This window comes from Saccharolobus solfataricus (assembly GCF_900079115.1).
Lineage (GTDB): Archaea > Thermoproteota > Thermoprotei_A > Sulfolobales > Sulfolobaceae > Saccharolobus > Saccharolobus solfataricus.
In genome coordinates, this window is sequence record NZ_LT549890.1 from 798,741 (window position 1) to 855,983 (window position 57,243).

Annotated in this window: 60 protein-coding genes, 2 tRNA genes and 1 pseudogene (2 of these 63 running past the window's edge); 41 read left to right on the forward strand and 22 right to left on the reverse strand. The window is 34.4% G+C overall.

The features are described from left to right. A protein-coding gene (locus SSOP1_RS04705) for a signal peptidase I (protein ID WP_009992347.1) crosses the window boundary here: on the forward strand, window positions 1–178 show its 3' end. It extends 248 nt beyond the left edge of the window; 178 of the gene's 426 nt are visible here — the last part of the coding sequence; its start codon lies beyond the left edge, outside the window; it ends in the stop codon at window positions 176–178. Here SSOP1_RS04705 and gcvPB read toward each other — a convergent pair. After that, entirely contained in the window at window positions 171–1,697 is a 1,527-nt protein-coding gene (gcvPB, locus tag SSOP1_RS04710; RefSeq protein ID WP_009992348.1) for an aminomethyl-transferring glycine dehydrogenase subunit GcvPB, read from the reverse strand. The genes SSOP1_RS04705 and gcvPB overlap by 8 nt on opposite strands. Next, entirely contained in the window at window positions 1,681–3,048 is a 1,368-nt protein-coding gene (gene gcvPA, locus SSOP1_RS04715) for an aminomethyl-transferring glycine dehydrogenase subunit GcvPA (RefSeq protein ID WP_009992350.1), read from the reverse strand. Before gcvPA ends, gcvPB begins: the two co-directional genes overlap by 17 nt. A gap of 34 nt (window positions 3,049–3,082) precedes the next feature. Here gcvPA and gcvT point away from each other — a divergent pair, with 34 nt between their 5' ends. The 9 genes and pseudogenes from gcvT to ccr1 all read left to right on the forward strand — a co-directional run. Then, entirely contained in the window at window positions 3,083–4,123 is a 1,041-nt protein-coding gene (gene gcvT, locus SSOP1_RS04720; protein WP_010923152.1) for a glycine cleavage system aminomethyltransferase GcvT, read from the forward strand. Between the two features lie 11 nt (window positions 4,124–4,134). After that, window positions 4,135–4,548 carry a glycine cleavage system protein GcvH gene (gene gcvH, locus SSOP1_RS04725; RefSeq protein ID WP_009992352.1) on the forward strand — a complete coding sequence of 138 codons (414 nt, stop codon included), beginning with the start codon at window positions 4,135–4,137 and terminating at the stop codon, window positions 4,546–4,548. Further along, window positions 4,541–5,296 (forward strand): proteasome assembly chaperone family protein, encoded by a 756-nt coding sequence (locus SSOP1_RS04730; protein WP_009992353.1) that lies wholly within the window; start codon window positions 4,541–4,543, stop codon window positions 5,294–5,296. Before gcvH ends, SSOP1_RS04730 begins: the two co-directional genes overlap by 8 nt. Window positions 5,297–5,302: 6 nt before the next feature. After that, on the forward strand, window positions 5,303–5,671 hold the full coding sequence (locus SSOP1_RS04735; RefSeq protein WP_009992355.1) for an Hsp20/alpha crystallin family protein: 369 nt from the start codon (window positions 5,303–5,305) through the stop codon (window positions 5,669–5,671). 72 nt (window positions 5,672–5,743) lie between these two features. Further along, the gene (locus SSOP1_RS04740) at window positions 5,744–6,745 is read left to right on the forward strand and encodes an AbrB/MazE/SpoVT family DNA-binding domain-containing protein (RefSeq protein WP_009992357.1); all 1,002 of its coding nucleotides are present in this window, start codon (window positions 5,744–5,746) and stop codon (window positions 6,743–6,745) included. 16 nt (window positions 6,746–6,761) lie between these two features. Beyond that, a complete protein-coding gene (sufC, locus tag SSOP1_RS04745) occupies window positions 6,762–7,508 on the forward strand; it encodes a Fe-S cluster assembly ATPase SufC (RefSeq protein WP_063492732.1) in 747 nt (248 codons plus the stop codon). Window positions 7,509–7,573: 65 nt separating this feature from the next. After that, complete coding sequence (sufB, locus tag SSOP1_RS04750; protein WP_009992359.1) at window positions 7,574–9,013, forward strand: Fe-S cluster assembly protein SufB; 1,440 nt, start codon at window positions 7,574–7,576, stop codon at window positions 9,011–9,013. Then, window positions 9,000–10,169 (forward strand): SufD family Fe-S cluster assembly protein, encoded by a 1,170-nt coding sequence (locus tag SSOP1_RS04755; protein WP_009992360.1) that lies wholly within the window; start codon window positions 9,000–9,002, stop codon window positions 10,167–10,169. The genes sufB and SSOP1_RS04755 overlap by 14 nt, the downstream gene beginning before the upstream one ends. Before the next feature lie 82 nt (window positions 10,170–10,251). Continuing rightward, window positions 10,252–10,365: pseudogene (ccr1, locus tag SSOP1_RS17820) on the forward strand (aCcr1 family cell cycle regulator); the annotation flags it as partial. 11 nt (window positions 10,366–10,376) lie between these two features. Here the strand turns inward: ccr1 and SSOP1_RS04760 are convergent. Then, window positions 10,377–10,466, reverse strand: a tRNA-Thr gene (locus SSOP1_RS04760). A 170-nt stretch (window positions 10,467–10,636) separates the two neighbouring features. Here SSOP1_RS04760 and SSOP1_RS04765 point away from each other — a divergent pair. The 3 genes from SSOP1_RS04765 (at window position 10,637) to SSOP1_RS04775 (ending at window position 13,829) form a co-directional block, all read left to right on the forward strand. Beyond that, window positions 10,637–10,709: transfer RNA gene (locus SSOP1_RS04765), tRNA-Gln, on the forward strand. Between the two features lie 180 nt (window positions 10,710–10,889). Next, window positions 10,890–13,406 carry an adenosylcobalamin-dependent ribonucleoside-diphosphate reductase gene (locus SSOP1_RS04770; RefSeq protein WP_009992362.1) on the forward strand — a complete coding sequence of 839 codons (2,517 nt, stop codon included), beginning with the start codon at window positions 10,890–10,892 and terminating at the stop codon, window positions 13,404–13,406. Window positions 13,407–13,460: 54 nt separating this feature from the next. After that, a complete protein-coding gene (locus SSOP1_RS04775) occupies window positions 13,461–13,829 on the forward strand; it encodes a transcriptional regulator (protein ID WP_009992364.1) in 369 nt (122 codons plus the stop codon). On the opposite strand, the gene SSOP1_RS04780 is transcribed toward SSOP1_RS04775, so the two are convergent. From SSOP1_RS04780 to SSOP1_RS04795, 4 genes are all read right to left on the reverse strand, one after another. Next, window positions 13,822–14,862 (reverse strand): hypothetical protein, encoded by a 1,041-nt coding sequence (locus SSOP1_RS04780; protein ID WP_009992366.1) that lies wholly within the window; start codon window positions 14,860–14,862, stop codon window positions 13,822–13,824. The genes SSOP1_RS04775 and SSOP1_RS04780 overlap by 8 nt on opposite strands. Window positions 14,863–14,934: 72 nt before the next feature. Continuing rightward, entirely contained in the window at window positions 14,935–16,836 is a 1,902-nt protein-coding gene (gatE, locus tag SSOP1_RS04785) for a Glu-tRNA(Gln) amidotransferase subunit GatE (protein WP_009992367.1), read from the reverse strand. Further along, window positions 16,829–18,163 carry a Glu-tRNA(Gln) amidotransferase subunit GatD gene (gene gatD / locus SSOP1_RS04790; RefSeq protein WP_009992368.1) on the reverse strand — a complete coding sequence of 445 codons (1,335 nt, stop codon included), beginning with the start codon at window positions 18,161–18,163 and terminating at the stop codon, window positions 16,829–16,831. The genes gatE and gatD overlap by 8 nt, the downstream gene beginning before the upstream one ends. A 33-nt stretch (window positions 18,164–18,196) precedes the next feature. Continuing rightward, the gene (locus tag SSOP1_RS04795) at window positions 18,197–18,355 is read right to left on the reverse strand and encodes a 30S ribosomal protein S30e (RefSeq protein WP_009992370.1); all 159 of its coding nucleotides are present in this window, start codon (window positions 18,353–18,355) and stop codon (window positions 18,197–18,199) included. A gap of 65 nt (window positions 18,356–18,420) precedes the next feature. Between SSOP1_RS04795 and SSOP1_RS04800 the strand changes: the two genes are divergently transcribed. The 5 genes from SSOP1_RS04800 to SSOP1_RS04820 are packed head-to-tail and all read left to right on the forward strand — an operon-like array spanning window position 18,421 to window position 22,823. Continuing rightward, complete coding sequence (locus SSOP1_RS04800; RefSeq protein WP_010923226.1) at window positions 18,421–19,659, forward strand: hypothetical protein; 1,239 nt, start codon at window positions 18,421–18,423, stop codon at window positions 19,657–19,659. Between the two features lie 6 nt (window positions 19,660–19,665). Continuing rightward, window positions 19,666–20,364: a fibrillarin-like rRNA/tRNA 2'-O-methyltransferase gene (locus SSOP1_RS04805; protein ID WP_009992372.1), complete on the forward strand. Its 699-nt coding sequence runs from the start codon at window positions 19,666–19,668 to the stop codon at window positions 20,362–20,364. 4 nt (window positions 20,365–20,368) lie between these two features. Beyond that, window positions 20,369–20,785 (forward strand): DUF61 family protein, encoded by a 417-nt coding sequence (locus tag SSOP1_RS04810; RefSeq protein ID WP_009992374.1) that lies wholly within the window; start codon window positions 20,369–20,371, stop codon window positions 20,783–20,785. 3 nt (window positions 20,786–20,788) lie between these two features. Next, window positions 20,789–21,721: a transcriptional regulator gene (locus tag SSOP1_RS04815; protein ID WP_009992376.1), complete on the forward strand. Its 933-nt coding sequence runs from the start codon at window positions 20,789–20,791 to the stop codon at window positions 21,719–21,721. Continuing rightward, on the forward strand, window positions 21,687–22,823 hold the full coding sequence (locus tag SSOP1_RS04820) for a tRNA (guanine(26)-N(2))-dimethyltransferase (RefSeq protein ID WP_009992377.1): 1,137 nt from the start codon (window positions 21,687–21,689) through the stop codon (window positions 22,821–22,823). Before SSOP1_RS04815 ends, SSOP1_RS04820 begins: the two co-directional genes overlap by 35 nt. On the opposite strand, the gene SSOP1_RS04825 is transcribed toward SSOP1_RS04820, so the two are convergent. The 3 genes from SSOP1_RS04825 to SSOP1_RS04835 all read right to left on the reverse strand — a co-directional run bounded on the left by SSOP1_RS04825 (window position 22,815) and on the right by SSOP1_RS04835 (window position 24,525). After that, on the reverse strand, window positions 22,815–23,192 hold the full coding sequence (locus SSOP1_RS04825; RefSeq protein ID WP_009992379.1) for a winged helix-turn-helix transcriptional regulator: 378 nt from the start codon (window positions 23,190–23,192) through the stop codon (window positions 22,815–22,817). The two genes, SSOP1_RS04820 and SSOP1_RS04825, sit on opposite strands and share 9 nt — an antisense overlap. Before the next feature lie 182 nt (window positions 23,193–23,374). Next, window positions 23,375–24,256 (reverse strand): transcription initiation factor IIB, encoded by an 882-nt coding sequence (locus tag SSOP1_RS04830; RefSeq protein ID WP_009992381.1) that lies wholly within the window; start codon window positions 24,254–24,256, stop codon window positions 23,375–23,377. Then, window positions 24,253–24,525, reverse strand: coding sequence for a Gar1/Naf1 family protein (locus tag SSOP1_RS04835; protein WP_009992382.1), 273 nt, complete (start codon window positions 24,523–24,525; stop codon window positions 24,253–24,255). The genes SSOP1_RS04830 and SSOP1_RS04835 overlap by 4 nt, the downstream gene beginning before the upstream one ends. Window positions 24,526–24,679: 154 nt before the next feature. Between SSOP1_RS04835 and SSOP1_RS04840 the strand changes: the two genes are divergently transcribed. After that, entirely contained in the window at window positions 24,680–25,576 is an 897-nt protein-coding gene (locus SSOP1_RS04840; protein WP_009992383.1) for a coiled-coil protein, read from the forward strand. Further along, window positions 25,548–26,615: a DUF373 family protein gene (locus SSOP1_RS04845; RefSeq protein WP_009992384.1), complete on the forward strand. Its 1,068-nt coding sequence runs from the start codon at window positions 25,548–25,550 to the stop codon at window positions 26,613–26,615. The genes SSOP1_RS04840 and SSOP1_RS04845 overlap by 29 nt, the downstream gene beginning before the upstream one ends. Here the strand turns inward: SSOP1_RS04845 and SSOP1_RS04850 are convergent. Then, a complete protein-coding gene (locus SSOP1_RS04850) occupies window positions 26,599–26,808 on the reverse strand; it encodes a DUF5622 domain-containing protein (protein WP_009992386.1) in 210 nt (69 codons plus the stop codon). The two genes, SSOP1_RS04845 and SSOP1_RS04850, sit on opposite strands and share 17 nt — an antisense overlap. Window positions 26,809–26,853: 45 nt before the next feature. Here SSOP1_RS04850 and SSOP1_RS04855 point away from each other — a divergent pair, with 45 nt between their 5' ends. After that, window positions 26,854–27,699: an N-acetylglucosamine kinase gene (locus SSOP1_RS04855; protein WP_009992388.1), complete on the forward strand. Its 846-nt coding sequence runs from the start codon at window positions 26,854–26,856 to the stop codon at window positions 27,697–27,699. On the opposite strand, the gene SSOP1_RS04860 is transcribed toward SSOP1_RS04855, so the two are convergent. Together SSOP1_RS04860 and SSOP1_RS04865 are read right to left on the reverse strand one after the other, a co-directional pair. Then, entirely contained in the window at window positions 27,688–28,245 is a 558-nt protein-coding gene (locus SSOP1_RS04860; protein WP_269454397.1) for a TATA-box-binding protein, read from the reverse strand. The two genes, SSOP1_RS04855 and SSOP1_RS04860, sit on opposite strands and share 12 nt — an antisense overlap. 88 nt (window positions 28,246–28,333) lie before the next feature. After that, window positions 28,334–29,089, reverse strand: coding sequence for a metallophosphoesterase (locus tag SSOP1_RS04865; RefSeq protein ID WP_009992391.1), 756 nt, complete (start codon window positions 29,087–29,089; stop codon window positions 28,334–28,336). Window positions 29,090–29,131: 42 nt separating this feature from the next. Here SSOP1_RS04865 and dph5 point away from each other — a divergent pair, with 42 nt between their 5' ends. Further along, window positions 29,132–29,905: a diphthine synthase gene (gene dph5 / locus SSOP1_RS04870; RefSeq protein WP_009992392.1), complete on the forward strand. Its 774-nt coding sequence runs from the start codon at window positions 29,132–29,134 to the stop codon at window positions 29,903–29,905. After that, complete coding sequence (locus SSOP1_RS04875) at window positions 29,887–30,567, forward strand: DUF357 domain-containing protein (protein WP_009992393.1); 681 nt, start codon at window positions 29,887–29,889, stop codon at window positions 30,565–30,567. Before dph5 ends, SSOP1_RS04875 begins: the two co-directional genes overlap by 19 nt. Here SSOP1_RS04875 and SSOP1_RS04880 read toward each other — a convergent pair. The 4 genes from SSOP1_RS04880 to gatC are packed head-to-tail and all read right to left on the reverse strand — an operon-like array spanning window position 30,564 to window position 34,059. Continuing rightward, a complete protein-coding gene (locus SSOP1_RS04880) occupies window positions 30,564–31,187 on the reverse strand; it encodes a DUF120 domain-containing protein (RefSeq protein WP_121497912.1) in 624 nt (207 codons plus the stop codon). The genes SSOP1_RS04875 and SSOP1_RS04880 overlap by 4 nt on opposite strands. 36 nt (window positions 31,188–31,223) lie before the next feature. Further along, window positions 31,224–32,309, reverse strand: coding sequence for a 4-demethylwyosine synthase TYW1 (gene twy1 / locus SSOP1_RS04885; protein ID WP_009992395.1), 1,086 nt, complete (start codon window positions 32,307–32,309; stop codon window positions 31,224–31,226). Between the two features lie 27 nt (window positions 32,310–32,336). Beyond that, window positions 32,337–33,761 carry an Asp-tRNA(Asn)/Glu-tRNA(Gln) amidotransferase subunit GatA gene (gene gatA / locus SSOP1_RS04890; protein WP_009992397.1) on the reverse strand — a complete coding sequence of 475 codons (1,425 nt, stop codon included), beginning with the start codon at window positions 33,759–33,761 and terminating at the stop codon, window positions 32,337–32,339. 4 nt (window positions 33,762–33,765) lie between these two features. Next, window positions 33,766–34,059 carry an Asp-tRNA(Asn) amidotransferase subunit GatC gene (gene gatC, locus SSOP1_RS04895; protein WP_009992398.1) on the reverse strand — a complete coding sequence of 98 codons (294 nt, stop codon included), beginning with the start codon at window positions 34,057–34,059 and terminating at the stop codon, window positions 33,766–33,768. Between the two features lie 113 nt (window positions 34,060–34,172). Between gatC and SSOP1_RS04900 the strand changes: the two genes are divergently transcribed. Together SSOP1_RS04900 and SSOP1_RS04905 are read left to right on the forward strand one after the other, a co-directional pair. After that, on the forward strand, window positions 34,173–34,544 hold the full coding sequence (locus SSOP1_RS04900) for a hypothetical protein (RefSeq protein WP_009992400.1): 372 nt from the start codon (window positions 34,173–34,175) through the stop codon (window positions 34,542–34,544). Next, window positions 34,504–36,159: a DEAD/DEAH box helicase gene (locus SSOP1_RS04905; RefSeq protein ID WP_009992401.1), complete on the forward strand. Its 1,656-nt coding sequence runs from the start codon at window positions 34,504–34,506 to the stop codon at window positions 36,157–36,159. The genes SSOP1_RS04900 and SSOP1_RS04905 overlap by 41 nt, the downstream gene beginning before the upstream one ends. 15 nt (window positions 36,160–36,174) lie before the next feature. On the opposite strand, the gene SSOP1_RS04910 is transcribed toward SSOP1_RS04905, so the two are convergent. Further along, window positions 36,175–36,681, reverse strand: coding sequence for a hypothetical protein (locus SSOP1_RS04910; protein WP_009992402.1), 507 nt, complete (start codon window positions 36,679–36,681; stop codon window positions 36,175–36,177). A gap of 88 nt (window positions 36,682–36,769) precedes the next feature. Here SSOP1_RS04910 and SSOP1_RS04915 point away from each other — a divergent pair, with 88 nt between their 5' ends. Then, window positions 36,770–37,054: a hypothetical protein gene (locus SSOP1_RS04915; protein ID WP_009992403.1), complete on the forward strand. Its 285-nt coding sequence runs from the start codon at window positions 36,770–36,772 to the stop codon at window positions 37,052–37,054. Here the strand turns inward: SSOP1_RS04915 and SSOP1_RS04920 are convergent. Together SSOP1_RS04920 and alba1 are read right to left on the reverse strand one after the other, a co-directional pair. Beyond that, entirely contained in the window at window positions 37,029–37,349 is a 321-nt protein-coding gene (locus SSOP1_RS04920; protein WP_009992405.1) for a hypothetical protein, read from the reverse strand. The genes SSOP1_RS04915 and SSOP1_RS04920 overlap by 26 nt on opposite strands. A gap of 81 nt (window positions 37,350–37,430) precedes the next feature. Further along, on the reverse strand, window positions 37,431–37,724 hold the full coding sequence (gene alba1, locus SSOP1_RS04925; RefSeq protein WP_009992406.1) for a chromatin protein Alba1: 294 nt from the start codon (window positions 37,722–37,724) through the stop codon (window positions 37,431–37,433). A gap of 119 nt (window positions 37,725–37,843) precedes the next feature. Here alba1 and rgy point away from each other — a divergent pair, with 119 nt between their 5' ends. Next, complete coding sequence (rgy, locus tag SSOP1_RS04930) at window positions 37,844–41,344, forward strand: reverse gyrase (protein WP_009992408.1); 3,501 nt, start codon at window positions 37,844–37,846, stop codon at window positions 41,342–41,344. Here rgy and alba2 read toward each other — a convergent pair. Next, on the reverse strand, window positions 41,309–41,578 hold the full coding sequence (alba2, locus tag SSOP1_RS04935) for a chromatin protein Alba2 (protein WP_009992410.1): 270 nt from the start codon (window positions 41,576–41,578) through the stop codon (window positions 41,309–41,311). The genes rgy and alba2 overlap by 36 nt on opposite strands. 111 nt (window positions 41,579–41,689) lie before the next feature. Beyond that, window positions 41,690–44,491, reverse strand: coding sequence for a DEAD/DEAH box helicase (locus SSOP1_RS04940; protein WP_009992411.1), 2,802 nt, complete (start codon window positions 44,489–44,491; stop codon window positions 41,690–41,692). A gap of 74 nt (window positions 44,492–44,565) precedes the next feature. Between SSOP1_RS04940 and SSOP1_RS04945 the strand changes: the two genes are divergently transcribed. The 14 genes from SSOP1_RS04945 to lysS form a co-directional block, all read left to right on the forward strand. Next, window positions 44,566–44,805 carry a hypothetical protein gene (locus SSOP1_RS04945; protein WP_009992412.1) on the forward strand — a complete coding sequence of 80 codons (240 nt, stop codon included), beginning with the start codon at window positions 44,566–44,568 and terminating at the stop codon, window positions 44,803–44,805. Between the two features lie 74 nt (window positions 44,806–44,879). Beyond that, complete coding sequence (locus SSOP1_RS04950) at window positions 44,880–46,328, forward strand: RtcB family protein (RefSeq protein WP_009992413.1); 1,449 nt, start codon at window positions 44,880–44,882, stop codon at window positions 46,326–46,328. Beyond that, entirely contained in the window at window positions 46,325–47,263 is a 939-nt protein-coding gene (locus SSOP1_RS04955) for a deoxyhypusine synthase (RefSeq protein ID WP_009992414.1), read from the forward strand. The genes SSOP1_RS04950 and SSOP1_RS04955 overlap by 4 nt, the downstream gene beginning before the upstream one ends. 28 nt (window positions 47,264–47,291) lie before the next feature. Next, window positions 47,292–48,884 (forward strand): DNA topoisomerase VI subunit B, encoded by a 1,593-nt coding sequence (locus SSOP1_RS04960; protein WP_009992415.1) that lies wholly within the window; start codon window positions 47,292–47,294, stop codon window positions 48,882–48,884. Beyond that, the gene (locus SSOP1_RS04965; RefSeq protein WP_009992416.1) at window positions 48,881–50,050 is read left to right on the forward strand and encodes a DNA topoisomerase IV subunit A; all 1,170 of its coding nucleotides are present in this window, start codon (window positions 48,881–48,883) and stop codon (window positions 50,048–50,050) included. Before SSOP1_RS04960 ends, SSOP1_RS04965 begins: the two co-directional genes overlap by 4 nt. A 345-nt stretch (window positions 50,051–50,395) precedes the next feature. Beyond that, window positions 50,396–50,791, forward strand: coding sequence for a translation initiation factor IF-5A (locus tag SSOP1_RS04970; protein ID WP_009992418.1), 396 nt, complete (start codon window positions 50,396–50,398; stop codon window positions 50,789–50,791). 2 nt (window positions 50,792–50,793) lie between these two features. Then, window positions 50,794–52,137, forward strand: a complete 1,344-nt coding sequence (locus tag SSOP1_RS04975) for a signal recognition particle protein Srp54 (RefSeq protein ID WP_010923154.1) — start codon at window positions 50,794–50,796, stop codon at window positions 52,135–52,137. After that, a complete protein-coding gene (locus SSOP1_RS04980; protein ID WP_009992422.1) occupies window positions 52,106–53,218 on the forward strand; it encodes a pseudouridylate synthase in 1,113 nt (370 codons plus the stop codon). The genes SSOP1_RS04975 and SSOP1_RS04980 overlap by 32 nt, the downstream gene beginning before the upstream one ends. A gap of 23 nt (window positions 53,219–53,241) precedes the next feature. Next, window positions 53,242–54,111, forward strand: coding sequence for an NAD(P)-dependent oxidoreductase (locus tag SSOP1_RS04985; protein WP_009992423.1), 870 nt, complete (start codon window positions 53,242–53,244; stop codon window positions 54,109–54,111). A gap of 24 nt (window positions 54,112–54,135) precedes the next feature. Continuing rightward, window positions 54,136–54,933 carry an SDR family oxidoreductase gene (locus SSOP1_RS04990; protein WP_009992424.1) on the forward strand — a complete coding sequence of 266 codons (798 nt, stop codon included), beginning with the start codon at window positions 54,136–54,138 and terminating at the stop codon, window positions 54,931–54,933. A gap of 111 nt (window positions 54,934–55,044) precedes the next feature. After that, window positions 55,045–55,227 (forward strand): chromatin protein Cren7, encoded by a 183-nt coding sequence (cren7, locus tag SSOP1_RS04995; protein ID WP_009992425.1) that lies wholly within the window; start codon window positions 55,045–55,047, stop codon window positions 55,225–55,227. 32 nt (window positions 55,228–55,259) lie between these two features. Continuing rightward, the gene (gene pyrH, locus SSOP1_RS05000; RefSeq protein ID WP_009992427.1) at window positions 55,260–55,940 is read left to right on the forward strand and encodes a UMP kinase; all 681 of its coding nucleotides are present in this window, start codon (window positions 55,260–55,262) and stop codon (window positions 55,938–55,940) included. A gap of 5 nt (window positions 55,941–55,945) precedes the next feature. Continuing rightward, complete coding sequence (locus tag SSOP1_RS05005; protein WP_009992428.1) at window positions 55,946–56,221, forward strand: hypothetical protein; 276 nt, start codon at window positions 55,946–55,948, stop codon at window positions 56,219–56,221. A 63-nt stretch (window positions 56,222–56,284) separates the two neighbouring features. Beyond that, on the forward strand, window positions 56,285–57,243 hold the 5' portion of the coding sequence (gene lysS, locus SSOP1_RS05010; RefSeq protein WP_009992429.1) for a homocitrate synthase. It continues 427 nt past the right edge of the window; the window shows 959 of its 1,386 coding nt (coding positions 1–959); the start codon lies at window positions 56,285–56,287; its stop codon lies beyond the right edge, outside the window.

The window sequence follows — 57,243 nt, forward strand, 5'->3', positions numbered from 1 at the left end:
CATTACTCAAGGAGTAGATAAAATAACTAACCCAATACCAGATAATAGGATCGGACTAGAGCCAGCTAGTGGGATCCCAAAAAATTTAGTTGTGGGGAAGATAGTAGAGTTTGGTAACTTTACATTTTCAATACCTTATCTTGGTTACATATCTATACTTTTCTCATCTATTATTTAAGGTAATCTATTTTACCTAACCTCCTCAGCCTTAACACTCTATATGTTGGCGTTATAGTTGAAGGATGATTAGCATAAGCTTGATCTAATCTTGCAATACTTGTATTATTAGGGCTTTTCATAACTTGTTCTGGGTTTATTTTAGCATCATTCACAATCTTCTTAAGAGTTTCGGCAAACATATCTAAAGTTTCTTTAGTCTCAGTTTCCGTAGGCTCTATCATTAGTGCTTCTTCGACAATTGGTGGGAAGTATATGGTTGGAGCGTAAAATCCATTATCGAGTAAGGCTTTAGCAACATCGTTAGCACTTACTCCATAATTTTCCATCAACTGTTTCACGCTAAATACTACCTCGTGCTTCCTATGCCTATTTGGCGCAATTAACTCCAGTTCTTTAACGTCTCTTAACTTAGCTATGAGATAATTAGTCGCTAAAGTACTCATTTTTCCTATCATTTGAATACCTTGAGGTCCTAATCCTAATATGTATGCAAAACTACGCGCTAAATTACCAACGTTGCCGTAAAATGTAGCTATTTTACCAATACTATTCTTCGGAATCTTGCTTAACTTATACTTTCCATTTACCTTCTCTACCATCGGATATGGGAGGTAATTAACGAGTTCACCCTTTGCACAAATTGCGCCTGCCCCAGGTCCACCTCCTCCATGTGGAACAGCGAATGTCTTATGGAGGTTTAAATGTACAATATCAAATCCCATATCTCCTGGCCTCGCAATACCTAACACTCCATTTAAATTGGCTCCATCATAGTACAATACAGCATTTGTAGAATGTATTATCTTGGAGATTTCTAGGATATTCTCCTCAAATAATCCCAACGTATTTGGATTAGTTAGCATGAAGCCGGCAGTTTTATCGTTTACGATCTCCCTTAAGATATCCATGTCTACTAGTCCTTCTGCATTTGATTTTACATACATAACTTTGTATCCAGCCATTGCTGCACTTGCAGGATTAGTTCCATGAGCAGTATCTGCGACCAGTATTGTATCTTTATAATTTCTATTGTGCTCCTCATGGTACTTTTTAATCATTAGGACTCCTGCGAACTCACCAGCAGATCCAGCCGGCACTTGTAAACTACATTCGTCCATGCCGGTTATTTCGCTAAACCAGTTCTGAAGTTCGTAAATCATCTCTAGTATTCCTTGAATATAGTCTTCATCCTCTAAGGGGTGATGAAATTCCGTAATTGCTGTAGCTTTCTCCTCAATCTTTGGATTATATTTCATTGTACATGAGCCTAGTGGCATAATTCCAATATCTACTCCAAAATTCATCTGAGATAGTCTTACGAAATGTCTTACTACTTCTAGCTCACTTAAACTTGGTAGATCTGGCTCATTTTCCCTTAGGAGATTTTTAGGTATTTTCATTTCCTTAATCTGACTTCTTATCTCCTCGTCCTTATTTATCAAGAAACCTTGTCTAGCTGCACCACTTTTGTTTAGCTCGAATATTAAAGGCTCATTCCATTTAGCTTGTCTCCACACTTTTTATCGCCTCTTGTATCGTTGATACTAATAGATCTATTGACTTTTTATCATGAACCTCTGTTACACAAAAGAGAGATGTATGAATAGACAATTTTAATCCACCTTGTAGTTTTCTTTCTTTCAATTTGTCATTTATTATATTATATTCTATAGGGAATTTAATTACAAATTCTTCGAAAAAGTCTGAAGTAAATGGCATAATTACGTTATCTATTTCAGTTAGCCTTTTAGCAGCATAGTGACTTCTGAAGTAAATCTCCTCTGCAAGTTCTCTTATTCCCTCTTTTCCTAATAAGCTTAAATAGACAGCATTAGCTAACGCTAACAAGGCTTCATTTGTAGTTATATTAGAGGTTGCCTTTTCCCTCTTGATGAATTGTTCTCTAGTTTGAAGAATCAGCGTAAATCCCATATTGTTATTTACGTCTCTTGTAATTCCCACTATCCTACCTGGCATTTGCCTTACCAATCCCATATCCCATCTTACTGCAAATATCCCCATTAAAGGTCCTCCAAAATTTAACGGAAGTCCTAGTTCTTGACCATCACCTACAACTATGTCAGCTTCATAGCTTCCCGGTGGTTTTATTAGACCAAGTGAAAGCGGATTAACTCCAATAATACTTAAAGCTTTTTTATGCTTAGCAACGTCAATAATATGTTCAATGTTACTTTCAAAAATCCCAAAGAAATTTGGTTGTTGTACATATATTGCAGATACATCATTACTACTAGATTTCTTCTCCAGATCCTCTATATCAACTTCGCCGGAATTCTTATCATACTTAACTTCCTCTATTTTTATTCCCTTTCCTTGTATCCATGTTCTCATTACTTCTTTATGAAATGGGTTAGCATTTTCAGGTACTAGGACAGTCTTTTTTCCATTTATTCTATTAGCCATTAATACGGCCTCAGCTAGTGCAGAACCCCAATCATACATTGAAGCGTTGACTACATCCATCTCTAGTAGTTCAGCCATTAAACTTTGATATTCAAACAATGCTTGTAATATGCCTTGAGAAATTTCTGGCTGATACGGAGTATAGGATGTATAAAATTCTGATCTGCCTATGATAAATTTTACGGCATTAGGGATGTAATGGGGGCAAATACCAGCCCCAATGAAAGGTGGTGCTTCAAGTTCTACGTTCTTCTTCACTTTTTCATAAATTTCTTTTTCAATTTCATATTCTGATAGTGGTTTGTCTTTTGCTACTTTTAATAATCTATTTATTTTGATTTCAGCCGGTATATCATTGAATAAGTCGTCAAGGGAGTTTACTCCTATCTCTTTCAACATCTCATCTGTTAGGTCTAGGTTTGGAAGCCAAGGATGCTTATACATAAGCCTTAATACAACTTTAATGCATTTTTAATATATGTTTGTTTCACCTTTTCATGACGTTGAGGAAAAGTTGGGAGCAAATTTTGGAGAGTTTGCTGGTTGGGAAATGCCAATGAGCTTCACCAGTTATGCAGAAGAGCATATGTGTGTGAGAAATTCAGTAGCGTTTTTTAACTTATCTCATATGGGCAGACTAAGGGTTAAAGGCAATCCAAGGGAGTTTGAGATGTTAGTAGCTAAGGAAGTTAATAAGGCGAATTCTGGAATTATGATAGGACCTACTGCATTTTTGAATGATAAAGCTGGTTTTAAAGATGATGTCATGGTTTATAAAGTATCTGAGAATGAATGGTTAATTGTAACAAATGCAATAAATAGAGAAAAAATTGTAAATTGGATAAAATCAAATTCAAATTTGGATGTGGAAGATCTAACATTCAAATATGGTATGATTGCCATACAAGGTAGGAAATTAGAGGAGATTTTGGGTAAAAATGAATTAAAGCAATTAGAATTTAAGCTTAATACTAGATTTATGGGATATGACGTTTTTTTAATAAGTAGATCTGGCTGGACAGGCGAAAATGGGTTAGAAGTTTGGGTTACATTAGATGTTGGTAGACAACTAATGATGGATTTAGTGAAAATCGGAATAAAGCCTGCCGGTTTGATTGCAAGAGATAGTTTAAGGCAAGAGATGGGCTTTGTCCTTTACGGGGAGGATATTGATGAGACCATTACTCCAGTTGAGGCCAGATATTGGGTTTTCTCGTTAGAAAAGGATTTTATAGGAAAGGATAGTTTAGTTGAACGTATAAGGAGTGGTATTGATAAAGTTAGGATAGGCTTTAAGATGAGAAAAGGTGAGAGAACTATACCTAGGCATCAATCTAAAATATACTCAATTGGAAATGAAGTAGGTTATGTGACGAGTAGTACTTTTTCCCCTTACTTAAATAGAGTTATAGGTATGGGTTATGTAAACCCCAAGTACTTCTACCTCGGCTATAGTTTAACTGGCGAAATTAGGGGTAAACAGTATGATATAAAAATCGATGAGTTTCCATTTATCTAGGTGAATATTATATGAATGAAATGAAAGTAGGTAGATACGTAGTTCTGACAGATAGATTATACACAGAGACTGACGAATGGGTGGTGCTTTCTAATGATAACGTGGCAGTAATTGGAATAACTGATTACGCACAAAAGAAGTTAAGAGATATAGTAGGAATTGAATTACCTCAACTGCAGAAGGAAGTGAAAGCTGGAGAATCTGTAGGAGTTATAGAATCTGTTAAAGCTGCTGCAGATATTTTCTCTCCATTAAGTGGGATAATAGTTGAGGTAAACAATAAATTACTTGAGCATCCAGAGATAATAAATAAGGATCCGTATGGTGAAGGCTGGATTTTCAAGTTAAAGGCGTCTAAGTTATCTGAAGAAAAAGAAAAACTACTTAGCCCGGAAAAGTATATTGAAAAAATAAAGGGTGGGTAGATTGAGCGAGGTATTTGAAGTTAGGGAAAGATATGTTCCCCAGATAGGTAGACCCTCATATTTATTAGTGAGCTTACCAGATGCCGGATTAGTAGGTAGTATATCTGGAGAATTTCTGATTAATTACTTAAATTTGAGAGAGTATGGAGAAATTTATTCAAATAAACATTTGCCTCCCATTTCTCATGTAGTTAACGGAGTAGCTAAGTCACCTATACGTTTATATCACTATGATAATTTCCTTTTACTTCACTCTTGGATCGCAATTCCAGCAAATAGTATAAACCATTTAGCAAATTTAGTTGTTAGTTATGCCGAAAAATATGGCATACAGACAATAATATCTATAACTGGAGTTCCAGTGCCTAATAGATTAGATCTGGAAAAACCAACTCCCTATTGGGTGGCAAGTTCTGAGGATTTTGCTAAAGAATTAGATAGTTTGAATTTAATGAAGAAATTTGTAGAGGGTTACGTAAGCGGACCATATGCTCCTATTTTGTTCCAATCCGCTAAAAAACTAATTAGAAACTTGCTTATAGTAGTTGAATCATTCCTAGACTTACCTGATCCGGAAGCCGCTGCAGTAGCCTTAGACATATTATCTAAGATGTTAGGATTTAAAGTGGACACTTCCTCCTTACTTAAAGAAGCCGAGGAAATTAGGGAGAGAATAAAAGGTTTAATGCAACAGACAAGGCAAGAACTACCAAACTATTCTGGATTGCGTCCATCTACATATGCGTGACCTCCAATGCCAGCATACAAAGACTTATATGACATGGTAAAGTCGATGATAGAAAAGGAAATAAATAGAATGGAGAAAGAGTTTCGGAGGATAGAGAGTGAAATTAAAGAGGAAATTGAAAAATATAATGTTCCCTTGTATACTTTTTATGAATCTGAGGATTTCTATTACTACTTGATCGATGTTCCTAATGTAGATACATCTACATTATATGTGAAAGTGAAAAACGACAGTCTGAGAATCAGTTGTAAAGATAAGAGTAATAAGGAATATGTTCTAAATATAAAGGTACCAGAAGACGCTGATATTGATAGTTTATCTGTTACAAGAGTAAAATGGTTAGTTAAAATAACTGTAAAACGAAGAAAAGATTAAGTATTAGCTTTTCTAAGAGTTTGAAAGACTTTTATAAACACTGTTTAAGAAAATAATATAGAGGGACTATTTTTGAGTGAGGAAAAAATAGCAAGGGATATAGAGACTAGAAAAGTCCAGAAACTAGGTTCTTCATCATTATTTATCACACTCCCGAAAAAATGGATAAATAAATGGAGCATAAAGCCAGGCGATAAGGTAATTCTTGAGGCCTTAGATGACGGTAGCTTAAGGTTAATAGCAGAAAAGGCTAAGACTAATGCGGGGAGGAAGACAATATTAGTCGATGTAGACTCACTAAAACAACCACTAATTAATATAATCCCTTGTCTATATATTTTGGGATTCGATGAAATAGTTTTCGAAACTAAGAAAGATTTCAATAAAAAAGATTTCGAAGAAGTTCTCTACATCTCTAAACATCTAGTTGGAGCGGAGGTTGTTGAGAGTTCAGAGAAAAAAATCAAATTGGAGTGCTTACTAGATACAGAGAAAGTCGGAGTTGAATCCTTACTGAGACGTATATTAAATATCATTTCAAAGAGAATTGATGAATTATCTAAGTTTTTAACTAATTCTCATACAATTCATCAAAGTGGTATATCTAATAGTGATGATTTAAGGAAAATATATCTGATGTTACTTAGGAGAATAATAGGAAATAAGTATCAGTCCAGTAGTACGGAATATTATAGAAATTCGCTTATTTTACTTAATATATCTATTTTGATAAATATAGATTATATAGTATCAAAAATTTATCAGATTAAAGACAACTTTGAGGTTAGTCCGAGCCAGACGGATATGTTAAAATCGATCTTCACTAGCATAAATGATGTATTGGATGAAATCGTGATGAGCGCTCTATTCCCTAGTGTAAAAAGAATATCAAATGGATTCAATCTAATATTGCAAATAAAGCAAAATTTATTGAAAATTAAGGATTCTTTGCCTAACTCATTTAATTTGTATTTAGAAGATTTAGTAAATCTATTAGAAAATGCTCTAAATAATTCCATGTGTGGAATTTTCTTAGAGGACTTACCTTGGATAGAAAAAGATTTAACAGCATAAAAGGAGAGGATAGAGTATGGTAACATTAAAAATAGAAGATTTACATGTAGAAGTTGAAGGCAAAGAAATACTTAGGGGTATAAATCTCGAAGTTAGGAGCGGAGAAATACATGCATTAATGGGTCCGAATGGGAGCGGTAAGACTTCATTGTCCTTAGCAATAATGGGGCATCCCAAATATAAGATTACAAAGGGAAGGATAGTATTGGATGGCGAGGATATAACTAATTTAGAACCTCATGAGAAAGCAAAAAAGGGTATTTTCTTAGCCTTTCAAAACCCTATAGAAATAGCGGGGGTTAGATTATCAACACTCTTGGTTGCGGAATATAATAAGGTAAGCGATAGTAGCGCTTCAGTAATGGAGGTAATATCAAAAGTTAAAAATATTAGCAAAGAAGTTGGAATAGCAGATTCTCTGTTAAATAGAGGAGTATTTGAAGGCTTTAGTGGAGGCGAAAAGAAGAGAGTAGAGATCTTACAAATGCTTCTATTAAAGCCTAAGATCGCTATTTTAGATGAGCCAGATTCAGGTGTTGACGTTGATGGACTTAGAATGATTTCGTATTTTATAAATAAACTTAGAAATGAATTAAATGTAGGCTATTTAATAATAACCCATTATAGAAGAATTTTAGATCATATAAGTGCAGATAAAGTTCACGTATTATATAAGGGGAAGATCATAGCAGAAGGAGGAATGGAACTAGCCAAATTAATCGATGAAAAAGGATATGAAGCGGTTCTAGAGAGGAATTCATAAGTTAATTTTTTATTAAAGATAGACTTATATTCATCTTTAACAGAGTTAAAGAATAGGTTATAAGTATGCAAGAAGATAAAATATCATTAGATCTACATGAGATAATAAACGCTACCATAGATGCCAAGTACAATAAGCTTAATCAGCTAGAATTTCACAGAAGAATAGTAGAATCCGGACTAAGTAGATCTACAATTGAGGAAATTTCTAGAATAAAAAAAGAACCAGAATGGATGTTAAAATTAAGATTAAAGGGCTTAGAATTATTTGAAAAATTACCCACACCAAATTGGTTACCAGATGTTTTATCGAGTTTAGACATTTCAGCGTTAGAACTTTACGTTAAACCTGGTGTTGATAAAGCCCAAAGCTGGGAAGAACTACCACCAGAAATAAGAAAATATTACGATGAGTTAGGTATACCTGAAAGTGAGAAAAAGTTCCTAGGAGGTCTCGTGGCAGTATTAGAGTCAGAACCAATCTATTCTAATGTTAAAATTGAGCTAATGAAAAAAGGAGTAGTAATGCTTCCAATAGATGAGGCTGTGAGCAAATATCCAGATCTTATGAAGGAGTACTTTATGAAAATATTTCCAGCCTCTGATCACAAATTTGCGGCTTTACATGGTGCATTATGGAGTGGAGGCGTATTTGTCTACGTTCCGAAGAATGTAAAGATAACAACACCAGTTGAAGGATTCTTCGTAATAGGATCAGAGCTTGAAGGACAATTTGAGCACACTCTATTAATAGCCGATGAGGGATCATATATTCACTTTATTGAGGGCTGTACAGCGCCACAACTCAAAAAGTACTCATTCCATGATGGTATGGTAGAATTATACGCCAAAAAGAACGCTTACATAAAGTTCACTACAATACAGAACTGGAGCAAAAACGTGATTAATTTCAATAATAAGAGAGCATGGGCTGATGAAAATTCAACCGTGGAATGGGTTGAAGGATCATTAGGTTCTAAGTACAGCTTTGTGTACCCATCAACTATCCTTAGAGGAAAGAACGCTTCATCAACAAGCTTAGTGGTCACAATGACTAGTGGAGAAGGGGAGTGGAAAGATAGTGGTTCAAAAATGATTCACGCAGCACCTTATACTAAGAGCAAAGTAGTAAACAAAAACATAGGTTTTAACGGCGGTGTGAATGTTTATAGAGGATTAGTTAAAGTGAATAAAGGAGCAGTAGGTTCTAAGGCATTTGTGAAATGTGATTCCCTAATGCTCGATGACAAAACTAAGGCCTATACATATCCACACAATCAAGTATTGGAAGAAGATGCAGATGTAGGGCATGAAGCCCACACATTCAGAATGAACGAGGATCAGCTCTTCTATCTAATGACAAGGGGTATAGACGAGAAAGAGGCCACCTCAATGCTAGTATTAGGGTTCATAGACGAAATCATGAAAGAGCTACCATTTGAGTACGCTACCATGCTAAATAAGGTTATAAAGTTGGAATTAGATAAGCTAGGTGCAGTGGCTTAAGTTGGGAGTAGTCGATATACAGTTAGCAAAAAAAGTAATTAATGAAAATTTTACACAAGATAAAGGAGAGAGGGAAAAAGCATTTTCCTTGTACCTTTCTAAGCCATACCAACTAATACATGATTCGCCAACTATCAAACATTATACTGAATGGGACTTGTACGACTCCCTAAATCTTACTAATATTTCTAGACAAGAAGTAAAATATAACGATACCGCAAATGTAATTGAAATTATAGACGATACTATAAAAATTCCTAAAAATGATATACAAATAGATGACTTATTAAACGATAGTATTATTAGTAGTGATGAGCATAAATTAGTCTCACTTGCCTATTCTTTATCTAGAAGGATAACAATAAACAATGAGGGAGAGTATTATGTTAAGCATGTCCTTAATAAAGACAAGTATTTTTCTCCTTCGCATCTAATAATTAACGTACCTAACGATAAGCAAATTAAGGTGGTTTATGAAGTCCTAAACCTTAGCGAAAGTTCCTTAATAACACCTATTATATCTGTTAATATAGAAGATAACTCTAGTTTAGATTTCCAATTTGTGAACTTCTCTAGCGATAACAGTCTCCTTTTCTCGTACATTAAGGCTAACATAAAGGGTACGATGCACTCATCTATATTTGTAAACGGTAATAAGATGGGTCATGTTCAATTTAGTACTAGATTAGAGGAGAGTAGCGTAAGTGAATTTTCGTCAAGAGCTTTTGGAACGCATAGCAATAAGATAGATGTAGTTAATAATGTAATTCATCTAGGCCAGAAGAGTGTAAGTAATGGCTTTATGAAGGCAATCTCTAACGATCAAGCGTTTACTGTGGTGAGGGGTGTTGCAACTATAGATGAGACTGCGATCAATTCTTCCACGTCTATTATTGGTAGATCATTAGTCTTAGGAAAAGACGCTAAAGCAGTAGTTTCTCCCATGCTTGAAGTAAAGACTGGTAGGGTAGTTATGGCTAAACATTCAGCTGCAGTAAGTAAAATAGATGAAAATCAAATCTTCTATCTACAAACTAGAGGACTAAGTAGAAGAGAAGCAGAAGGGATTATAATAAGGGGTTTTATAATTGAAGAGCAGGATCCAGAAACACTTAAGGATAGGATAGAGGAAATACTAAAGTCTTTAGGATATTAGTTTCGCTCAACTCCCTCTCTATTTGCTTATAATAGAAATTTTCCTATAATATACTACTTAACCGATTTATAAAAGAGGAAAGTTGGTTAGAGTAATCACTTTTAAAGCAGAGGAGGAGCTTTTGATAAAACTGGATCTCTTTGCATTAAATAATAGAATGAGCAGAAGTGAAGTAATTAGAATGGCTATAGAAAAATATTTAGAAGAAGCCGCCGGCGGGATTCGAACCCGCGACCGCCGGCTATCTAGGCAGTAACTTACAAGGCCGGCGCTCTAACCAGGCTGAGCTACGGCGGCATTAAGAAAACTATCATAATAATAAGATTTAAAGCTTATTGCACTAAAAGGACGAGTAAGTTTTTCCTACTTCTTGTTTATTCTTCTTGTCTCTTCTATCTAGGCTAGATTATATGTTTCTTATCTAAAGTGGTAATAAACTTTTAAGTAGTGTACTATTATTTAAATACAGCCGGGTAGTCTAGTGGTCAAGGATCCAGGGCTCTGGCCCCTGGGACCAGGGTTCGAATCCCTGCCCGGCTACCTAGCTAGTAAATATATCGATTGTTGCTCAGAACAACTATAATTCAATTATTTTATAGTATCTTTTAGATTTTAATTTCTGAAAGCTAGATATTATCTTTTTGAAACATGATATGGTAATACTCCTCTCTTTACAACATAAAGTTAAATTGATACAAGTCATAATAATTCTTGAAGGAAATGGAGCAGCTATTATACTCTACATCTTTAAGAAAGATTAAAGTAATCAAACGAGACGGTAAGGTTGATGAGTTCAAATTAGAAAAGATACTATCTAAACTTTCTTCCGTCCCAGATGAGGTAACAGATGGCATAGTCAATGATGTACAAGCTAATGTAAAAGATAATGCTATAGATACTAGGGTAATTGCGGATATAGTTGAAAGAAACCTCATAGAGAACTCACTAAAGTATCCTTTCTTAATGGAATTAGCAAAACGATATGTCTTAGCTAGAATTTACAATCATGTTTTCGGTAAAGGGAAATGGAAAGATTTCGATGAGAAGGATTTGCTTCTCTCTTACAACGCATTAAAAGTATTGGAAGCTAGATACTTATTGAAAGATCCTAATACTTTGCGTTATATTGAGACACCACAGATGTTATTCAGAAGAGTAGCTAGATTTCTCGCATCAGTTGAGAGAAAATATGGTAAATCTGAGGCTGAAGTTAAACAGCTAGAAGATAAGTTTTACGAAATGATAAGTGACTTGAAGTTTGTACCCAATTCGCCAACACTGATGAATAGTGAAACTAGACTAGGCATCTTATCAGCATGTTTTGTAATTCCAGTTAAAGACGCTATGACTACGCCAGAGGGAGATGGAATATATGACGCGTTAAGAGCTACTGCCCTTGTTCACCAACAAGGTGGAGGGACTGGTTTCGATTTCTCAGAATTAAGACCTAAGGGAGACGTAGTAGCTTCAACTGCGGGTGTGGCGTCTGGTCCGGTTTCATTTATGAAAGTATTTGATGCCTCTACTGATGTTATAAAGCAAGGTGGAAAGAGAAGAGGAGCTAACATGGGAGTGATGCACGCATGGCACGCTGATATTGAAGATTTCATTCGTGCTAAGACTGGTCAGCTAAAAGATGTTCAGTTACAGAATTTCAATATTTCTGTAGGTGCTTATGACTACTTTATGGATGCTGTTGTGAAAGGCGAGAGTGTACCTTTAATTAACCCTAGAAAGACCAAGATAGCAGGGAGAGATCATGAATATTATATTACAAAGGCTAGGGGTTATATGAGTGAGGAGTGGATTCAAGAGGTCATACTATCAGAGTTAGAGGAAAAAGGTGGAGTAGTTTCTCTAGATGAGAGTAAGATTATTACGGTTGACGAAGCACTAGTAATAGCCTCAAAGGAGGGGGCTGTTGTCAAGTATGTTAATGCAAAATCATTATTCGATGAAATAGTGAAGGGGGCATGGGATAGTGGTGACCCTGGCCTTCTCTTTATCGATACTATTAATAGGAGACATCCTGTTTGGTATTTAGGTAAGATTAATGCTACAAATCCATGTGGTGAAGAGCCACTATTACCTTGGGAGAGTTGTAATTTAGGCTCTATAAATCTAGAGAAATTTGTTATAGAAAGAGATGGCAAAGCGGCGATAGATTGGGATGGATTAGCCGAAATTATTAGGTACGGGGTAAGGTTTCTGGATAACGTGATTGATGCTAATCGTTATCCGTTAAAGCAAATTGAAGATGCAACCAAGAGAACTAGGAAAGTAGGTTTAGGTGTTATGGGACTAGCTAGAATGTTTATTAAATTAGGTATTGCTTATGATAGTGTAGACGCAATATACTTGTCATACCAATTAGCCAAGTTCATATTTTACCATGCGTATAAGGCATCTATTGAGATAGCTAAGGAGAAGGGTACATTTCCTACATATGATGCGAGGCTGTATAGGGATATTTGGGAGAGTGCATTGGACTTCGATTCATTGCTACAAACTGCTGAAATTAGTGATAAACCCTCAGATTACGTTAAAAAGTTAACTAGTGTGGTGGATAAGTTAGATTTTGATTTGCTAAAAGGTGAGAGATTAAAATATGGTTTAAGGAATTCCACTGTAGTTTCTATAGCCCCAACGGGTACTATCTCAATAATAGCTGGGACATCATCTTCAATAGAACCACTATTTGCATTAGCGTTTGTTAGAAATGTCGCAGTTGGGAAGTTCATCGAAATTGATCCGCTTTTCCTAGAATATCTAAGAAAATATGAGTTAGATGACCCAGAGGTTATTCAGAAAATAGCTGAAAGCGGGATAATTGGGGATAACGTATTTATGCCAAGATCATTAAGGAAATTGTTTAGAACTGCTCATGAGGTTCCACCAATTTATCACGTCATGCATCAAGCAGCTTGGCAACAGTGGAATGATTCCGGGACTTCCAAGACTATTAACTTAAGATCAGAGGAGCCACCGGAGACTGTAGAGAAGGTCTATTTATTAGCGTGGAAACTTGGAATAAAAGGTATAACTGTCTATAGGGATAAGAGTAAGCAACAGCAAGTGATCTATTTCGGCGTTAAGAAAGAAAGGGAGGAATATGAGAAGAAAAAGGAAGAGGTGGAAAAGAAAACGCAATTACTTCCTTCTAGTTTAAGGATGGAGAAGAAATTTGTTGAAGTTTCAGAGACATATGCAGGTGGATGTAAGACGTGTGAACTATAAAAACATTTTTATTTATCTGTTTTTTATATTATATTGGACTGAAGTGTATTAACCATGTCATTACAATTACCATGTGAATTTTCAGTAAGGGAGATTTTACCAGCAGTTAGAAGTATAGTAGCTCAAAAATTAATAAAAGAGAGGAATTTATCTGAATATAAAGCAGCTAATTTAATGGGCTTAACACCGGCTGCTGTTTCAAATTATCTTAAGTCTAGAAGAGGTAGTAATTTAAGATCTCTTCTAGAGAAAGATGAAAAATTTATGGATCTTGTAAATGAGGTTACGGAAAGGATTCTAAACTCAAATTCTAATCTTTCTGTGTATTATTGTATTTTGTGTTCTGAGGGTAAAAAAGTTCTTACAAAGCATGGGTATGCCCTAAGCCCATGTTTATATGAGACTATAGTTGAACCTAAATAGCCTTTCTTTTAAGTAATAGATCTGGTAATTTTTTTATTTCTAATTCCAAATTAATAATCCCCCATCTTCTAATTGGAATTTTAACTCTATCATATTCCGTTGTCAATGTATTATTCGGTTTTAATATTTTAGTTATTCTTGCCGAGATATATACTGTGGCTATAACCGGTTTATCGCTGAAATTTTCTAACACAATTTGCAGTATGTTGGTTTTCTCGTCAAACTTCATGTATAATGGAATTATAGAGGAAGGCTCTATTCGATATAATGAGAGAGGGAATTGCGGATTACACTCTATCTCTATTACATCGTTAGTCATATCCCATAATAATCTATGGAGTTTAGATTCAGTAAAAGTCCTCGTCTTCGAAACTAAAATTTTTCCATTAGCTTCTACACTAATCTTTCCTAGCTCGAATTCTAAGTCCATAAGAGAATTGCTTACAAAGGAATACGCCTCTGTGAGTTCTAAACTTGCAGCAAATGTGTTACGTATTGGATTGTAACTGCTTTCTATGTAATAAGGATTCATATAGAAGAATTTGGGATTTACGAATCTTGTATTTATGCTTATTTGGTTTTCCGTTAGTTTTATATTTTCTAAACTAACATTTCTGCCATTCCCAATCTCACCCTCTTTTAATTCTATAATTCTATTTTGCATAAAGTAATATCTTGGCCAAGGAGATATGTTAAAAAGGGAAATTCCTTCTTTACAAGGTATTAAATATTCTACCAGCTTTTTTAATGAGTCAGTGTCCAATCGGGTAAAGATCCAAGGAATTGAAACCTTGTGTAAGGGTGTTCTAATTATCAACTCCTCTTCATTTTCTGTCCCTTCAGTTAATATTGTAGATAGATCTGGACCAAGAATTTTTGCCTTATATTTCCATTTTACTCTCTTAACTCCGCCAATAGTTAATAATTGTGGTAGTTGTTCTATACTAAGCATGTCATCTTGTAGCTCTATATTTTCACTAAGAGTTTTAAATGGATACTCAGCGGCTACCTTTATTATATCATCTAGCTTCATAAGTGGTCAAGCTCATCATTTAAATCCGACAAATGCCTTGTCTTCATCATTAATCTGCCCGAGGGTAATTCTTCACTCTATAACATTTTTGAGTCTTGACCTTATTAATTCTAATACAATTTTCCCATCGGCTCTTCCTTTAACTTTACTCATTACTTTTGACATTATTAGGTTAACTGCTTTATCTTTTCTTTTCCTTATCTCATCTAGGTTAGAATTAATTATATCATCTATTATCTTTTCTAACTCTTCAATTGGTAATACCTCGTATTTACGTATTATATCCTTTAATTCCACGTTTTTACTAGTAGTATATTCTACCAGTATTTCTGAAATAGAATCCTTACTTATTCTGCTCTCATAAATGCTTTTTATTAACTCTTCTATGTCCTCCTCATTAATCTTTGATATATCACCGCCTTTTGATTTAACATACTTTAGTGTGTTTGTGATCGTACTGGCTATTACAACCGGAGGAACCCTTGGTGAATATTTGTTAACTAACTCTTCAAATAAGTCAAGTCTGGGATCTCTAATTATCTCCTTGGCAAGTTCTTCGCTTAAACCTAGCACGATATATCTTTTCATTTTAGACTCTGGCGATTCTGGAACCAGTTTTTTAGCATCCTCAAGTAGTTTTTCATCTATTCTTCTCGGCGGAATATCGGTTTCTGGATACATTCTAGCTGATCCTGGCTGTGGTCTTAGGAATTTCGTAGTTCCATCATCTAGTGCTCCTCTAGTTTCCTTAGGAATGCCATCAAATGCCAGTAATATTCTGTCCTTTATTACTTCTACAGCTTTATCTAGCCTCTCTCTTTCGCCAACAATTAGAATTAGAGCATCTTCAGTTGTCGCATTAAGGGCTTCTCTAACTTTGTTTATCTCCTCTTCGGTTATTCCATAATTAGGTAATTCATCAGAGTGAAATAGTCCACCTAATCCTGCAAGTGCTCTAACGTAGTCCGCAATTTCTGTTCCAAATCTTCTCTTTTTTGGTATTAATTCCCAACCCAATACTCCCTTCAACTTATATGCTCTTATTCCATATACTAATCCTCCCTTTTCTATTCCATTTTTGATGATTTTACTATTAGTATTTTTAAAAAGTTCTGTGACATCTTTTACAACAAAATTGGACAAAACTAGCTCTTTGGTCAATCCTCTTCTATAAAGTTCTTCCTTTATCTTCAGTAAGTTAAACTGTCTTATTGCTTCATATCTAACTATATCAGGTATTAATTCTAGTTTTTGCACCCCCTTAATTTCTATCTTTGTACCGCCTTTTATAGAGATATTTAGATCTTGTCTTATTGTACCTATACCTCTCTTTACCTTACCAGTCATTCTAAGTAACTGACCAATCTTTAAGGCAACTCTTTCAGCTTGTTCTGGGCTCCTTATATCTGGTCCAGTTGAAATTTCTATTAACGGTATCCCTAATCTATCGAGTGAATAAGTTACTTGATCAGTCCCTTCATCTATCTTCCTAGCAGCGTCCTCCTCAACTGCAATACTTTGTATTGAAACTTCCTCATCCTTTAGCATTCCACCAAGTGCTATTATTGCGGTTCTTTGGAATCCAGTGGTGTTTGAACCATCTATTACAATTTTTCTCATAACATAGATTTCATCTACTATGTTACTGTTTAGTGCCATTGCAATGGCTAAGGCTATTTTTAATGCTTCTTCATTTATTGCATGTGGAGGTTCTTCATCAGCTTCTACAAGACAACTTGTGGTAATAGGTATTCTATATACGTATTTTTTACCTTTTTTCCACTCAAACAATGCTGCGACATCGACTTCTCCTAATTCACTTAACGCAGGTCTTAAATATCTCTCTAAGGTTAGCTTATATTCTTCTTCCAAATTAGTACTGCAGTTGCAGAATAATTTATGAGGAGTGTTAAGCTGTTGATGAATCTCTAATCCTACTTTTAACCCCAATTCTTCATAATTCAACTCACTCATATGACCACCTTGGGAAGAGATCTAAAGTGTGACGAGGATTTATTTCTCCCACGAGATTTGTTATCATTAAATTTTGTATTTTTTCTAAATCTTGCTCATGTGCAAGTACCCACATGAGTTTTACTAATGCTACCTCTGGTAGCATATCTTCCAATGGGGTGACACCAGCATCGAGTAACTGTCTTCCAGTAGTATATACATTCATATTAACTCTTCCAAATAGACACTGTGTTGTCATTCCTATAAATATACCATCTTTAGTAGCCTTTCTGAATAATTCTATGTGATCTGAAGAAGTATGTCCTAATCCAGTACCAGCTATGATTATACCTCTTATTTTAGTATTAGTTAACATTTGTTCTAAGAAGTCTCTATCTAATCCTGGATAATAGTATAACAAAAATACTCTATTATCGAATTTAGCGTCAAGCAACGTTTCGTCTTTTTTGCTTATATACTTCTCGTTAAGCATTACTAGTTTCCTTTCCTTCCAAAGAACTTTAGCTAAAGGTTTATCGTTCACTGACTGAAAAGCATCTCTTCTACTGCTGTGCATTTTTCTAACCTTTACTCCTCTATGTACTAATGCGTAAGTATCTGAGGATTCGGCATGCATATTTACTACTACTTCTCCAAACGGTGCATATTTAGCCGTGATAACTGCAGATAAGAGGTTTATTGCTGAATCGCTACTAGGTCTATCACTACTTCTCTGTGACCCCACTAGTACTACAGGTCCTTGTAACGATCTTAGAGAGAAGGCTAAGGCTGAGGCTGTATATGCCATAGTGTCCGTACCATGGGCAATAACTATACCAGTGTTTCCTTCATCAAAGGCCTTCTTTACTGATTCAGCTATCTTAACCCAGAATTCGGGTTTCATGTTTTCACTTAATATAGAGAAAAGTACCTCAGCATCCACTTTTGCTATTTCGTTTATTTCTGGTAAAAATTGTATTATTTCTTCAGTGGTTAATGCAGGCCTGACTGCACCAGTTTCATATTCAACCCTACTTACTATTGTGCCCCCTGTGCTAATTATCTTTATTTCGCTCTTAGCACCATTATGAACTTCTCTTCTTTCACTCTCCCGATCTTTACTTGATTTTTTTTCGATTGGTTTTATCTCAGTTATATTATCTATAGATATTCCTATATTATAACCATTATCTAATTTTATTACGAATATTCTATCATCTTTAGAGTAACTTGGTAACAATATACCTCTTATTCTTAAGTCTCCTTTCTTAATTTCTATAAGATCTCCTTCCTCTATATTTAGATTTTTCAAAATATCATAGGCCTTTCCTTTATAATTTTCTTGCACAGAAAAAGATTAGGTAATAGCAAAAATAGTTTATTATCTAGCAGGAGCTTGTTGTCTGGCTTTTACTACTCTCTTTTCATATTCCTTTCTATTTCTTACTCTTGGTACCTCTTTATGTTTTTCTTTAGGCTGTATTTTTGGTGTCTGACTTCTAACTTTTCCCGCTTTGGTTAACGAACCGTGTGAAGGCATATCTACTCTTATTACAACTTGAGCATTTAAACTTAAAAATTTGTCAGATAGGTTTGTAGTGAGAGATGATGAAAATATACCTAATTGAGCATGTTATTGGAGCAGTTGCTTACGATGAAAATGGAAATATTGTAGACTATATTACAAATCCAAGAGATTTGGGAAAAATAACTGAGGAACTATTAAATAATGAAAAGGGTATCCCATTCAGCGCAACAGTTGAGTTATTAAAGAAAGTTAATCCACAAGAGGTAGTAGTTGAGAACGAAGCTGAAGTTCCTAAATTACAAGCATTAGGTTATAGGGTTTCATATGAGCCATATAGCAAGGTTTCGAGAATATTTAGGGAATCATTACCTAAAGTGGCAATAGATATAAAATTTGCAAGCAATGAAGAGGATTATTATAATTTCCTTCATGAACTTTCACTAGAATATACCAGAAGAAAGCTGAGGTCTGCGGCACAAAAGAGAGACCTTTTAGCTATTCAAGCGGTTAGAGCAATGGATGATATAGATAAGACCATAAATCTTTTCTCAGAAAGATTAAGAGAATGGTATAGTATTCACTTCCCAGAATTAGATAAGCTTATTGAGGATCACGAGGAATATGCAACTATAGTATCTAGGTTTGGTGATAGGGGGTTTTTAACTATTGATAGTTTAAAGGAATTGGGTTTCAACGAGCAAAGGATAAATAGGATCCTTGATGCAGCAAAGAAAAGTATAGGTGCAGATATTTCAGAAGACGACTTATCTGCAATGAGGATGATTGCGAACACTATTTTAGACTTGTATAATATTAGGAGAAATCTTAATAATTATCTAGAAGGTGTAATGAAAGAAGTTGCTCCAAATGTAACAGCCTTAGTGGGTCCAGCATTAGGTGCTAGATTATTGAGTATAGCAGGGAGTTTAGATGAATTAGCTAAAATGCCAGCTAGTACTATCCAAGTATTGGGAGCGGAAAAGGCCTTATTTAGGGCGTTAAGAAGTGGCGGAAGGCCACCCAAACATGGTATAATATTCCAGTACCCTGCTATTCATACATCACCTAGATGGCAAAGGGGTAAGATTGCCAGAGCTTTAGCAGCTAAATTAGCAATAGCTGCCAGAGTAGATGCTTTTAGTGGTAGATTTATAGGCGATCAACTAAATGAACAGTTAAAGAAGAGGATAGATGAAATTAAAGAGAAATTTGCGCAACCACCACCTAAAAAGCCGCAACAACAAAAGCCACAGCAACCACAAAAACAGCAAGCAAAAGGTAAAAAAGGTGGAAAGAGAAGAGGTAAAAGAAAGTGATAAAAAATGTCTGAAGTAATTACCGTAAAACAAACCAATATGGAAAATATTTATGAATGTGAGTTTAACGATGGTAGTTTTCGATTATGTACAAGAAACCTAGTACCGAATTTTAACGTTTACGGCGAAAGGCTGATCAAGTATGAGGGTGTTGAATACAGGGAGTGGAACGCATTTAGAAGTAAATTAGCGGGCGCAATACTTAAAGGTCTTAAGACTAATCCGATTAGAAAAGGTACTAAGGTCTTATATTTAGGTGCTGCTTCTGGAACTACAATAAGCCATGTATCTGATATTATAGAGCTAAACGGCAAGGCTTATGGAGTGGAATTTTCTCCTAGAGTTGTAAGAGAATTATTACTAGTAGCTCAAAGGAGGCCTAATATCTTTCCACTATTGGCTGATGCAAGATTTCCTCAGAGTTATAAGTCAGTAGTGGAGAACGTTGACGTACTTTATGTTGATATTGCCCAACCGGATCAGACGGATATTGCAATATACAATGCCAAATTCTTCCTCAAAGTAAATGGAGATATGCTTCTAGTAATTAAAGCGAGGAGTATTGACGTCACCAAAGACCCTAAGGAAATATATAAGACCGAAGTAGAGAAATTAGAGAATTCTAACTTCGAGACGATTCAAATTATTAATCTAGACCCATATGATAAAGATCATGCAATAGTTCTTAGCAAATATAAAGGGTAGGAGTTTGATAGATAAGATTTTTGAGATTGGACTTAAAGATATATTCTCTTCTTCTCCCGCTGAGTATGTAACTATTAAAGATGCATTAGATGGTAAATTAAAAATTAGATTAAATAACAATTTTTATCATGAAATCAAAAAGGACGAAGTAGAAAAACTCTCCAGTAGGATTCCGCTTTACTTGTGGTCACTAGTAAAAATTCCCTTTATATTTATTAAGTCGTCTGAAATTGGTGAATATTTCGTCAGTGGAGAGCAATGGAACAAAAAGGCAATTTCAATTTTACTTGGGAGAGAAATATCTAATGTAATATTAAATGTGGATGTCGAGAAGCTATTGAGGGAATATACATCATTAATATTTATAATTCTTAGTCCTACTAGAAGTTATACAGAAGAAACAGAATTAAGTGAGATGTAAGACATGAGCAAAAAAATCATCGATGAAGTTATAGACATATTAGAGGATAAAAAATATACTTATACGATGATTGAATATCCAGAACATAATAGAAAATCTGTTGACATCGTTCTTAACTCCAAGGAACCCACTCTAATTAGAGTTTCTGAAGATAAGATCACCAAAGAGGAAATTTCTGACTTGAAGAAAATAGCGGTATCAACGTTAACTGCGTCATTAGTTGTTACTAATGAAGAAGAAGAGGATATCGTTTCAGTTAAGGCTGATAACGTTTTTGCAATTTCACCAGAAGGATTCAAGAAAGTGATTAACGGCGAGAAAATTTTCCTTTATAGAACTAGGGGAGGTATATTCATAAAGATTAGGAATTACATATTAAAACATAAGAGAGAGGAAATGGGATATAGTATAGGAGATGTGGCAAAATTTCTTGGTGTTTCTAGAAAGGCTATTTACGATTACGAGAAGGGGGATTCCGACGTATCGCTTGAAGTTGCCGAGAAGTTAATAGATTTGTTTGGAGATGATATAATAGGCGATGTAATATGGGATTCTATAAAAAGCAAAAAAGAAATCCTTGAAGAGGGCGTAGCAGAGTTTTCTCCAGAGAATTTCAAAGCAAAGTTGATATATAAATTGAAAGAAAGTGGGTTAAACGCCTTATCATTAAAATTAACTGCAGCAGATTTGATAGTTAAGGATAGCGATAATAACAGATATTTAGTTACAATAGAGAACAAGGATTATAATAAGTCAATGAAGAAATTTTATGAAGCTAAAAAACTGGCGTCATACACGAAATCTGAATTAGTAATAATCATAAGGACTTCAAAGATGTTAAAAGAATGTGAAGATCTAGGATATAAAACTTATGAAGAAAATGATATACATTCTTTAATAGATGAAATTAAAGGAAGTAACGGAAGGCAAGGTTAGAATATTCGTACCAGATCCTACAGGATATATGGTAGAAGGAAAATTTGATCCATCATGGGCTCCAGTATTCTATAATCCTAAAATGACTTTCAATAGAGATCTCAGCGTAATTGTGGTTAGCATATTAAAACCTAAGATAATAGTAGACGCGTTAAGCGCAACGGGCATAAGAGGAATTAGATACTACGTTGAATCGTGGAAAAGCGAACAACTAATTCTAAATGATAAAAATCCAAATGCCACTTCTTTAATTCAAATAAATGCGAAAAATAATGGGATTGAAAATGCTAAAATTTATAATAAAGACGCGAACGCTTTACTCTACGAAGTAAAAAGTGACTACATCGATATAGATCCTTTTGGTTCTCCTGCACCTTTTATTCTTTCATCCTTAAACGCCGCAACAAGAAATGGAATCGTAGCATTTACAGCAACTGACCTATCTCCGCTTGAGGGATCCTCACCAACATCATGTAGACGAAAATATGACGCAATTAATCACAAACTTTCCTCATCCAAGGAACTTGGATTAAGAGTACTTATTGGCAAGATAATTAGAGAAGCCGCGATATTAGAAAAGACAGTATATCCGCTATTCTCTTTTTATGCAGATTATTATTATAGACTATTTGTAAGAGTGGAGAATGGTGCTAGAAAGGCAGACGATAATATTAATAAGCATCTTAAATATTTTGGAGAATGCCCCCGCTGTGGATTTCAGACATTCGTAGAGGAGAATTGTAAGACTAAGTGCCCCGTATGTGGCGAGATTTTTAGTATTATTGGTCCTTTGTATATTGGTCCTCTTTATAGTATGGAGTTTTTAAAAAGAATAATGGATTTATATAGTAATTTTAACTACTTGACCTCTTTTAATAGAATACAAAAGTTACTTAATGTAATAGAAAAGGAGGCAAGATTTAAAAATGTATTCTATAATATCAGTAAGCTCGCATCCAAATTAAAAATTTCAGCTATTCCTCCTATTGAATCTATTTTAGAATGTCTAGGTGATGCTTCCAGAACTCATTTTGCTCCTACTGGGATAAGGACCGATAAGGAATATGAAGAAATAACAAAGTGTATTAAGAGCTTAAGATAAAGCTTTTTCTATGATCCAGCCAGATAATTTACTGCAAGTTTGTGGACTTACATGTATTCCATTTCCACATTTGGTTAAGCTTTTACAACTTAAGCAAGGAATTTCATCTAAACCATTAAGATTTATATAAATGTTTATATTATAATTATTATCAACAGCAAATAGTTTTACTATATTTTTCCCATTTTCTTTCACTGCTTTTTTAATAATTAGTTTCTTCTCGACTAATCTTTTTATAATACTACTAATTTCTCTTATAGGCAAACCAACGGATCTAGCAAGTTCCTGTTGTGAAATCCCCTTTTCTCCCATTTCTTTTATCTTTTTATGTACTATTGCTTCATAATTACTTGTTGAATCTGATTCCATCTTCTACACCCGTGTTGGCTAAAATATATATATGTATTCCACGCTTATTTATTTTACTGTTTTTAATGAGTACGTTAAACACTCCTTACTGATGATTGATCACTTTTTAATACTTTTACTTATAATTAACATTTAAAACAAATAAATTCTTCTTATAACAATTTTATTTAATTCGGCAAAAATCATAATGTAACTACAATGTCAAAATTATCCACGATATCTTTATATCTATTCCTTATAGTTACTTCGGTAATATCTAATGAATCTGCAACTTCTTTCTGCGTCTTTTTTATATCCATTAATGCTGATATTAAGTAAACGGAAGCTGCGCTCAAAGATAAGTATCCTTTACCACTTGTTAACCCTTGCTTATGCATAAGGTCTACTAATTCAGATGCCTTTGTTCCTATAATTGGAGGTAAATTTAGTTTATATAATATCTTCGGTATATATTCTGCTGGTTTTATTTTAGGACGAAAGCCTGGTATTGAATTTGCAACATATTGGACTCTTTTCAACGCGCTCCAAAATTCACTAGAAGATATGGAATATCTAACTTTAAATTCTTGGAGATGTCTCGGTATGTTGTTTACTTGGCAAGAATAGTATAAGGCGGCTACTATTAACGTATACTGATCAATCCTTTTAGTTAGTCCAGTTTCTACCATTTTCCTTATTATTAAGGATGCAGTCTCTTTGACATGTTCTGGCAATTCTAACTTTGAGCTCTCATCATTTAAAATTGAAAGTAAGGTGACTAGCTTTTTATCCTTAGGCGATACACGTATTTTATTTTGCATTCTTTGCATTTTCAATGTTTTTAGTCTATCTTTAGCCCTACCGTACCCTATTATAGTATGAAATCCCCAGTCATGTACTTTTGGAGTGCTTGGACTACCTACTCTTTCTTTTTCATTTCTGTCTTTTGCGTTATAGGCTCTCCAATCTGGACCAGGATCTACTGCACTATCCTCTATTACGCTGGCACAATTTGTACAAACGTACATTCCTTTTTCCACATCATAAGTTATTGCATTATCTGTTTTACAATATGGGCATTTCATTTTCTTGACCTCCTCTCGCTGTGGTTTACAAATATTTTTTCAGTTTCCGAAATTTCTAAATCTTTATCTAACATAGCTAGAGCATATGGTTCTTTTACGTTTCCTAACACGTCTAAGATTTTTCCTATTTTCTGCCCATTTCTATTGTATATAGCTTTTCCTATTATGTTATGTCTCGTAAAGTCTATATTACTCCTTAATTTTATTAAAATCTTATCTTTTAAAACGTTCTTTGTAAATGTGCCAATTTCATTAAAATCGTTTTTCATCTCATTTTTATGTTACGCGTATATAGGTTTATTATTAATTGTTGATAATACCTATGTATTCATATTAGTTGGTTAAGGACATTTTTAGGACTTGCTGAAGGTTATTATGTGGGAAATAGTTATTTATACGTATTCGCTACTAAAATAGACAAGAATGTCATCCATATCAGCGGACACAGACGAATTATATAAGAAGATATCTGAGCTCAAAGAGAATATAGTTAGACTAAAGCAACTCAAGTTAGAACTTATTGAAAAGGTCAAAAAAATGAGAGAGAAAAGGAGGGAAAAAATAGCCAAAGTAAAAGAGTTGACGCAGCAAATTAACGTAGTAAGGCAAGAGTATAAAATGAAATTAGAGGAATTTAACCAGCTTAAAGAGAGGAGAAAAAATCTGATTGAAATAATTCAGCAAATTAGAAAAGATTTCGAAGAAGTTAAAAAACTTTCTTCTAATAACCTAGGTAATCCAGATTCGATAGAGAGGAAAATAAGGGAGCTAGAATGGAAATTACAAACCAGTTCTCTTACATTAGAGGAAGAGAAAAAAGTTATACAGAGAATTGCTGAACTAGAGAAGAAATTACAAGATGCTAAAAAGATTATGAAAATAAAGGAGAAGAGAACTGAAGAAAAAGCCGAATTACTAGCTAAAAAGGTTGAGCTGAATACAATTAGGGAAAGGATTAAGACACTTATAAATGAGATAACAGAAAAGAAGAATATTATAAAGAAACTAGTTGAAGAGAGAAATAAATTAAGAGATGAGATAAATGGTTTAAACAATGAAATAGAAAATATTTCCAAGCAGATAGAAGAGTTAAATGTAGAAATTAAAAACAAGAGTAATGAGCTAAATGAGGCCCAGAGGGCATTAAAAAGCCTTCAAGAAAATCCAGTACAAGTCAATACTACTGAGTTCATTGAGAAAAAGAAGAAGAGTATAGAGGAGAAGCTTAAGCAGAATAAGAGGTTATCTTTTGAAGAATTTTTAATACTTTATGGGGAAGTAGATAATAAGGATGGTAAAGACAATAGTAATATACGTTGATATTGATGATGATATAGGAGATTTAGGGTTTTCTACACCAATTATAGGAGAGGAGAAATGTAAGCTAACACTTGATAAAGCAGCGTATTTTATGCCGACAGATTCTGATTTTAATTCGATGGTAGTAGCATTCAATATTTATACTGATCTAAAAAGAAAAGGGGAAGACACTGAGATAGTTTTCATATCGGGGTCAAAAAAGGGTGGTACTGAGTCACAGTTAGAATTTTCAAAAAAATTAGACAAAGTAATTGAGGAGTTATCGCCAGAATATGCGGTAGTAGTCTATGATAGTCCAGATGATGCTCGCGCGATACCTATAATTCAATCCAGATTAAAGATTTCTGCGGTTCAGCAAGTAATCGTAGAGCAGTATAGGGGAGTAGAGGAGACATATATGCTCCTTGCAAAATATATAAGAAAAGCCGTAACGGAAAAGAGATATGCAAGAGTTTTCTTAGGTGTACCTGGCATAATATTAGCATTAGCTGGAATATTAGCTGCTCTGAATTTGTCAGTTTACATAGAACCGACAATATTAATTATACTAGGAGTCGCAATGGTTATAAAAGGTCTCAAAATAGACGATCTTATAGAGAGTTGGTGGGAGAATTCCACAATAATGGTGATAACGGCTACAGTATCTATTATCTCTCTTTTAATAGGTGTGATTAACCTTTATATACAACTTCAGATAGTTAGGGGACTAAGTAGTATACAAGAATTTGCTTTTATAATTCTTCAAATTTTACCATATGCTTCATTTTCCGCCATAATCTTGTTTGGTGGTAAGGCTATCTCGAAGGGATTAAATAGAGATATTAGGGTATGGCATGATATAATTAAAATCATAAATATCGTTATAATTTATTTCATATTATTTACTGTTGTGAAAGACATTATAGATAATACTTATATTCTAACTTTTCAATCATTATATACTCTAATATTGGCTTCTATAGTTATCATTTCAATATATATTACCTTAACGGCATTAGAAAAATATGGAATTCTGGAGAAACTCATAAAAAGAATCTAGTTAATTTATCTTTAACTTCTATTGGTAGATTATCCATCTTTATTACTATAGCGTTCTTAGGTCTATTCTTACTTACATGACTGGTTAGAACATATTTTTCAACTGAGTTATCGTCCCTTGATTTTAGTATCCTTACTTTAACGTATTTGCCATTATTTAGATCTATATAAACGTACTTGCCATGTTTGAGCATTTCTTGTCACCAAAGTTTTAATGTTGTTTAGTGTTTATATCGTTTGTGGAATATCTATTAATAGATGCTGGTGGTACATCTACTAAAGTTTTCGTCCATGACGGTGAAAAAATAGTAAGGCAGTACAAATACGAACCAGCAAGTGTAGATAAAGTGGGTCCCTATAAGTCGGTTCTAAGGCTAAGTAATATAGTCTCAATATTCAATAAGAAATTTGATAGAATTGCAATATCTTTAGCCGGGATCGACAGCGAGGTTATGGCAAAAGAGGTAAAAGGTCAATTATATCCGCGCTTAAGTAAATATGCAGATAAGGTAATTATAGAACACGACGCTCATGTTGTACTTATGTCTAATGCAGATAAGGGATGTATAACTATTGCAGGGACTGGTAGTATAGTATATGGTTTTGATGGAAGTCAAAGGATAATAAAGGGCGATAGAGGATGGCTAGTTGGCGATATATGTTCCGGATTCTGGCTAGGTAGAGAGTTTTTACATGAGTTATTAAGAGAGTTTCAAGGGCTCTCCAATGATAGAAGTTTAACTCAATTCTCTACTTTCAAAACTGAAGAGGACTTAGTGAGATTCCTTTATAAAAACTCTTGTAATCCAGCTAAAATAGCCCAATTTTCAGTTAATTTGTTAAACGCTATAAGGCAAAATAACATAAAGGCAATTAGAATTTTGAACAACTGCATGTCAGAATTCTCTACTTTAGTGCAAATGGTATGTAAAGCTGTAAACTCTAATGTGGTATACTATTTTGGTGGAATGTATGAATCGCCAGTTTATGTATCCTTTTTCAAGAGAGAACTAGAGAAGAAGGGAATAAAAAGCGTTAAAAGTAGAAGTGTAATAAACGGTTTGCTTAGGCTTTTAGAGCTCTAACTCTTCCTCTTCCTCTATAGGTTTTACGCAATCTAATTCTGCTAACTTATCAAATATCCTCTTTACTGCTTTAGACACTTCATCTTCTCTCTTCGCTCCAGTTATTACCATTTTACCACTGCTGAAAATTAGCAGGACAACTCTAGGATCATCCATTCTGAAAATTAGTCCTGGGAATTGTTCTGGTTCGTACATGTTATTTTCCAATAGGAATGCAGCTTTATCTAGATTAACGTTCACATGTAAGTTAGCTGATGCAACTATATTTTGGATTTGGATTTTAGGCTTGCCCACTATTTTTATGCCATATTTTTTAAGCGTTTTTATTATCCTTTTTACAGCCTTTATTAGCTCCTCTGTACTTTTTGCACCTGTTACTACCATTTTACCAGATTTGAATATCAAAGCTGTTACCTTAGGCTGTTCTAATCTAAATATTAGTCCCGGGAATTGATCTGGATCGTATTCTATGTTGGGGATACTTCTTTCCATAGCGTATAAATCTAAACTCTGCTCTAACGTAACTGTTGCCACAATATTTTCTATATTTACAATGGGTTTATACGATACCGCTGAATTGGAGATAAAAGATCACCTTAAAAACTTTTTGATTCTGCATTTATAAATCCCTCTTTTAAATAAGTACGTTTTTAATTAAGCCTAATTCTGGGAACTCCATGATGCCTTCTCCCTCAATTATAATATAAGGTTTCGCTTTTTCTAATATGGTATGTTCTTTTATCAAATTACTCATGTAGTTTGAATGTATTAATGATATGTCATTCCCTGCTTGATATATTCCAATTGCAGGCAATACTATAACTTGAGAGTTTTCCCTTTCTTTTATTGGAATTGATAGAAAGCATTGCAATTTCCTAGAGAAACCCAACTTATCTCTTATGGATATTCTCGGATGTTCATGACCTATAATGTAAGTCGTATTATTTCTCGGTTCCACTACTTTATGTCCATGAGTTATGAGGATTTCTCCAAGATCTAACTCATCAACTAATTTTACATTATCAAATCTTTCCGTAACTAAAGATATGTAGTTATCATGATTTCCTCTCACTATCGTAACTTCCACTCCGTTATCCTTTAAATATTTCAATATTTCATTTAATTCCTCTTTTTCTTGTCGAGTAAGTTTTTCAAAGGTATGTTTGAAATCTCCGTTTACTATTAGTTTTTTAGTATTAAATACTGAGAGTACTCTATTTGTTATAGTAAAAAATCTTTTTTTCTGTATTCTAGGAATATATATACCTTTTCTAGACATCTCTTCTTCATAACCTATATGTACGTCAGATAGGACTACACTATTAGCTTGTTTTACGTAAAGTGCTGGTAAGTCCTCAGCAATTAAGATTCCTTTAGCGAGTTCAAGCATTTAAATAAGATAATATTAAACACTATTTTATACATTTTTTCTGTGAGCATCTTAAGTCTAGTAGGTCTTGGAATCTCTAAGAAATTCATAACTGATAGTGCTATAGAGACACTAAGTAATTCTGATATTATAATTTTTGATAGATATACATCTAGATCTTGTGATATAAATGTGGACGTATTAAGGAGATTGGTAAAGGGAGAGAGAGAATTCATTGAAGCGGATAGGAGTTTATTAGAAAATAACTCAAAGGCTATCATAGACTATTTAGACAAGGGTTATAATGTAAGTATAGCCAGTATTGGAGATGCATTAATAGCCACAACCCATGTTTCGCTACTTATAGAGGCTAAACATCGAGGACATGAGGTAAAAGTGATTCCAGGGATTTCAGTACATTGCTATCTTATATCAAAGTCTCTATTATCTTCCTATAAATTTGGTAAGTCAGTTACAGTTACATTTCCTTATAACGATTTCATAGATCCTACTCCCTATAATGTGATTAAGGATAACAAAGAAAGAGGTCTTCATACCATATTATATCTGGATTTGAAAAACGAGAAAGCAATGACTGCTAACGAAGCACTTCAGATCTTATTACGACTTGAAGAGAGGCATAAGAAAAGTGTTCTTTCAAAATCTGATATTATAATAGTTGGTGCTAGATTAGGGTGTGATGACGAGAGAATTATTGCACTTAAAGTAGAAGAAGCTACTTCATTCGACTTCGGAAATACACCACATATTATTATAATTCCTGGTAACCTTCATTATATGGAGGCTGATGCTATAAAATGGATATTGAGGAGTTAAAGAAAAGGATAGAAAAGTACATTAAAGGAATGGATGAACGATTAAAGGACACTAGTAGTGCCAACAATAAGGTAGTAGAATTGGCTAGATTATATACTGAGGACGCTAAATACTATTTAGAGAAAGGCGATTACATAACCGCATTAGTTGATGTTGTTTACGCTGAAGGTTTATTGGATGCAAAGGAGATTTATGAGAACAGTGACCCTAAATCTAATGTATCAAAAAAGGTATTTGTTGCAGGTACCTTTGATATATTGCATCCAGGGCATATAGAATTCTTGAAAGAGGCGTCAAAGTATGGAAGAGTTTACGTAACTGTCGCGAGGGACTCTAATTCAGAGAGAATTAAGGGGAGAAAGCCGATTAACGATGAGCAAACTAGGCTAGAAATTATTAAGAGTATAAGATATGTTTTTGATGCAATATTAGGTGATCAAGAGGATTTTCTAAAAAGTGTGGAAAGAATAAATCCGGATATCATTTTCCTAGGGCCAGATCAGAAAGTTGACGAGGCCAAGCTTCTTGAGGAATTGAAAAAACGAGGCTTAAGTCCTCAAATAATCAGATTAAATGAGAGAATAAGGAAATGGTCTCACTCAAGCACAACAGATATAATAAATGAAATTAAAAAGAGGTATTGTAACTTAGAACAACGTTAAACATAAACTTCTATTGTTACCTCATCGCCGTCTTTTAAATTCAATTTTTCTCTCAGATGGAATGGAGAGATTATCTCTATTACGCTCTTTGGATGTGTAGTTCTTAAAGGAATAACTACTGCGGCTGGTGTTAATTTATTAATTGCGGCTGGATATAATTTAACTGCACCTAATACTCTATCCTTTTGTTTATATTCAGGGACCATTAGAGAAGGTGATGAATCTAAGAGTAATCTGTTTTCTAGGGATGCTTTATCGTATATTACAATATTTAGAGTACCTGGAAACGGATCAAACCCCATTATTTTATTTATTTGGCTTTTGTAGTACTCCATTGATAGAAATATTTTACCTTCTCCAAGTCCAGATACAATATTCCCCTTTATTTCAATACTATGAAGCGACAATATGGCATCTTTTAAGCTACTTAAACATGAACTCAAAAATCTTTCTCCTTCTTCTGTCAATCTTATAATCTCTCCTTCTTTAGATATTATTCTAACTATTAACTTATCATCTTCCAATTCCTTTAGTTTGCGTGATATTGACTGCTGTGAGAAATTAAGTAACTTAGCTAGCTCTGATTGTGTTACGTACGATTTGCCCCTTGAGTAGGCTATTATTTTAGCTAATATACAAGCGTTTGACTCATCTTTTCAAGTTGATCCCTCTGTACAACCTTGTTCTGCTTCCTTATATTCTCCACTCATATCGTCCTCCATATCAATGGTAGACCAATTCCATTTTTCATTCCACGCATTCCCAATCTTAATCGGCTTATCCAATTTACTTAATAGAACTATTCTACTGGGCACGTGTTCTGATAAGATTTTATATCCAGTATATTGTCCTAAGATTTTAGCAAATTCTCTAATCTCTTTATGTTTTGGCATAGCGTCTCTACTTAATCTATAGGTCGATGGTCCCACGTGCATGTAAGCTTTAATCTCTATATATGTAGGCATGGCAATTTCCATTAACTTCGCAAATTCTTTTGCATCTTGTTCACTCATATTGTACCCCTTTATCATTGTAAATCTTATTACCGTTGGAGAACTAAAACTAGGTAAGATCTCTAGGGTCTTCATAACTAGTTGCCAAGAATTAGCTACTACTGGTCTGTTAATCATCTTATGTTTTATCTCATTCGGAGCTTGTAGAGATACAAATAACTGAGTAGGCTCTTCTTCTAAGCTTGCCAATATGTCTGGCCTTACGCCACTTGTTACAAGAAAGGTTGTCATACCTCTTTTGTGATACTCCTTGATGAGATCACCCAGTTTTTCATAAAGTGTGGGTTCTCCAGTTAAACTTATTGCGACATGTGCGGGTTTCATCGCATCTTTTACTTTTTGAATACTAACATCATTTCTTCCTAAATATCCAGAAACGGCCTTCCTATGTTCTTCTATACTCCTTTCGACAATATATTCTGGATCATCATATGCGGGCATTTTCGTATCGTCCCACTCTAGTCCAACATCCTCTGGTTCTAATCTCCAACAATGTACGCATCTAAACCAGCACCAAGCCGCAGTTGGAGTCATCTGTACACATCTATGGCTCTCAATTCCATAGAATTTTCCCTTATAACAAGATCTGTTGGCTACAAGGGCAGAATGAGTCCAATGACACTTCTTATATGCACTATGAGTTCCAATGATATGGTACTTTTCTTTTTGTAACTCCTTGAATATCTCACTTACTGTATCGATCCTTAAATTACTTTGCATATTGTACATTCTATCGCACATAGGATTAAAAAATTATTAGATCTTAACTGATGCGGTTAAATTGTACAATTTTGTTATATTTCTCTCTATAAAGGATGATATGTTAATTAAATAAATATCTGACAAATATTTACCCATTAACTGTAATCCTATTGGAAGGTCACTGTAAAATCCTACCGGCATTGATAGTGCTGGTATTGCAGCTAAGTTAGCTATCACGGTATTTAGATCCATTGCGTACATTCTAACCGGATCATTAATTACCTCACCTATCTTAGGCGGTAGTATAGGCATTGTAGGAGAGAGCAAAATATCATACTTTTTGAATAATTCGTCCAAGTTCTTCTTGATTAAATTTCTAACCTTTAATGCCTTGAGGTAAAATTCCTCATAATATCCAGCACTTAAGATAAAACTGCCAAGAAGAATCCTCCTCTTTACCTCCATACCAAACGCTTCTCCTCTATTTTTAGCATAAACTTCACGCCAATTCCCTTCCATATACTTACTGTATCCATACCTAACTCCATCATATCTTGCCAAATTAGAGCTTGCTTCAGACATTGCAATTATGTAATATGCTGGTAGTGCGTATTCCGCATTACCTAGTTTAGTATCTTCAATTAAAGCCCCTTCGCTAGATAGTTTATTTACAACATCTTTTATCACACCGGATACTGGTTTTTCCGACATTTCTAAAATGTCACTAAGAACACCTATCCTAACGTTTTTTACGCTTCGTTCCTTTAACTCAAAATTTAGATTTAAGTTAATTGTAGTAGCGTCCCTCTCATCTGGTCCAGCAATTATTGAGAAAAGCAATCCTAAGTCTTCGGCATTTCTAGCCATTGGTCCTATTTGTTCTAAACTATTTGCGTAAGCTACTAGACCAAATCTACTCACTGTACCATAAGACGGCTTTAAACCAAAAATGGCATTATATGCTGCAGGTGCTCTTATGGAACCTCCAGTGTCACTACCTAACGCCAATTCGACATAACCAGCCGCTAGAGCTGCTCCGCTGCCTCCAGATGATCCCCCAGGAGTTCTTTCTAAGTCCCAAGGATTTCTAGTAGGACCGAAATAACTAGTTTCTGTAGTTGAACCCATAGCGAATTCGTCCATGTTGGTTTTTCCAATGATTACTGCCCCTTCCTTCTTTAATTTTTCTATCACTGTAGCATCGTATGGAGGTATGTAATCTTCTAACATCTTTGACGCACAAGTAGTTCTAATTCCCTCAGTCGAGATGTTATCCTTAATTGCAATTAGGACTCCTGCTAATTTACCCCCTTTGTTAATGCTTTCTTTTACTTCCTTTAATACCTCTTCCTTACTTCTGATAGTTATAAACGCATTAATATATTTGTCATATTTGCCTATTTTCTCATACGTTCTCTCGATGTACTCTTCAGCTTCTAAGTTCTTATTTCTCAAATCGTTGACTAAGTCTACTATCATAATTCTATTCACCGTAAGTTCTAGGTCCTACTATATACCCATCTTCCTTTCTTTTCACATTTTTAAGAGCATTTTCCCTGTCTAATGGATCCCTTGGAACATCTTTCCTTAGTCTTCCTTGAGGAAGAGGATGAAATAGTGGTTCTACATTACTTAAATCAAGCTCGTTGATCTTTTCAAAGAATTTTATGATATTAGCTAGATCCTTTTCCAATATTTTTTCTTCTTCACCGCTTAATTGAATTAAGGATAAGTTTTCCAAGTGTTTAATTAAATTCTCATTGACCTCTATTTTCATTAATAACAGTTTTAGAGAACTAGTTTATATTTTCATTCAGCAAAAAACCTGTCCTAAGTTAAATCTAATGTTCACGATACATTTTAAACTACCTTTTTCCTATCATAATATTTGTGAAGATAGAGGACTTAATCACAAATTTACCTTGGATGGGATTAGAAGAGGCTTTACATTATGGTTTCTCTGAAGCAGAGGCTCTAGGTAAGAACTTTCTAGGTATAACTTTAGATAATGGAGATGGTCTGATTTTATATATAAATCCGTTTTTAAATGATATATATAAATTACTTTTAATGAGTAAGTCTAGATATAATTTACCTTCGATAGGTGTTTTCTCAAATTTTAATGGTGACAAATACTTTATTTATGATGTAGAGGATATCTCGGAACTTATAAATACTCTAGGTTCTAATTTAAAGGTTATATATGTTGAAGTGATTAAAAATGTCCTCGAGGACTTTCTATATCAAACAATGGTTAGATGAGGATGACTTCAAGAGGTTACTATTATTCTCGAGATATTTAGGAAGAGATAGTAGTGGATCTCAGTTTATGATAGATTTGGAAAGAGCTAAAAGAAATGGAGTAAAACCGAATGAGATAGTAGAAATCTTAGAGGATTATGACGTGCGTCTTTCTCAAGAAGATATTGCAACATTAAGGGAGAAACTCCTTGATTGTTCCTTTGATATAGAGGCTGGTAAAATAATCATGAAACCATATACTTATCTTGCTGACGTTCTAGAGAAAATTAATGGTAAAAATGAGAATTCAGAGCACAGATTCAAAATCAGATATGATAAACAAAATAGAAGATTTATAGTGCGTCCAATGGATTATTTTAATCTATTGCAAAAATTGAGAGAAAATGGATTAGAGGTCAAGGAATTAAACCTTTCATTCAAGGAGTTTGAATTCGAATTTAATGGGCAATTAAGGGAATATCAAAGAGAAGCTATAGAAAATTGGATTAAGAATGGAAACAAGGGGGTTATAGCACTACCGACAGGCGCTGGAAAGACAGTAGTTGGAATAAAAGGTATAGATATAATCAGAAAGCCCACTCTCATTGTAACCTTTACCAAAGAGCAGATGTTACAATGGAAAGAAGCTATACTAAAGTTTACCTCAAAAAGACCTGACATTGGTTTATATTACTCAGAAGAAAAGAGAATAAGACCAATAACCATAACTACCTATCATACAGCATATAGACATCTTCCACAACTATTTGATAAATTTTACCTGCTAATAGTTGATGAAGTTCATCACCTACCTGCAGATAAGTTTAAATTAATAGCAGAAGGTTTAATAGCTCCTTATAGGATGGGTCTTTCAGCGACTCCTCATAGAGAAGATAATAAACACAATGAGTTATTTAGCCTAATAGGGGGAATAATATATTATAAGTCAGTTACCGAACTAGCCAAGTTAGGTTATCTCGCCTCCTATGAGATAATTCAGAAAAAAGTAAGGCTAACCTTAGAAGAGAGGAAGCGATACAATGAGCTATTGAATAGGTTTAAGGCATTATCTAAGGGCAGGAAGGTAAGTGAATTGATAGAGTTAGTAAAAAAAGGTGATGAAAGTGCTATTGAAGCCATGAGAGTTTATAATGAAATGAGAAAAATAGTGAACTTCGCTTCAGAGAAAATGAAGGCTTTAGACGAAATACTTAAGTCTGAAAAGGGAAAGATTCTCATATTTACACAGTATATTGATCAAGCTGAAGAAATTGCTAAGAGATACAATTCTTTACTTTTAACCGGCAAGATGTCTAAAGAGGAAAGGAAGAGAGTTTTAGTGACGTTTAAAACTATGAATGCAGGGGTTCTTGTTTTAACCACTGTTGGAGATGAGGGAATAGACATTCCGGATGCTAATGTAGGGATTATTGTGACTGGGACCAGTTCTAGAAGGCAATTTATTCAAAGATTAGGTAGGATTATGAGACCCTATAATGGCAAGCAAGCAAAACTTTATGAAATAGTTGTTAGTGGTACTCCAGAGGAATATCAAGCAAAAAAGAGAAAAGAAACTGATATTCTCTCATTTGAGGGTATGTCTTATTCATCCTCCGAAAATATCGACAGAGATTAAAATAAACCTAACCCTTTAGATCGATAATGTTGAGGTAATATAGTAAAATATGGAATATCCGAATAATCTTACTAGAACATCTCTATTATCTAAAAAGCAGAGTCCAACATTTACTCTGCCTTTATCTATGCTTACTATTGGTTGGTCATTTACTTTCAATAGCGGTACACCTTTAATACCTTTACTTATATATCCCTTTATTTTGCGTCCAACAGCTTGTTTAAAAGTGAACGCTGTAAGAAGGGTAGGTTCTAATATTTCTATCTCTCCTTCAATATAGTTTTCACACTTAAGGAAAGCAGTGTTATGAAAAACTTCTCGAGTTAGTATTATACCTTCTATCCAGCTCAACTTTTTAATCTCGTGTGTGCACTGGTCGCTAACTAATGAGAGTGGAGGGAAAGTAACTATTTTTCCATTTACGTTCAAAGTAGCTGGATATACTAATATTATGTCTCCTTCTTTTATTTCCCTTGCTTCATTAGGTCTGCATATTTTACTGCTAACGTCTACGTAAGGCATATTAAGCAATATTAAGAGGTATACTATAAATAAAAATTAAAGATGTATGCACTTGTAAGGGCTGAGCAGTTGATGAATAACCAGGCTGATGAATATGAGATGGCTTAAAAAGAGGGAGGTAATAATATATTTCCTTCTTTTCAAGAAATTTAGATATGAGAAATTTAATATAGGTGATGCTTTTTCTGTTTTAATGCCCTATTTTTCTAAAAAAGTTGCAAGTAATAGTATAAATTATATGACTAAAATAGGTTTAGTAACTAAACTGAGTAATGTTGAGTATAGGCTTAATCCCTTTGATGATTTTGTTCTTTCCTTCTTGGCAAAACCTTATTTGGAAAGAAGAACTACTCTTCGTCGTAGAATTCAATAGTTATCTTTACTTTAACCTCTTTCTTGCTTAATGGTGGTATTTTGTCTCCAAAATCTACTCCCACGCTTATTGGATTTCCCATAGAATCTGTAAATTTTACATCAGCAACATAGTGGAGTTCTTGTCTTTGATTCATCATGTTCATCAACTCAGAGTATATTCTGGAGAGAGCCATTTGTAACGCTAATGGACTGGAGAAATCTTCTGGCTTTAATTGTATAGCTTTAAAATTGCCCATCATTTCCCCTATTTTCGCTTTCCCCTCAAATTCAACTTTAACTGTAGGCTGACTCATTTAAATCGCAAGAATATTTTATGTTAAGCTCCCTATTAAAAGTAGCGCATAATAAAAGAAAAGTCCAAAAAACTCAGACACTTACTTTTTCCTTATGGCAATCTCTATTGTTGAAACTCTCGATTGCCTTCCGTCTTGGCTCGTTACTACTTGGCTCCCTACTCTAATTTCTTTAATCTCTATCTTGTCTGGTAAGAATCTGTTCCTTACTATTTCTACAGTATCTACGGCTTTGCTAATAGCTCTTCCTCTAGCTTTGATTACTATTTCGCTTACTCCTTGGTTTAATAGAGTTAATGCTGCTAAAACATAGTTCATTACTGGTTTCTTTCCTATTAAGACTACATTACTTGGAGTTGGGGTTCCGCTGCTCATCTTTTCCACCTTTTTGGTCTCAAATAGACATTCATATAAAGCTAAAAAAGTTAACCGAATAGAGTAACACTTCGATAACTCTTTTAAAAGATCTTACCATCATAAAGTTTTTTCTAGCTATGATTAATGTAATGTATAAAAATTCCTGCCCTAACTGTGGTGGGGACATTTCTGGTGACAGATTGCTGAATGGTCTGCCATGTGAGGCTTGTTTACCTTATATTAACGGAATAGATGATGTAGACCATATTTCAAAGGTAAAAACGTTATACAATATTTTACTTAATAACGATAAAATTAAAAATTATTGGAATTTATATTATAACATCACTACATTTGAAACTGTCTTTAAATATTTTAGAGATAAAACTGGATATGAACCTTGGTCTCTCCAGAAACTATGGTTAAGAAGGCTTGCGAGTAATCAGAGTTTCACTATGTCAGCTCCAACTGGATTGGGGAAGACAACCACATTGATGACCTATTCTGTCTTTATTGGCCAAGATGTAGTATATATCGTTCCCACAAAGTCCTTAATGGAACAAGTATGTAAAAGATTAGAGAAATTAGGTGCTCAAGTATCTTGTGGTAAAATTGATCAAAAGAAAGTAAGCGTAATAACAATAAGTTACCTAAATAAGAACGCGGACTCGATAGTAAGCCTTAAGCCAAACTTTGTCGTAATAGATGATGCAGATGCCGTAATAAAGAGCGGTAAAACAACTGATAGACTTGTTAGCTTATTGGGGATTCCGAAGGACGTTTATGAGAGTGCGATTCAACTAATTAGGCTAAGGAATAAATACTATTTCTCTAACGAATACACGGAAGAAGTTAAAGAAAAAATTAGAGAATTGGAGCTTAAGATAGCAGAATTTAAGGATAAAATTTCACAGCTAGTTATAGCTAGTGCTACAATACGACCTAAAGGCATTAAGCAAAAAGCTTTAAGGTTATTAACAGGTTTTGAACCTTCTTCTATTCAGTTATATGCTAGGAATATAATTGATGCTTATACTGAAAATCTAGATCTTTCAATAGTCAAGGAATTAGGAAGTGGTGGGTTAATTCTAGTTTCGAAAGAATATGGTAGGTCCAAATTAAATGAAATAAAGAAATACGTTGAGGACTTAGGTTTTAACGCTAAATTAGCAATAAGTGGAAGGAAATTCCTCGACGATTTCTCTCAAGGTAAAGTAGATATTCTAGTAGGTTCTGCGTCTTATTATGGTGTTGCCGTTAGAGGAATTGATGAACCTAAAAGATTAAAATACGTCATATATTATGGAGTACCTAAAATAAGAGCTAAGCTTTTTGACGCTTTATCTAATCCATTTACATTACTCAGAGTAGGTAAATTAATTGGAATCGATTTTTCAAAGTTACAGAATAAGATTTTAATTCTGAATCCTTCTGAAGTTCAATTATTGAAGTTTTCCATAATAAAAGGAGAAAGTATAAACTACCATAAGTTAGAACAATTGAGGCAAGAATTGCTATATTATATGTCATTAGTTAAAGATAAGTTGAAGGAGAAAGTCGAGGATACTTTAATTTCAGATAGTTTTGTAATTACCAAGCAAAATGGAAATTATTATATCGTCTATCCCGATATGATAACATATTTGCAAGGCTCTGGGAGGGCAAGCAGACTTTACAATGGTGGATTGACTCTTGGATTTTCAATAATTCTAGTAGATGATAGACACATCTTTGAAATATTGGAGAAGAAAATGCAAAAATTGTTTCCTAACACTACCTTTACTTCATTATCTAATACAAATTTATCTGAAATAAAAATTAAACTGGAAGACTCTAGAAAAGAAGAAGGGAATAGGGTCCATTTTAACATATCAACTGGTTTACTTATAGTAGAGTCTCCAACAAAAGCAAAGACTATAGCTAAAATGTTTAGCAGACCCTCGGTTAGGATAAGAAATAAAGTACCAGTATACGAAACCATTATAGTAGATGGTAATCAAATATACGTGTTAGATATAGTAGCTTCAAAAGGCCATATCGTGGATCTAACCTTAGAAGATATAGGATATTATGGGATAAAAGTAGAAGATGATGGAACTATAAAGCCATATTACGACTTAATAAAGAAATGCCTCGACTGTAATAAGATATTTTCTAGTGCTTCAGATAAATGTCCATACTGTGGTTCTGCAAATCTTCAATCAGCTCAAACTACCATTAACTTACTCAGGGAGTTAGCGTTATCAGTAGATAAAGTGTTTATAGCTTCTGACCCAGATACTGAAGGGGAGAAGATAGCATATGATCTGGCTTCATTCTTGTCTCCATATAATTCCAACGTGTATAGAGTAGTATATCACGAAATTACTAAGAAGGCAATATTAGAGGCATTGAGGAATCCCAAAAAGATTAATACAAATCTAGTAATGAGTCAGATAGTTAGAAGGATAGAAGATAGATGGATTGGCTTCACGTTAAGTAACTTACTAAAAACGAAGTTTAATGGACATAATCATGGTGCGGGTAGGGTACAAACTCCAGTTTTAGGTTGGATAGTGAATAAAACGATAAAGTATAAGAGTGCAATGGGTCACGTGGTTTATATTGACATCGCGGGATACTCCATTAAAAAATATTTTAGTGAAAAAAGGAAGGTGGAAGAGTATATAAATAACTTACAAGTAGCTAGAATTGAAAAAATCTCTGAAGAGAAAATACTATTATCTCCATTACCTCCCTTTACTACAGACACCTTACTTATTGAGGCTAACATGAAATATAAACTACCAGCTAATCTTGTAATGAAGATTGCTCAAGATCTATTTGAGGCTGGCCTAATAACATATCATAGAACTGATAGTACTCATATTTCCTCTGTAGGTATAGAAATAGCAAAGGAGTATCTTCAAAAGCAAGCGCTCATTAAAGAGTTTGTTCCTAGATCATGGGAATCATCGGAGGAAGGTGCTCATGAGGCAATAAGACCAACTAGAGCTATAGACGTTAACGAGTTAATTCAAGAAATAGAGGAGAATCCTTATAAGTATTCGATAAGGTTTAGTAAATTACACTTATTAATTTACGACTTAATATTCAAGCGATTTATAGCTAGTCAGATGTCCCATGCAGTTGGTACAAAAAGTAGGTATTTGATAAAGTTAGGCAAGGACGATAATGTCGATGTAGAATTGTTAAGTAATGCTGAAGGCGGATTTATTAAGGTATATCCAGTTAAGGTGTATAATTTACCTGTAGGTGAGATTCAACCTAAAGTTAATATTACTAAGGGGTCAAGTGAACAATTGCTAAGTTACTCTGATGTGATATCATTAATGAAATCTAAGGGAATTGGAAGGCCTAGTACATATGCAAAAACTATAGAAAATCTAATGAAGCATGGATATATAGTTAGCAGTAAAAGAAAGTCATATCTAATAGCAACAAACAGAGGTATCTCAGTATATCAATTTCTAAGCTCCAAATTCTACGATCTAGTTTCCGAAAGTACCACATCTAGATTAATGACAAAATTGGACGACATTGCACTAAGCAAGTTGAATGCTTCTACAGTGTTATTAGAAATATTCAGCGAGATATCTACCTTAGTAAACCCTCTTAAGTCTGAGCAAAATGTATGATATACGCCTTCTATCTCTAACTTCACTTCCAGTCTGCACATTTACCAATTGTACGCCATCTCCTAATCTGTCCTTTAATGAATTGTAGACGTCTACTGCTTTAGAAATTTCCCTACCTGTTCCTTTTAATATTACTTCGTCTATTCCTTGATTAAACAGAACAATTACATCTAAAACGTGATCTTCTACATTTTTTGTTTTTCTAACTACTATCTCATTCAATTTTTCTGTCATCTTCTCTCACGAGTCATAAGTGGATATGCAAAAATAAATCTAATGTTCAGTAACACGGGCCCTTATCATCAATCAAACTGAAGGGCGTCATCACCAATAAGAAAGTTATTTTTAAGAGTATTTTAAACTTTGTAGATAAGCAATAGCATTGAGCAATAAGTATACTATAATGTCTTTACCTACATGATAATACTTTTGTAGAAATTGATAGGAAGTATCTATAGCTTCCCTAACCTTAGCCTCCTCTATATTATTGAATGGAATCTTCCTTAAGATCTCTTCTGGGTTATTAATTAAATCGTATGGTTTCAACAAGATTTCTACTTGATTATCTCCTGACTTAAGGTCGACTGCAAAGATCTCATTATTATTTAATGGCGAGAAGGAGGAATAGTATTCTTCAGATTTAACAATGTCAATAAAATCTTCGTACAAGCACCATCTAGTTTCCCTACTATCAACATCTATAAATGATGTTACTTTATATTTATTATTATTTCTTCTAAGCTGTTTTAACTTATTTTCAAGACTTTTAGCTGAGATTCCTAAAATCTCCGATAGCTCATTAACTGTATACGCACCACCTTTTAGCGCTTGATATATTGTTAAATTTAGATCAGAGAGCCAAGGCCTTATCTGTGCATGAGCGAATATCGCTTCTCTCAACGACCCTGCGTTCTCAGTATACACTATTTTTATTTTACCTTCCCTAACTCTTCTGATAAATTCTAGAGTTTTCTTTATGGTAAAGTATCTTTTTATGGTCTGTCTTAGCGCTTCTTTTATCAAGAATTTATCCTCTTTTGTGTTAATTTTTGATATTTTACCAAAACTTGGTTGGATCTCCTTAAGTGTCGCTATGTATAGAGGTGATCTTAATATAGATCTTAATATAATTTTTATGATTTTTCTATCATTCATATTGATAATGTCTTTGAATAAATCTACTGGAGTGCCCTTTATCGAAAAACCATATATTGAACTTCTACTAGAAGCGTTTAACGTATACTTTTTAGTAACTAAATAAAGTAATATATGAGATAAAGTATTTGAAATCCTCTCATCAATAACTACAGTGTAAAGCCATTCATCTTCCTTGTTTTCTACCAGTATAACATCTCTAGAGGGTATTTTCAGTCCTAACTTTCTATAGTTCTCGAATATCTTGATTATGCTTTCCTTTGAGTTTTTGTCCATAATCTCATTCATTGTAAGATAATATTCATTGAAATTTTCCATAATCTTTCTAATATAATTCACTATTAGTGGAGATTTGGACATATTTTCTCCTTTCCATATAGGTATCTCACCTTCACCTTCATTTGCTGGAGTAACATCTATCGTATTTTTATGCATATTTATACGTAATACTTTCCAGAACTTTCCGCTTATTCTTATTATATCATTTGCTCTCACATGCTTATATACGTAAACTGCATCTATCTCACCTACGGTTATACCATTATGTTTTAAGGAAAAGGTTTCGTCGTTGTTGATCAATGAGAAGAATTCTGAGAAGTCCTTTCCCCAGCTGTTTTTAGCATCTCTATTAAATCTCCATATCTTAAAGAACCCTTGACCTAGTTTCAAGTAGTTTTCCTCTATTTTTATTATATTATTCTTGACCAAGTAATTAACTAAATCTAATAGTTTTGATAATTCTAGATTCCTATAAATATAGGTACCCCGAATTATATTAAAAATCTCTTCTATACTCATCTTCTGATTTTGCAGTATCATGCCTACTATTTCTCTAGCAACAACATCTAATCCATCATCTATGAAAGGTTTTTCCATTTTACCATCTTTCGCTGAGAGATACAGCGCTAAAGACTCTAATACGTCGAAATCATAGAAGCAGATTATTTCTCCCTTAGGAACTCCATGAACTATATGTCCACTTCTACCTAATCTCTGTAAAAATGAGGATACTGAAGTTGGCGGTCTTAGCATTATTACTTTCTTTATATCTCCTACGTGAATTCCTAGTTCTAGTGTCTTAGTGCATACTACTGCCTTCGCATTACCATTTCTTAATTCTCCTTCAGCTAAGTTCTTAAGATCTCTAGAAACTGACGAATGATGCACGTAGATTTCTTTATTCCCTAATTTTTCTAACTCTTCATGAAGTCTTTCTGTGGAAAACCTAGAATTTGTAAAGACTAGTGTTGGTTTTTCTATTAGTTGATTTATTTTTTCTGCTGCACTCTTCCATAAAGCAAAACTATTATCATTACCAAGTTTATTTATTTTTATTTCAAAATTCCTCGTATCATTTAATCTTATTATTTTCATCTTTCTTTCGGAAGATCCGAAGAGGAATTGAGCTACTTTGTCCTCATCACTCACTGTAGCTGATAATCCAATTCGTTGAAAATCGTAACCAATAAAGTATTTTAATCTTTCAAGTAATATTGATAACTGAGTTCCTCGCTTCGAGTTTATTAATTCGTGAATCTCGTCAACTACGACCCATTTGACATTTTTATAATGTTCCCTAAATCTACTTGCCCAGTCTAGATCTATTTCTAATCCCTCTGGCGTAGTGACAATTATATGGGGTATTCTCTTTAATCTTAAGTTCTTTTCCTTTTGAGGAACTTCTCCGTGTTTTCTATTTACTAAAAAACCTAGTCTGGAGGCCCACCAGTCTATCCTATAAAGAAGGTCATTAATTAGTGCTTTCAAGGGCGTAATATAAATTACAGTGACAGGTTTAACGTCTTCTTTCAACATTCTATTTAAGATCGGAAGCAACGCAGCTTCAGTCTTTCCATAACCAGTAGGTGCAATGACTAGCGTATTGTAACCATTACTTATTGGTTCAAACGACATTTCTTGTACTCTAGTTAACTTCATCCAATTTTTTTCCTCTATCAGCTTTCTTAATCGCTGGTCAAGATGATCTAGCATTAATTATCACGCCAAATTTACTGAATAGCACCATTTACCGTTATTTTTAAAAATATAAAATCAACGTTCAATCTATGTCTCAGAAATATACTTGTAATGTATGTGGTAGATCTTTTCCAGAGGGTCAAGGAATAATAATTGAAATTAGTAGTAATAAACTATACTTTCACAGTAAAAGTTGTGCGTATAAGTTCCTTAAAGAGATAATTATGGAAGCCGATACGGACTGCATTAATTCTTCATTAAAGAAGGTAAAGAAGAAATACGATGAGATATTAGAACATTTAAGTGAAAAAGCTGAAAAGAAAATTTAAAGTTTTTGAAATAAATACTCCGCCAATAGGTATAGTTTTATTTAGGCTAAGTAATATCTGTATTTGATTGAAAAATGCAGATTAACATTACTAGAGTTAGCACATACGAGTGGCGTATTGATAAAGGCGCTCAAGAGTGTATGAAAGTTCCCGTTACAATATTTGCAGATGACGTTCTAATTGAAAAAATGAAACAAGATATGACATTAAGACAAGCAACTAACGTAGCTTGTTTACCCGGTGTCCAAGAGTCAATTTACGTTTTACCAGATGGTCATCAAGGTTACGGTTTTCCTATAGGCGGTATAGCAGCTACTGCGATCGAGGAAGGAGGAGTGGTAAGTCCTGGAGGTATAGGATATGACATAAATTGTGGTGTCAGATTACTCAGAACTAATTTAGACTATAAAGATGTAAAGCCAAAATTAGCTCAGTTGGTTGAGGAGCTGCATAGAAACGTGCCGAGCGGTGTAGGAAGTGAGGGTAAAGTAAAATTGACATATCAGCAATTAGATCAAGTATTAGCGGAAGGAGTTGCGTGGGCGGTTGATAAGGGCTTTGGATGGAAAGAAGACATGAATCACATGGAACAACGTGGTAGCTGGGAGCTAGCCGATCCTTCAAAAGTAAGTCCGATAGCAAAACAAAGAGGTGCCTCTCAGTTAGGAACTTTAGGAGCTGGTAATCATTTCTTGGAAATTCAAGTTGTTGATAAGATATTTGATCCCCAAATTGCTAAAGCAATAGGGGTAGATCACGAAGGTCAAGTAATGGTTATGGTTCATACGGGTTCAAGAGGTTTAGGTCATCAAGTAGCTAGTGATTATTTACAGATAATGGAAAGAGCAATGAAGAAGTATAACATTCAATTGCCAGATAGAGAACTAGCTGCAGTTCCCTTTGAGAGTAGAGAGGGTCAGGATTACTTTCATGCAATGGCATCTGGAGCTAATTTTGCGTGGACGAATAGACAATTGATTACGCATTGGACGAGAGAGAGTTTCGGTAGAGTATTTGGTGTCGACCCAGAAAAATTAGATCTTAGCATAGTTTATGATGTAGCTCATAATATAGCTAAAATTGAGGAGTATGTAATTGGTGGAGAAAGGAAGAAGGTATTAGTACATAGGAAAGGTGCTACTAGGGCTTTCCCGCCTGGTAGTCCGGAGATTCCCGCTGATCATAGAAATATTGGCCAGATTGTTTTAATCCCAGGTAGTATGGGCACTGCTAGTTATGTTATGGCTGGAATACCAGAAGGTAGAAGGACATGGTTTACTGCGCCTCATGGTGCTGGTAGGTGGATGTCTAGGGAAGCTGCAGTGAGAAATTACCCTGCTAACGTAGTAGTTGAAACTTTAGCTGAAAAGGGTATAGTAGTAAGGGCTGCTACTAGAAGGGTAGTAGCTGAAGAAGCACCGGGAGCCTACAAAGATGTTGATAGGGTAGCTAAAGTTGCTCATGAAGTTAAAATTGCTAAATTAGTTATGCGATTAAGACCCATAGGGGTTACCAAAGGATGATAAATAGAGAGGACTTGTTAAAAAACCCAGTTGAAGATATAACATTGAGTGACCTAAAGAAGTATAACGATATAGTTAGTGTATTCGATAAGATATACGGTTTTAGCAGTGAGGGTATAGTGAATGGTTCTAAAATACTAAAAGAAATGATAAAAAACGCAGATTTAAGGTTTCTATCGTTCACTGCAAATTTAGTTTCTACGGGATTAAGGGGTTTGTTTGCAGATCTTATCAAAAAGGGATATTTTAACATAGTAGTAACCACTGGGGGCACAATAGACCATGATTTGGCTAGAAGCTTTGGTGGGGTCTATTACAAAGGTTCTTTCGATATTGATGATACAATGTTAAAAGATTTGGAGATTCACAGATTAGGAAATGTTTTAGTTCCCTTTGAATCCTACGGTAAAGTAATAGAAGATGTTGTAAGGAAATTTTTGCCAGAAATAACTAAGGACAGAAAGGAAATATCAGCATATGAATTGTTATGGGAATTTGGAAAGAGAATAACTGATTCTAATTCGATTCTCAGAGCAGCTTATGACAAAAATGTTCCAATAATAGTACCTGGAATATTAGATGGCAGTTTTGGGACAAATCTTTTTATACAATCTCAGTTTTTGAACTTTAGGATTAATCTATTTGAGGATATGCGACTAATTAAAGACTTGATCTTTTCTTCTAAAAAGAGTGGTGCATTAATAATAGGAGGGGGTATAAGTAAACACCATACAATATGGTGGAATCAATTCAAAGACGGTTTAAATTACGCTATATATATTACTACTGCCCAAGAATATGACGGTAGTTTAAGTGGAGCAAAGCCTAGGGAAGCAATCTCATGGAACAAGATTAGACCAGATGCTAAACATGTAACCATCTATGGAGATGCGACAATAATAGTTCCTATTTTGGCCGCGTCTTTATTAAGCTAAATATTGTAATATATAGGGTGTAACATTCATGTCTGCTAAAGAAAAGTTTGCAAGCTTATCCCCAGCAGAATTCTTTAAAAGGAATCCGGAGCTTGCCGGATTCCCTAATCCAGCTAGGGCTCTTTATCAAACTGTTAGAGAATTAATAGAAAACTCGTTGGACGCAACTGATGTTCATGGGATACTGCCTAATATTAAGATTACGATTGACTTAATTGATGAATCTAGGCAAATATATAAAGTTAATGTAGTTGATAATGGAATAGGCATCCCCCCACAAGAGGTTCCCAATGCGTTTGGTAGAGTATTATACAGTTCAAAATACGTGAATAGGCAAACTAGGGGTATGTATGGTCTGGGTGTAAAAGCTGCTGTTCTCTATAGTCAAATGCATCAAGATAAGCCTATAGAAATAGAGACTTCACCAGTAAATTCTAAAAGATTATATACTTTTAAATTGAAAATTGATATAAATAAGAACGAGCCAATAATTGTAGAAAGGGGATCTGTTGAAAACAATACAGGTTTTCATGGGACGTCAGTAGCAATATCTATACCGGGGGACTGGCCCAAAGCTAAATCAAGAATTTATGAATATATCAAAAGGACTTACATTATTACCCCATATGCAGAATTTATCTTTAAGGACCCTGAAGGAAATGTAACATATTATCCGAGACTAACAAATAAGATTCCTAAGCCACCACAAGAGGTTAAGCCTCATCCTTATGGAGTAGATAGAGAAGAAATCAAAATAATGATAAATAATCTAAAGAGAGATTATACTATAAAGGAATTTTTAATGAGTGAATTCCAAAGTATAGGAGATACTACTGCAGATAAGATTTTAGAATTAGTTGGATTAAGGCCCAATAAGAAGGTTAAGAATTTAACAGAAGAGGAAATCACTAGGCTAGTTGAGACTTTTAAGAAATATGAGGATTTTAGATCTCCTTCAGCAGACTCACTTTCTGTAATAGGGGAAGATTTGATTGAATTAGGTTTAAAAAAGATCTTTAATCCGGATTTTACAGCATCCATAACCAGGAAACCTAAGGCTTATCAAGGACACCCATTTATAGTGGAAGCCGGTATCGCATTCGGTGGTAGCATACCCGTTGGGGAAGAGCCCATAGTTTTAAGATACGCTAATAAGATTCCGTTAATTTATGACGAGAAATCGGATGTCATATGGAAGGTTGTTGAAGAGTTAGATTGGAAAAGGTATGGTATTGAGTCAGATCAGTATCAAATGGTAGTGATGGTTCATCTGTGCAGTACTAAGATACCTTATAAGAGTGCTGGTAAGGAAAGCATCGCTGAAGTAGAAGATATAGAGAAGGAAATAAAGAACGCGCTGATGGAGGTTGCAAGAAAACTGAAATTGTATTTAAGTGAGAAGAGAAAGGAGCAAGAGGCTAAGAAGAAATTACTCGCATATTTAAAATATGTACCAGAAGTCAGTAGGTCTTTGGCAATCTTTTTAGCATCGGGTAATAAAGAGTTAGTGCCAAAATATCAAGGTGAGATTGTGGAAGGTTTATTTAAACTTATTTCTAAGAAATTAGATTTGATTAATATTGAAGAGTATAGAAAGGTATATAAGGTGGATAGTGAATGAGTTCTGAATTTATATCAAAGGTTGATAAAGAAGCGAGAAGGAAAGCTGCTAGTATATTGCGCGATAAGTTCCTTAATTTAGTTGAACAACTTAAGAAAGGCGAACCATTAGTAATGGAAATCCCAATGAGAACTTTATCTAATGCGATCTATGATGAAAAGAGAAAGCTACTACTCTTGGGAGAAAAGAAACTTAAAAGGAATTTTCTAGATATGAACGAAGCAAAACGATTTATGCAGACCGTATTGATGGCATCAATAATTTATGACGCGCTAGTTAGCGATGAGTACCCAACTATACGTGATCTTTACTACAGAGGAAAGCACTCACTTTTGTTAAAGTCAATTGATGGCAATAAGATAGTGTCTGAAGAGAATACATGGGATGAACAAAAGGAGTCAGATAGTGTTATAGTTGATATCGAAGTATTTACGTCTCTCCTTAGAGAAGAAATGCTGATTCTCAGTAAGGAAAAGGGTAAAGTAGTAGGTAATTTAAGGATAAGGAGCGGAAATGATACAATAGATCTGAGTAAAACTGGTCATGGAGCCTACGCGATTGAACCTACTCCCGATTTGATAGATTTCATTGATGTTGATGCAGAATTTGTACTAGTAGTGGAGAAAGATGCAGTATTCCAACAGTTGCATAGAGCTGGTTTTTGGAAACAGTATAAGTCCATTTTAATAACTAGTGCGGGTCAACCAGATAGGGCAACTAGGAGATTTGTCAGAAGACTTAATGAGGAGCTAAAATTGCCAGTTTATATCTTAACTGATGCTGATCCCTATGGATGGTATATATTCAGCGTATTCAGAATAGGCTCAATATCTTTATCTTACGAGAGTGAGAGGCTAGCTACTCCAGACGCCAAATTTTTGGGCGTATCAATGAGTGATATCTTCGGTAATTCCAGAAAGAAACCCTATTTAAGTGAAGCCGAGAGAAAGAATTATATAATTAAGGCCAAAGAGGCAGATATAAAGAGAGCTGAGGAAATTAAAAACTATGAGTGGTTTAAGACTAAAGCATGGGAAGAAGAGATAAACACTTTCCTACATAGGAAAGCTAAATTGGAAATAGAAGCTATGGCAAGCAAGGGTCTTAAGTTTCTCGCTTTCCAGTACATTCCAGAGAAGATAACTAATAAGGATTACATTGCCTAATCAGCCGAGACAGGTTATTTCATGTGTAGTCAATTTTATGGGTTTCATCACTCCTATTCATAATAACCAAGAATCTCATTAAAAGTATTCTTCTTACACACATTACAATAGATATATATGGTTCTTTGTGAACTTATATCAAAGCTGATATTTAATACTTTTTCAGTATTACAGTTTGTACACCTTATTTTCCATGGCATACTTTAATATCTAGTTTTATATAAAATAAAATTGCTGTGAAGACCTAGCTAGGTCTGAAGAGTGATGAGGGGCCAAAGCTCGGAGCGTTTTTAATAAGAGTAAGAGTTTAAAGTTTAACACATTTTATATCATAGAGGGTTAAAGATGAGCATAACGTACACGACCGTCGGTGAGCTCAAGGTAGGTAGTTATGTAGTAATAGATGGAGAGCCTTGTAGGGTTGTAGAAGTAACTAAGGCTAAAACAGGTAAGCATGGAAGTGCAAAAGCTAACGTGGTAGCTATTGGGGTTTTTAGTGGAGCAAAAAAGACACTAATGGCTCCAGTAGATCAGCAAGTTGAAGTTCCTATTATAGAAAAGCATATCGGTCAAATAATTGCAGATATGGGTAATAAAATACAAGTAATGGATTTAGAAAGTTATGAGACCTTCGAGATCGAGAAACCAACAGAAGATGAGCTAGCCTCCAAGATAAAACCTAATGCGGAATTAGAGTACTGGGAAATAATGGGAAGGAGAAAAATAGTTAGGGTTAAGTAATAATGTTAGAAAATATAAGAGATGCAGTAAGGAAGTTTCTTACAGGATCTACACCCTACGAGAAAGCAGTAGATGAGTTTATAAAAGATCTTCAGAAGTCTCTTATTTCATCCGATGTGAATGTAAAGCTGGTTTTTTCCTTAACAGCAAAGATTAAAGAAAGGCTAAATAAGGAAAAACCCCCATCTGTGCTAGAAAGGAAAGAATGGTTCATTTCTATAGTTTATGATGAGCTTTCTAAATTATTTGGTGGAGATAAGGAGCCTAATGTTAATCCCACCAAGCTACCTTTTATAATAATGCTAGTTGGTGTTCAGGGAAGCGGTAAAACGACCACTGCCGGAAAATTAGCGTATTTCTACAAAAAAAGAGGTTATAAGGTAGGTTTAGTTGCAGCCGACGTTTATAGGCCTGCAGCTTACGATCAATTGTTACAGCTAGGTAATCAAATTGGTGTACAAGTATATGGAGAACCAAATAATCAGAACCCTATTGAGATAGCTAAAAAAGGAGTTGATATATTTGTAAAGAACAAAATGGATATAATCATAGTTGATACTGCAGGAAGGCATGGATATGGAGAGGAGACTAAGCTTCTAGAGGAAATGAAAGAAATGTATGATGTATTAAAGCCTGATGATGTAATCTTGGTCATAGATGCGTCCATTGGACAAAAAGCTTATGATTTAGCATCTAGATTCCATCAAGCAAGTCCAATTGGCTCTGTAATAATAACAAAGATGGATGGTACAGCAAAGGGAGGTGGGGCATTATCAGCAGTAGTTGCTACTGGAGCTACGATAAAGTTTATAGGTACTGGAGAAAAAATAGACGAACTAGAAACATTTAATGCTAAGAGATTTGTTTCTAGAATATTAGGAATGGGAGATATAGAATCAATCTTGGAGAAAGTTAAGGGATTAGAAGAGTATGACAAAATTCAAAAGAAAATGGAAGACGTTATGGAAGGTAAAGGGAAGCTAACACTTAGAGACGTTTATGCGCAAATCATAGCCTTGAGGAAAATGGGTCCCCTTTCTAAAGTACTGCAACATATTCCTGGTTTAGGAATTATGCTTCCTACTCCTAGTGAAGATCAATTGAAAATAGGAGAGGAAAAAATTAGGAGATGGTTAGCAGCCTTAAATTCTATGACATATAAGGAACTGGAAAATCCTAATATAATTGATAAGTCGAGAATGAGAAGAATAGCTGAAGGATCAGGGTTAGAGGTTGAAGAAGTAAGAGAACTTTTAGAGTGGTATAATAACATGAATAGGCTTTTGAAAATGGTAAAAAGAAGGAGGGGCAATATTGATAAACTCTTCGGAGGGAAAATCGGATAATAAAATAATTGAGAAAGCGACACAAATATTATCAAAATATCCCTTGTGTGATAGCTGTCTAGGAAGATGTTTTGCAAGATTAGGATATGGATTAGAGAATAAAGAAAGGGGTAGGGCTATCAAGATTTCGTTAATGTTAATCCTGGATGAAAAGATAAAAAATCATGAAATAGGTGACCTTAGCTCAATTAAAAGAATAATGGAGAATCTCGGACCGATAGCTGAAAAGTGGTATAAACTCTATTTCTCTTCAGAATTTCATAGCCACCCTTGCTATTTATGCCAAAATAAAATTGAAGATATAAAGGAAGATTTCTCCGATAAGGCGTTCAAGTTGTTATCTGGATTAGGTGTTAAAAGTTATGTACTTGGTGTTGAACTAGATGAGGAAACTAAGAAGAAGGAGAGTAAAATTATTGAAGAATTTACTCTAATGTACTACGAGAGTATAAAACACGAAATAAAAAGGGAAGTAGGTAAAACATTGTCGAAAAGAGGATATCCCCCAAATATGGACAACCCTGAAGTAGAGATAGTTTATAGGCTTTCTGATCTGCAAGTGTTTATTATATCTAAAAATATAAGAACCTTTTACGTTTATAATCGTCTAAATAGAAACCTACCTATATCCTCTTGGTTCTCTAAACAAGGAAATGAAGGACTGAATACTTTACTCCAGAGAAAGATCGTTTTCGCGTTTTCTGAACCCACAACAGTAAGGATCCTCGCAGATTACCCTATTGTTATAGAAAATGAGGGAAGGGATAAGATAGATGTAGGAGGATATTACATTTTCAAAGTGATGACTGTAGGAAAAAAGGAGTTACAAGCGATATCGGCTGCTAAACCAACTATGAGGAAATATAGAGTTACAGTTTATTCTACAAGTAGTCTTAGTGACGCTATAAGGGTATACGGAAATATATATGATCTCTACATAGACGCTAAATCATTTAGTGAGCTTAATGAGAAATTAAGTAAATTAAAGTCTCAATACGAAATTATAGTACTATCTGTTGATCTAATTGACGTTAAGGGGAGAATCAAAGATATAATTGAAAATTATCTAAAATCTTTTTAGTTTGGAAGAATATATGCTAGTTTATGAAGATAGGTCTTATAGGCCTAGGTATAATGGGATATAGAATAGCAGCCAATCTAGCTAAGGCTAATAAACTTAATTTAGTGTATGATAGGACTCAGGAAAAAATTGAAAGTTTCGTTAAGGAATATAAGGTTAACGGTGTACAAAATACTAAAGATCTTGTAGAATCATCAGATGTCATAATAACTATGTTGGCTGATGACTACGCAGTGAAGTCTGTGGTTGAACCATTAATACCATTGATGAAAGGCAAAATTTTAATTGATATGAGCACTATAAGTCCGACATTAAGTATTAGCTTAGCCAAGAGGATAGAAAGCAATGGCGGTACAATGTTTGATGCTCCTGTAATAGGAACTTCAGTATTTGTTGAGCAAAAGAAATTGGTTGTATTAGTAGGCGGACCTAAGGATAAGTTTGACATAGTTAATGATATAGCTAAGGAAACAGCATCGTTAGTAGTATATATGGGCCCTAATGGTATGGGACTTTATTCCAAGCTAGTAAATAACTTGCTTTTAGCCTCTTATGTCGCAGCTATAGCTGAAGCCTATAATTTCGGAATAAGAGCTGGATTAGAGCCTCAACAAGTTGTTAATATATTAACTACATTAAGTAGTGCTAGGTCTCCAACTACTGAATTAAAAGCACCTAAATTATTGAAAGAGGACTATTCAACTCAGTTTGCAACAAAACACATGAGGAAAGATTTAGAAATTATTATGAGGGAAGCTCAGAATTTAAAGATAATTACACCGGTTTCATCATTAGTATTAGAACTGTATAAAATGGCAGAAGCATTAGGATATTCTGAGGCCGATTTCATCTCAGTTGTAGAAGTCTTCAAGAAACTCTCACCTAAAACCTAAAAATCTCCTTTTTATACCTAAATTATGAACATCAATATTTCTGGTAAAAGAGTCCTCGTTACAGCATCCACAGAAGGCATTGGTAGGGGGATTGCAGAGGCTTTTTTAAGAGAAGGATGCAACGTTGTAATATCTTCTAGGAATAAAGATAAAATAGAAAAAGCTATTTTAGAAATGAGAAAAATAGGACCATCAGTATGGGGCTTTCCAGCAGATCTAACTGATTTTAAGTCTCTAGAGGAGTTAGTTGGCTACGCTTTAAAGATCATGAACGGAATCGACATTTTGGTTGTAAACTCTGGAAATCCTCCTAAAGAGCCTTCCTATTTTTTTGAGAACACTATGGAGGATTGGGAATATGCTACTAAACTGTATCTATTAAGTGCAATAAAACTTACAAATCTAGTATATCAATACATGAAGGCTCAAAGATGGGGTAGAATATTCTTCTTATCCTCATGGACAATCAAAGAGCCTCAACGAATATTCTCGTTAGCAGATATTACAAGAGCACCATTAATTCAGATGGCAAAACTACTTAGCAAAGAATTGGGGGAATACAACGTAAACGTTAACGTAATCTTAATGGGTAGTTTTGAAACTGAAGGAGCTAAGAGATCCTTAAAAAAATATGCAGAAAAAGTTGGTCAACCATTAGATGTTATTTGGAAGAGGGAGGTAATTTCTCAAATTCCTATTGGAAGGACTGGGGACATAAAGAATGAGTTAGGTTCTCTTTTGGTATTTTTATCATCAGACTACGCAGGATATATTAATGGGACATCAATTCTAATAGATGGTGGAATGTCAAGAGCGATTTAAGGGCTAAAATAAACCTTTAATATTACCCTTGAAGGACTTAAGGTATTATACTTCATCTAACTCATGGAAAGGTTTATAAAATTAGTCCTATAGTAGTATTATAGAGAAAATATGAGTTCGGGTAAAAAACCAGTAAAAGTAAAAACACCAGCTGGTAAAGAGGCTGAATTGGTTCCAGAAAAAGTATGGGCATTAGCACCAAAGGGTAGAAAAGGTGTAAAGATAGGTTTATTTAAAGATCCAGAAACTGGGAAATACTTCAGACATAAGCTACCAGATGATTATCCAATATAACTTTAAAATTATTTCCTCTTTTTTGTAAAGTGATGAACATTATTTTAAAGATAAGTGGTAAGTTTTTTGATGAAGATAATGTAGATAATTTAATAGTGTTAAGACAGAGTATCAAAGAGCTCGCTGATAACGGTTTCAGAGTAGGTATTGTAACAGGTGGAGGTTCTACTGCTAGAAGGTATATAAAGCTAGCAAGAGAAATCGGAATAGGTGAAGCCTATTTAGATCTTTTAGGTATATGGGCGTCAAGACTTAACGCCTATTTAGTGATGTTTTCTTTGCAAGATTTAGCATATATGCACGTTCCTCAAAGTTTAGAAGAATTTATACAAGATTGGTCTCATGGAAAGGTAGTAGTTACTGGTGGATTTCAGCCTGGCCAATCAACTGCTGCTGTAGCTGCGTTAGTTGCTGAGGCATCCTCTTCAAAAACCTTAGTTGTTGCGACTAATGTGGATGGTGTCTACGAGAAAGATCCACGGATATATGCAGATGTAAAACTCATACCTCATTTAACCACTCAAGACTTACGGAAAATTTTAGAGGGTTCCCAATCTGTCCAAGCTGGTACATATGAATTATTAGATCCTCTAGCAATAAAGATAGTTGAACGTTCAAAGATAAGGGTTATAGTAATGAATTATAGAAAACTTAATAGGATAATTGACATATTAAAAGGAGAGGAGGTTTCATCAATAATAGAGCCAGTGTGATGGCTATGTCAATATTAGAAGATCCAGAATTTGTAAAATTAAGACAATTTAAAGGTAAAGTAAATTTCAATTTAGTTATGCAGATACTGGATGAGATAGAACTTGATCTAAGGGGAAGTGATAATATCAAGACATCTATAATATATGTATATTCAAGCCATTTAGATGAGATAAGGAAAAATAAAGAATTCTATGATATGATTGCAGAGATACTACAAAGGTATTACAAAAAAATAGGCATAGAGAATGTGAATCAGTTGATACTAACTACTATAAAATAGTTCGTATGTCGAACCTTTCTTTACCGAATTCATTATATATCCTTTACCTTAATTCTCACTTGTATGATAAAAGTAGGTATTTTAGATTCGACGTTAAGAGAAGGAGAACAAACTCCTGGAGTAATATTTACTGTAGACCAAAGAGTAGAGATAGCTAAGGCTCTATCCGATTTAGGAGTATCTATGATAGAAGCCGGTCATCCGGCTGTATCTCCAGATATTTACGAAGGGATAAAAAGAATAGTCAAATTGAAAAAAGAGGGTATTATAACATCAGAAATTGTAGGACACAGTAGAGCCGTAAAAAGAGATATAGAAATTGCAGCAGAATTAGAGGTAGATAGGATAGCAATATTTTACGGCGTAAGTGATATACATCTAAAGGCGAAACATAAAGCAACAAGAGAAGAGGCTTTAAGGGTAATAGCTGAGACAATTAGTTACGCTAGGAGTCACGGCGTAAAAGTCAGATTTACCGCAGAAGATGGTTCAAGGACAGACTTTGACTTCTTAGTTACAGTATCGAGAACGGCTAGAGATGCAGGTGCGGATAGGGTTAGTATAGCTGATACTGTAGGCATATTATATCCATCAAAAACCAAGGAATTATTTAGCGCGTTAATAAGGGAAGTTCCAAACTTGGAGTATGATATTCACGCTCACAATGACTTAGGTCTAGCAGTAGCAAATGCATTGGCTGCAGTAGAAGGTGGAGCTACGATTGTTCATGCAACGGTTAATGGGCTTGGAGAGAGGGTTGGTATAGTACCTTTGCAACAAATCGTAGCAGCTATTAAGTATCATTTTGGTATAGAAGTAGTTAAACTAGATAAATTACAGTACGTTTCCAGTTTAATTGAAAAGTACAGTGGAATTCCGATGCCACCTAATTATCCCATAACTGGGGATTACGCTTTTTTGCATAAGGCAGGAGTTCATGTTGCGGGTGTGTTGAGTGATCCTAGAACATATGAATTTATGCCTCCAGAGACGTTTGGTAGAACAAGAGATTACACTATTGA

What these genes read in the sequence shown, in the direction of transcription:
- alba2 (WP_009992410.1), bottom strand. Translation starts at nt 41,578, where the DNA reads ATGACAGAAAAATTGAATGAGATAGTAGTTAGAAAAACAAAAAATGTA.
- SSOP1_RS04955 (WP_009992414.1), top strand. Translation starts at nt 46,325, where the DNA reads ATGATAAATAGAGAGGACTTGTTAAAAAACCCAGTTGAAGATATAACA.
- sufC (WP_063492732.1), top strand. Translation starts at nt 6,762, where the DNA reads ATGGTAACATTAAAAATAGAAGATTTACATGTAGAAGTTGAAGGCAAA.
- gcvT (WP_010923152.1), top strand. Translation starts at nt 3,083, where the DNA reads ATGTTTGTTTCACCTTTTCATGACGTTGAGGAAAAGTTGGGAGCAAAT.
- SSOP1_RS04735 (WP_009992355.1), top strand. Translation starts at nt 5,303, where the DNA reads ATGCCAGCATACAAAGACTTATATGACATGGTAAAGTCGATGATAGAA.
- SSOP1_RS04960 (WP_009992415.1), top strand. Translation starts at nt 47,292, where the DNA reads ATGTCTGCTAAAGAAAAGTTTGCAAGCTTATCCCCAGCAGAATTCTTT.
- SSOP1_RS04825 (WP_009992379.1), bottom strand. Translation starts at nt 23,192, where the DNA reads ATGGAATCAGATTCAACAAGTAATTATGAAGCAATAGTACATAAAAAG.
- rgy (WP_009992408.1), top strand. Translation starts at nt 37,844, where the DNA reads ATGATTAATGTAATGTATAAAAATTCCTGCCCTAACTGTGGTGGGGAC.
- SSOP1_RS04965 (WP_009992416.1), top strand. Translation starts at nt 48,881, where the DNA reads ATGAGTTCTGAATTTATATCAAAGGTTGATAAAGAAGCGAGAAGGAAA.
- gcvH (WP_009992352.1), top strand. Translation starts at nt 4,135, where the DNA reads ATGAATGAAATGAAAGTAGGTAGATACGTAGTTCTGACAGATAGATTA.
- SSOP1_RS04800 (WP_010923226.1), top strand. Translation starts at nt 18,421, where the DNA reads ATGATGAAAATATACCTAATTGAGCATGTTATTGGAGCAGTTGCTTAC.
- SSOP1_RS04840 (WP_009992383.1), top strand. Translation starts at nt 24,680, where the DNA reads ATGTCATCCATATCAGCGGACACAGACGAATTATATAAGAAGATATCT.
- SSOP1_RS04985 (WP_009992423.1), top strand. Translation starts at nt 53,242, where the DNA reads ATGAAGATAGGTCTTATAGGCCTAGGTATAATGGGATATAGAATAGCA.
- SSOP1_RS04770 (WP_009992362.1), top strand. Translation starts at nt 10,890, where the DNA reads ATGGAGCAGCTATTATACTCTACATCTTTAAGAAAGATTAAAGTAATC.
- SSOP1_RS04915 (WP_009992403.1), top strand. Translation starts at nt 36,770, where the DNA reads ATGAATATGAGATGGCTTAAAAAGAGGGAGGTAATAATATATTTCCTT.
- alba1 (WP_009992406.1), bottom strand. Translation starts at nt 37,724, where the DNA reads ATGAGCAGCGGAACCCCAACTCCAAGTAATGTAGTCTTAATAGGAAAG.
- SSOP1_RS04920 (WP_009992405.1), bottom strand. Translation starts at nt 37,349, where the DNA reads ATGAGTCAGCCTACAGTTAAAGTTGAATTTGAGGGGAAAGCGAAAATA.
- pyrH (WP_009992427.1), top strand. Translation starts at nt 55,260, where the DNA reads ATGAACATTATTTTAAAGATAAGTGGTAAGTTTTTTGATGAAGATAAT.
- SSOP1_RS04970 (WP_009992418.1), top strand. Translation starts at nt 50,396, where the DNA reads ATGAGCATAACGTACACGACCGTCGGTGAGCTCAAGGTAGGTAGTTAT.
- SSOP1_RS04835 (WP_009992382.1), bottom strand. Translation starts at nt 24,525, where the DNA reads ATGAAAAACGATTTTAATGAAATTGGCACATTTACAAAGAACGTTTTA.
- SSOP1_RS04850 (WP_009992386.1), bottom strand. Translation starts at nt 26,808, where the DNA reads ATGCTCAAACATGGCAAGTACGTTTATATAGATCTAAATAATGGCAAA.
- SSOP1_RS04875 (WP_009992393.1), top strand. Translation starts at nt 29,887, where the DNA reads ATGGATATTGAGGAGTTAAAGAAAAGGATAGAAAAGTACATTAAAGGA.
- gatA (WP_009992397.1), bottom strand. Translation starts at nt 33,761, where the DNA reads ATGATAGTAGACTTAGTCAACGATTTGAGAAATAAGAACTTAGAAGCT.
- SSOP1_RS04775 (WP_009992364.1), top strand. Translation starts at nt 13,461, where the DNA reads ATGTCATTACAATTACCATGTGAATTTTCAGTAAGGGAGATTTTACCA.
- gatE (WP_009992367.1), bottom strand. Translation starts at nt 16,836, where the DNA reads ATGAGTGAGTTGAATTATGAAGAATTGGGGTTAAAAGTAGGATTAGAG.
- SSOP1_RS04820 (WP_009992377.1), top strand. Translation starts at nt 21,687, where the DNA reads ATGAAATTAAAGGAAGTAACGGAAGGCAAGGTTAGAATATTCGTACCA.
- SSOP1_RS04945 (WP_009992412.1), top strand. Translation starts at nt 44,566, where the DNA reads ATGTCTCAGAAATATACTTGTAATGTATGTGGTAGATCTTTTCCAGAG.
- SSOP1_RS04805 (WP_009992372.1), top strand. Translation starts at nt 19,666, where the DNA reads ATGTCTGAAGTAATTACCGTAAAACAAACCAATATGGAAAATATTTAT.
- SSOP1_RS04950 (WP_009992413.1), top strand. Translation starts at nt 44,880, where the DNA reads ATGCAGATTAACATTACTAGAGTTAGCACATACGAGTGGCGTATTGAT.
- sufB (WP_009992359.1), top strand. Translation starts at nt 7,574, where the DNA reads ATGCAAGAAGATAAAATATCATTAGATCTACATGAGATAATAAACGCT.
- SSOP1_RS04990 (WP_009992424.1), top strand. Translation starts at nt 54,136, where the DNA reads ATGAACATCAATATTTCTGGTAAAAGAGTCCTCGTTACAGCATCCACA.
- twy1 (WP_009992395.1), bottom strand. Translation starts at nt 32,309, where the DNA reads ATGTACAATATGCAAAGTAATTTAAGGATCGATACAGTAAGTGAGATA.
- gcvPA (WP_009992350.1), bottom strand. Translation starts at nt 3,048, where the DNA reads ATGTATAAGCATCCTTGGCTTCCAAACCTAGACCTAACAGATGAGATG.
- SSOP1_RS04845 (WP_009992384.1), top strand. Translation starts at nt 25,548, where the DNA reads ATGGTAAAGACAATAGTAATATACGTTGATATTGATGATGATATAGGA.
- SSOP1_RS05005 (WP_009992428.1), top strand. Translation starts at nt 55,946, where the DNA reads ATGTCAATATTAGAAGATCCAGAATTTGTAAAATTAAGACAATTTAAA.
- SSOP1_RS04780 (WP_009992366.1), bottom strand. Translation starts at nt 14,862, where the DNA reads ATGAAGCTAGATGATATAATAAAGGTAGCCGCTGAGTATCCATTTAAA.
- SSOP1_RS04795 (WP_009992370.1), bottom strand. Translation starts at nt 18,355, where the DNA reads ATGCCTTCACACGGTTCGTTAACCAAAGCGGGAAAAGTTAGAAGTCAG.
- SSOP1_RS04815 (WP_009992376.1), top strand. Translation starts at nt 20,789, where the DNA reads ATGAGCAAAAAAATCATCGATGAAGTTATAGACATATTAGAGGATAAA.
- SSOP1_RS04940 (WP_009992411.1), bottom strand. Translation starts at nt 44,491, where the DNA reads ATGCTAGATCATCTTGACCAGCGATTAAGAAAGCTGATAGAGGAAAAA.
- gatC (WP_009992398.1), bottom strand. Translation starts at nt 34,059, where the DNA reads ATGAAAATAGAGGTCAATGAGAATTTAATTAAACACTTGGAAAACTTA.
- SSOP1_RS04865 (WP_009992391.1), bottom strand. Translation starts at nt 29,089, where the DNA reads ATGCTTGAACTCGCTAAAGGAATCTTAATTGCTGAGGACTTACCAGCA.
- SSOP1_RS04905 (WP_009992401.1), top strand. Translation starts at nt 34,504, where the DNA reads ATGTCCTCGAGGACTTTCTATATCAAACAATGGTTAGATGAGGATGAC.
- SSOP1_RS04910 (WP_009992402.1), bottom strand. Translation starts at nt 36,681, where the DNA reads ATGCCTTACGTAGACGTTAGCAGTAAAATATGCAGACCTAATGAAGCA.
- cren7 (WP_009992425.1), top strand. Translation starts at nt 55,045, where the DNA reads ATGAGTTCGGGTAAAAAACCAGTAAAAGTAAAAACACCAGCTGGTAAA.
- SSOP1_RS04975 (WP_010923154.1), top strand. Translation starts at nt 50,794, where the DNA reads ATGTTAGAAAATATAAGAGATGCAGTAAGGAAGTTTCTTACAGGATCT.
- SSOP1_RS04830 (WP_009992381.1), bottom strand. Translation starts at nt 24,256, where the DNA reads ATGAAATGCCCATATTGTAAAACAGATAATGCAATAACTTATGATGTG.